Origin of the sequence: Acidocella sp. (genome assembly GCF_027352905.1) — a bacterium.
In the GTDB taxonomy this organism is placed as follows: Bacteria; Pseudomonadota; Alphaproteobacteria; order Acetobacterales; family Acetobacteraceae; genus Acidocella.
Genome location: NZ_DAIEIF010000051.1, coordinates 1 through 54,552 on the forward strand (window position 1 = coordinate 1; position 54,552 = coordinate 54,552).

Genomic DNA, 54,552 nt, shown 5'->3' on the forward strand with positions numbered 1-54,552 from the left:
GAGGCCGCCCCGGTGACGGCCCGCGTGGGGCAGGCCCCGCCCGGCACCCTGCAACTCAAGCCCGGCGGACGCCCGGCCAAGACGGATGAGGATGAGGACGCGCCGCGCGGCCCCCGCCGCCCCGCCATGCCCGCGCCCAAACGGGCCGCGCCGGTGCCCCCGCCCAAGAAGCTGGGCGATGGCCGCCGGAGCGGGCGCATCGACGTGCAGGCGGCGCTGGAGGGCGAGGATGAGAAAACCCGCTCGCTCGCCTCCGTCCGCCGCCAGCGCGAGCGTGAGCGCCGCCAGGCCGAGCTGGAAAAGCTGCGCAGCGACGGGGTGAAGGTGGTGCGCGAGGTCGTGCTGCCCGAGACCATCACCGTGCAGGAGCTCGCCAACCGCATGGCGGCGCCCGGCCGCGACGTGGTGCGCGCGCTGATGAAAATGGGAGTGATGGCCACCATCACCCAGACCATCGACGCCGATACGGCGGAGCTGATCGTCAATGAATTCGGCCATAAGGCGCGCCGCGTGTCGGATTCGGATGTCGAGCTCGGGCTCGAGGGCCAGGTGGATAACGAAGCCGATCTGCGGCCCCGCCCGCCCGTCGTTACCATCATGGGCCATGTGGATCACGGCAAGACCAGCCTGCTGGACGCCCTGCGCCACACGGATGTGGCGGCGGCCGAGGCGGGTGGCATCACCCAGCATATCGGCGCGTATCAGGTGACCCTGCCGTCTGGCGAGGCCATCACCTTCCTCGACACGCCGGGCCATGAGGCCTTCACCGCCATGCGCGCGCGCGGCGCCGCCGTCACGGATATCGTGGTGCTGGTCGTCGCCGCCGATGACGGGGTGATGCCCCAGACGATCGAGGCGATCAAACATGCCCGCGCCGCCAGGGTGCCCATCATCGTCGCGATCAATAAAATCGACCGGCCGGGCGCCGACCCCAACCGCGTCCGCAACGAGCTGCTCCAGCACGAGATCGTGGTGGAGAGCCTGGGCGGCGAGACGATGGAGGTGGAGGTTTCCGCCTTGAAGAAGATCGGCCTCGACAAGCTGGAGGAGGCGATTCTCCTCCAGGCCGAGGTGCTGGAGCTCAAGGCCAATCCCAACCGCCCGGCGGAAGGGGCGATCATCGAATCGCGGCTGGACCGTGGCCGTGGCCCGGTGGCGACGGTGCTGGTGCAAAGAGGCACGCTGCACCAGGGCGATATCGTGGTGGCGGGGGCCCAATGGGGCCGCGTGCGCGCCATGCTGAACGACAAGGGCCAGAACGTGAAGGAGGCGCCGCCCTCCCTGCCCGTGGAAATTCTCGGCCTCTCCGGCGCGCCGGTGGCGGGCGAGCCCTTCGTCGTCGTCGAGAACGAGCAGCGCGCCCGCGAGATCACCGAATACCGCCAGGCGAAGCTGCGCGAACGCCAGGTGGCGGCGCAGACCGCCCTGCGCGGCACGATGGAGGAAATGCTGGCGCGCATCCAGGCCGGGGCGCAGAAAGAGGTCGCCGTGGTGGTCAAGGCGGATGTGCAGGGCTCGGCCGAGGCCATTGGCGTGGTGCTGGGCAAGCTCGGCAATGAGGAGGTGCGCGTGCGCATCATCTATTCCGGCGTCGGCCAGATCACCGAGAGCGACGTGCAGCTCGCCAAGGCCTCCGAGGCGCTCATCATCGGCTTCAACGTCCGCGCCAATGCCCAGGCGCGCGAGCTCGCCCATCGCGAGGGGGTGGATATCCGCTATTTCTCGATCATCTACGAGGTGGCGGACGATATCGAGAAGCTGGTCAAGGGCAAGCTGGCGCCGGTGGAGCGCGAGAAATTCCTGGGCTACGCGGAGATCCGCCAGGTGTTCAACATCACCAAGGTCGGCAAGGTCGCGGGTTGCTACGTCACCGAGGGCGTGGTCAAGCGCGGCTGCGGGGTGCGCCTGCTGCGCGACAATGTGGTGATTCATCAGGGCGAGCTCTCGCAGCTCAAGCGCTTCAAGGACGATGTGAAGGAGGTGGCGCGCGGCTATGAGTGCGGCCTGTCCTTCGCGGGGTTCCAGGATCTGCGCGTGGGCGATGTGGTGGAATGCTATGAAACCGAAACCGTGCCGGCCTGAGCGCGGCCCCAGCCAGCGTCAGCTCCGGGTGGGCGAGGAGATCCGGCATTTGCTGGCGGAGGTGTTCGCGCGGGTCGAGTTTCACGACCCGGCGCTGGCGCGCGAGCATTTCACCGTCTCCGAGGTGCGGATGTCCCCTGATCTCAAACACGCCGTCATCTTCACCACCGCGCTAGGCCGCAAGGATATCCGCCCGCTGCTGCCCGCGCTGCGGCGGGCCGCGCCCTTCCTGCGGGGGCAGATCGCCCCGCGCCTCGGCTTGCGGGTGATGCCGGAGCTGAAATTCATGGCGGATGAGGCGCTGGACGAGGCGATGAGGATCAACGAGCTTCTCCACAGCCCGGCGGTGGCGCGGGATCTTGGACCAGAGCGGGAGTGACGCGCCGCGCGTGACCCGGCGGCTGGCAAGCGCGGATGAGGCGGCGGCGCTCCTGCGCGCGGGCGGTCTCGTCGCCTTCGGCACCGAGACGGTCTATGGGCTGGGCGCGGACGCCACCAATCCCCGCGCCGTCGCCGGCATTTACACGGCCAAGGGCCGGCCCCGCTTCAACCCGCTGATCTGCCATTACCCCACCGCCGCGGCTGCGTTCCGCCATGTGCGGGCGAGCCCGCTGGCGCTGCGTCTGGCGGAGGCGTTCTGGCCGGGGCCGCTCACCCTGGTGCTGCCGCGCCGGGCGGATTGCCCGGTGGCGCTCCTGGCGGGGGCGGGGTTGCCCAGCCTGGCGGTGCGGGTGCCCGCGCATGATCTGGCGCGGGAGATGCTGAGCCTGGCGGGCCGGCCTGTCGCCGCGCCCTCCGCCAACCGCTCGGGCCGCGTCTCGCCCACCCGCGCCGCGCATGTGCTGGCGGATCTGGGCGGGCGGATCGACGCGGTCCTGGAGTCCGGCCCCTGCGGGATGGGGCTGGAATCGACCGTGCTCGATCTCACCGGCGCCCTGCCCGTCCTGCTGCGGCCCGGCTTTATCACCCGCGCGGCCCTGGAGGCGATCGCCGGGCCGCTGGGCGAAGCGGCGGCGCCGGGCGCGGCTCCGGCGAGTCCGGGCATGCTGGCCTCCCATTACGCGCCGCGCCTGCCCCTGCGGCTGAACGCGGCCCGGCCGCGCCTGGACGAGGCGTTTCTCGCCTTCGGCCCCGCCAAGGGTGGCGGGCTTATCTTCCAGCTTTCCGCCGCGCGGGATCTGACCGAGGCCGCGGCGCGGCTCTTCGAGGGGCTGCATTGGCTGGACGCGGAAGGGGCGCGGCTGGGCCTGGCGGGCATCGCCGCCGCGCCGGTGCCCGCCGGGGGGCTGGGCGAGGCCATCAACGACCGGCTGGCGCGCGCCGCCGCGCCGCGCGAACCGCCCCCCTTGGCAAATCCCCCGTCCCGCCATATCGAGTAGGGGCTGGGCGGGAGGCGCCGGGCGGAGCGGACATGGCCGGAATATCATTCGCCGCCGGTTACATTGCTCTCATTTATGTCGTATTTTCGGCCTCATTCTTTCCCGCCCCGTCCGGGGCGGACATACCGCTAACAGGAGGAAAGTCTTGGTCAAACCCTTGCGCAAGGCCGTGCTGCCTGTCGCCGGCCTCGGTACGCGCTTTCTGCCCGCCACCAAGGCCATGCCGAAGGAGATGCTGCCCGTGGTCGACAAACCGCTGATCCAGTATGCCGTGGACGAGGCGCGAGCCGCGGGCATCGATCAGTTCTGCATGGTCACCGGCCGGGGCAAGACGGCGCTCATCGACCATTTCGACATCGCCTTCGAGCTGGAGGCGACGCTGGCCGAGCGCAACAAGCGTGAGGCGCTGGCGCTGCTGCGCGAGGAGGCGATGCCCCCCGGCGCCATCACCACCGTGCGCCAGCAGGTGCCGCTCGGCCTCGGCCACGCCATCTGGTGCGCGCGCACCTTCATCGGCGAGGACCCGTTCGCCATCCTGCTGCCCGACGATCTGGTGTTGAGCGAGACGCCCTGCACGGCCCAGCTTGCCCAGGTCTATAACGAGACGGGGGGCAATGTCGTCGCCATCTCCGAGGTGCCGCGCGAGCACACCAACCGCTACGGCATTCTCAGAACCGGGAAGATCGAGGGCGATCGCGTGGAGGTGACCGGGCTGGTCGAGAAGCCGAAGCCCGAGGAAGCGCCCTCCAACCTTTCCATCATCGGCCGTTACGTGCTGCTGCCGGATGTCATCACCTATCTCTCCCGCATGGAGCCAGGGGCCGGCAATGAGGTGCAGCTCACCGACGCCATGGCCAAGATGATCGGCAACACGCCCTTCCATGGCCTGAAATTCGAGGGGCGGCGCTTCGATTGCGGCGACAAGGTCGGCTTTCTGGAGGCGCAGATCGCCTTCTCCCTCGCCCGCCCCGATCTCGGTCCCGCCGTGCGCGGCTTCCTGCAGAAATACGTAAACGCATAATCCGGTTCGCCTGGAGACCCTGTATGAGTTTTATCCATGAATTTCCCGCCAGCTCCCTGCGGGAATACGATATTCGCGGCATTGTCGGGGAATCGCTGGGCGAGGCGGACGCCTTCGCCGTGGGGCGTATCTTCGGCTCCATCGTCGCCGATGCGGGCGGCAAGACCGTGGTGGCGGGGCGCGATGGCCGCCTCTCCTCCCCCGCCCTCGCGGCGGCGCTGATCAAGGGGCTGGCCGCCTCGGGCCTGGAGGTCGTCGATATCGGCCAAGGGCCGACCCCTATGCTCTATTTCGCTTCCTTTACCCTGCCCGCCGATGGCGCGGTGATGGTCACCGGCAGCCACAACCCGCCGAATTACAACGGCTTCAAGATTATGCTGAAGAACAAGCCCTTCTTCGGCAAGGATATTCAGACCCTGGGCGCGCGCGCCGCCCAGGGCAAGGTCGTGCCCGAGGCCAAGGGCGGCGTGACGCAGAAAGATGTGTCCGACGCCTATGTGGCACGGCTGCTCAAGGATTGGGACGGCACGCGCGAGCTGAAGATCGTCTGGGACAACGGCAATGGCGCGGCGGGGGATGTGCTGGCCAAGCTGCTGGCCAAGCTGCCCGGCCGCCACATCCTGCTCAACGGCAAGGTGGACGGCAATTTCCCCGCCCATCACCCCGACCCGACCGTGCCCAAGAATCTCGAACAGCTCGTCGCGGCGGTGAAGAAGGAGAGCGCGGATGTGGGGGTGGCCTTCGATGGCGACGCCGACCGCATCGGCCTCGTGGACAATGAGGGCCATATCCTGTTCGGGGATCAATTCCTGATCCTGATGGCGCGGGACGTGCTGAAAGCGCATCCCGGCGCGACGATCATCGCCGATGTGAAGGCGAGCCAAGTTCTCTTCGACGAGATCAAGAAAGCGGGGGGCGTGCCGCTGATGTGGAAAACCGGCCACTCGCTGATCAAATCCAAGATGGCGGAAACCGGCGCGCCGCTGGCCGGAGAGATGTCCGGCCATATTTTCTATAATGATAAATGGTACGGCTTCGATGACGCCCTCTACGCCGCCGTGCGGGTGCTGGGGGTGATCTCGCGCATGGAGGGCACGCTGGCCGATTTCCGGTCCGGGTTGCCGCGCGTCGTCAATACACCGGAACTCCGCTTCGAATGTCCGGAGGAGCGCAAATTCGCCGTGGTTCAGGAGGTCGCGGCCCGGCTGAAGGCGAGCGGCGCGCAAGTCTCCGACACGGACGGCGTGCGGGTGACCACCGAGGATGGCTGGTGGCTGCTGCGCGCCTCCAACACCCAGGCTGTGCTGGTGGCGCGGGCCGAGGCCGGCTCCGAGGACGGGCTGGTGCGGCTGAAATCCGCGCTGGCCGCCCAGCTTGCAGCCTCTGGCCTGGCGCCCAATTTCTCAGAACCGTCAGCCGGCCATTGAGCCGGTTGACGCAGGTCAACGCCAAGTTGGCCTCCGACTCATAAATTCAATTTATGAATAACGGAGCGTTGCATGAGACGGCATAAAGACATTCTGGTGGTTCTGCTCGATGGGGAGCATGCGCGTTTCGTCCGGCCTGATGAGGAGGGCAATGTGCTGCATACCGAGCGCCGCTTTGGCCCGGACCAGTTACGGCGCCATTCGGACGAGGTGCAGACCGACCGGCCGATCGACCCGCATCACGACCATCCGCATGAGCGGGCCAAGGCCCGCTTCGCCGCCTTTATCGGGGCGGAGATCAATGCCTTGGGCGCCGAGGGGTTCGAGGGGCTGGTGATCGCCGCGCCCGCCCATATCCTGAATTATGTGCAGGAAGAGTTGCGGGCGGATATAAGGGCCAAATTGCTCGGCACCGTCGCCAAGGATCTCACCAAGACCCCGGATGACGAGCTCTGGCCGCACCTGAAAGACTACGTGCCGCCGCCCACCCCGGACCGTTTCATCAAATAACCGCGGCCCAGCTCCCGCTCTTCAGGCCGGGCGGAGCGGGGAGCATCCGACCAGACGCGCCCGCAGCTTGCCGATGCGCCCCACCCCGGCCAGCCGCCGGTCAAGAAACGCCATGGTCTTTTCCGCCTCGGGCGAGGCGTCGCTCAGCCAATAAAACAAGGTGGCGGAAAGGATCGCGCCCAATATGGCGCGCTTGCTGTACCAGGACATATCGGCGCTCTGGTCGCCAGCGGCGTGCCACACCGCATCCGCCATCCGGGCGATGATGCGGGCCAGGCGCGGCGCGTTGCCGGGCAGCACCAGCCAGGCGAGGGCGCGGCGCGCCGCCTCCTTCTCCCCCGCCATCAGGGCAAAACGGGCCGCCGCCGCGGCCCGGACCCGCGCGGTCAGTCCCGCCCCTTCCATTCCGCCGCGCTGGCGGGCGATCATCCGCTCGTCGCCGAGATGGAAATAGGCCTCGATCATCTCGCCCCGCCCGCCAGGAAAGAGGAGCCGCGCCTCATCCGGGTTGCGCCCCAGGCCGGCCAGCGCCGCGCGCAGGGCTTTCTCCGTCCAGCCATCGAAGGCGGCGTTCTGGGCGAGCGCGTCGATCAGCGCCGCCTGCTTCTCGTCGATCATGCCGGAATCTCCCGCGGGTAACGCTCGATCTCCTCATTATAGCCGAACAGCCGCAAATCCTCCACCCGCATGGGGTAGAGAACGCCGTCGAGATGGTCGGTCTCGTGCTGGACGACGCGGGCGGCGAAACCGGAGAGGATCTCCTCGAAAGGCTCGCCCGCCTCGTCCAGCCCGGCGAGCCAGACCTGCCGCCAGCGCGGCACGGCGGCGCGCAGGCCCGGAATGGAGAGGCAGCCCTCCCAATCCGTCTCCCGCCCCGCCGCCTCGACCGGGGTGAGGATGGGGTTGATGACGGCGCGGGGCGGGATTTCCGCCCCGGCTCGCGCCCGGCTGGCGGGGACATGAAAGACGAATAGCCGCAGCGGCACATGCACCTGCGGCGCGGCGAGCCCGACGCCGCCCGCATCCGCCATCGTCTCGGCCAGGGCGCAGATCAGCCCCTGGATATCGGGCGCGGCGGCGTCTTCCACCGGCGCGGCGCGGGCAAGCAGCACCGGATGCCCGAGGCGGGCGATTTTGAGGATCGGCATATTTGCATGATAGCCCTGGAGGAAACGGCTTGGCGAGAGCGGAGCGCAATGCTATATGAGCGCCGAAGGTCGCGGGGCAGCCCTGAATATGGCTGCGGTCCGCTTTTAGTTTTGGCATTTTTTTCAAGGAGTTGACGGCCCGGTGCAAGTTCTCGTCCGTGACAATAACGTCGATCAGGCGCTGAAGGCGCTCAAGAAGAAACTTCAGCGTGAAGGCGTATTCCGCGAGATGAAGCTCCGCCGCCATTATGAAAAGCCCTCCGAGCGCCGCGCCCGCGAGGCCGCCGAGGCGGTGCGCCGCGCCCGCAAGATGGAGCGCAAGCGGATCGAGCGCGAGGGTTTCTAAGCCCTCCGCCCTTCAGGGCGCATCTCCGGCATGTTGACCAAACCGCGGAGCCCTCAGGGTTGCCGCGGTTTTTATTGGCTCATCCTTTTTTGAGCACCAGCACATGCGCGCCATCGGACTGGGGCAGCAGGTCGAGCGGCTCATGTCCCTGATCCGCCGCGGCGCGCGGCACGTTGCGCAAGGGCTCCTCCCCGCGCAGCCTCACCAGGAGGATCTGGCCCGGCCGCAGCGCATCCAGCGCCAGGCGCGTGCGGACATAGGTCATCGGGCAGGTCTCGGCGGTGATGTCGATGGCTTTGTCGTGAGCGGGGAGATTGGCCGGGTTCATGCGCCTTCTCGTTAATACTGGACCGGGGCCGCGAGTTGGGCCACAAGGCAGGGAAATGGATATAAGCATCGAGCGCCTGTGCATAGAGAACGGGCTGAAGATGACAGGTCCGCGCCGGGTGATCGCGCGGGTGTTGTCCGAGGCGACCGATCACCCGGATGTGGAGGAGCTGCACCGGCGGGCGAACCGTATCGACAGCCGCATCTCGCTCGCCACCGTTTACCGCACCGTGCGCCTGCTGGAAACCAAGGGCATCCTCTCCCGCCGCGATCTGGGCAGCCGCCGCGCCCGCTATGAGCCGAGCGGCGAGGCTAATCATTTCCATATGGTGGACCGGGATTCCGGCGCGGTCATCGAGTTCGAGGCGCCGGAGATCGAGGCGGCGCTGCGCGAAATCGGCCGCCGGCACGGGCTGGAGGTGGGCGTCATCAAGATCGAGTTATTCGGCCGGCGGGCGGGGCCATGAACCAGCAGAGCGTGCCGGAATTGCCGCGCTTCGCCCTCGGCAACGCCGCGCCCGGCTTCGCGGAAGTGAGGGCTGGCAATCTCGGCGTGCGGCTGGCGGCGGCGGATGATGAGCTGACCGCCGCCCAGGCGCTGCGCTACCGCGTCTTTTACGAGGAGATGGGCGCGAAGCCCGACGCCGCCACCCTGGCCAGCCGGCTGGACCGTGACGAGTTCGACGCCATCGCCGACCATCTCCTGGTGGTGGATCACGATCTCGGCGAGGGCGCGGCGGGGGTGGTTGGCACCTACCGGCTCATCCGCCAGGAGGCGGCGGAGGCTTTTGGCCGCTATTATTCCGAGAGCGAATACGACATCACGGCCTTGAAGCGCTTTGCCGGCCGCAAGCTGGAGTTGGGCCGCAGCTGCACCGCCGCCGCCTACCGCAACCGCATGGTGATGCAGCTGCTCTGGCGCGGCATAGCCGCCTATGTGTTCCATCACGGCATCGACCTCATGTTCGGCTGTGCCTCGCTCACCGGCACCGACCCGGACGCGCTCGCCGCCGAGTTGACCTATCTTGCCCTCAACCACACCGCGCCGGAGCAGATCCGCCCGCGGGCGCTGCCTGGGCGCTATGTGGAGATGCGCCGCCTGCCGGCGGAGGCGATGGACCCCAAAGGGGCATTGATACGGCTGCCGCCGCTGATAAAAGGCTATTTGCGGCTCGGCGGCTTTGTCGGCGATGGCGCGGTGATCGACAGCCAGTTCAACACGACCGATATCGCCATCGTCGTGCAGACCGATCTGGTAACCGAGAAATATTACCGCCACTATGAACGCGAGGCCCGGTGAGGCGCAGCCGAACCCCTGCCAGCCCGCGAGCGGAAGGAAGACTGGAACGATGGCCGAAGACGACCTGAACACGCCCGAATCGCTGCTGCCCTATGACGAATGGACCCAGGACGCGCTGCGCCAGGTGGTGGCGAGCGCGCTTCGCCATGTCGCCGCCCATGGGCTGCCGGGCGGGCACCATTTCTACATCACCTTCAAAACCGGCTATCCCGGCGTGGTCATCCCCGACCGGCTGCGGACGCAATATCCGGAGGAGATGACCATCGTCCTCCAGCACCAGTTCCACTCGCTGATGGTGGATGAGGCGGGCGAGGCGATGTCCGTGGGGCTGAGCTTCTCCGGCATTCCCGCGACGCTGACCATTCCCATCGCCGCCATCACCAGCTTCGCCGATCCGGAGGTGCGCTTCGGCCTGCAATTCGCCGTCGAGACGCCGGAGCCGATCAAAGCATCCGATATTCCCGAGCCGCAGGGCGACGACGTGCCGGCGCGCCCCACCGACGGCCCCGCCGATGTGGTGAGCCTCGAAGCTTTCCGCCGCCGCCAGAAAGACTGAGGTCCGACCGATGAACGCACCCTTGCAGCGCAGCCCCGGCTTCACCTACTCCCCCATGTTTCCGCTGGAGCGCGACGACACCCAGTACCGGCGGCTCGATATTGGCGGCGTCTCCACCATCGAGGTGGAGGGCAAATCCGTGCTCAAGATCAGCGCCGACGCGCTGGCGGAGCTGGCCTTCGCCGCGTTTCACGACGTCTCGCATCTGCTGCGGCCCTCGCATCTGCAACAGCTCGCCAATATTCTGAAGGACCCCGAGGCGAGTGAGAATGACCGCTACGTGGCCCTGGAGTTCTTGAAAAACGCGGCCATCGCCGCGCGGGGCGTGTTGCCGATGTGCCAGGATACCGGCACCGCCCTGGTCTTCGGCAAAAAAGGCCAGCGCGTCTGGGTGGAGGGCGATGAGGAGGAGGCGTTCTCCTGGGGGGTCTATCGCACCTATACCGAGACCAATCTGCGCTACTCCCAGATGACCCCGCTCTCCATGTTCGAGGAGAAGAACACCGGCAACAACCTGCCGGTGCAATTCGACATCATGGCCGCGCCGGGCGAGCACCACGCGGATGAGTTCCATCTGCAATTCATCGCCAAGGGCGGCGGCTCCGCCAACAAGACCTTCCTGTTCCAGGAAACCAGGGCGACGCTGACCCCGGAGAAGATCTATTCCTTTCTGGAAGCCAAGATCAAAACCCTCGGCACCTCGGCCTGCCCGCCTTACCATCTCGCCATCGTCATCGGCGGCACCTCGGCGGAGCTGAATCTCAAAACCGTCAAGCTCGCCTCCACCCGCTATCTCGACCATCTGCCGACGGCGGGGGATATGAGCGGCCATGCCTTCCGCGATTTGGAAATGGAGCGGAGGGTGCTGGAGATCACCCGCAGGATCGGCATCGGCGCGCAGTTCGGCGGCAAATATTTCTGTCACGATGTCCGCGTCATCCGCCTGCCCCGCCACGGCGCCTCCCTGCCGGTCGGGCTCGGCGTCTCGTGCTCGGCGGATCGTCAGATCAAGGCGAAGATCACCCGCGAGGGCGTGTTCCTCGAACAGCTGGAAACCAACCCGGCGAAATACCTGCCCGAGATCACCGGGGAGCATCTGGGCGGCGAGGTCGTGCCCATCGATCTCAACCGCCCGATGCCCGAGATCCTTGCCGATTTATCCCGATACCCCGTGAAGACCCGCGTGGCGCTGAGCGGCACCATGGTGGTGGCCCGCGATATCGCCCATGCCAAGCTGAAGGAGCGGCTGGACCGGGGCGAGGGACTGCCGGATTACATCAAGAACCACCCGGTCTATTATGCCGGCCCGGCGAAAACGCCGGAGGGCATGCCCACCGGCAGTTTCGGCCCGACCACGGCGGGGCGCATGGATTCCTATGTGGATGAGTTCCAGGCCGCCGGCGGCTCGCTGATCATGCTGGCCAAGGGCAACCGCTCCCAGGCGGTGCGGGAAGCCTGCCACAAGCATGGCGGCTTCTATCTCGGCTCCATTGGCGGCCCGGCGGCGGTGCTGGCCCAGGATAATATCAAGAAGGTCGAGGTGCTGGATTATCCCGAGCTCGGCATGGAGGCGGTCTGGAAGATCGAGGTGAAGGATTTTCCCGCCTTTATCGTGGTGGACGACAAGGGCAATGATTTCTTCGCCGGCCTCGCCTGAGGCGGCGGCGCGATGAAATTCACCGTCGACCGGATCGACCACGTGGTGATGGTCTGCCGCGATCTGCAGGTGACGGCGGGCTGGTACCAGCGCGTGCTCGGCATGGAGCGCGAGGAATATGGCGGCAAAAACCGCACGGCCCTGCGCTTCGGCGCGCAGAAGATCAATCTGCACGAGGCCGGGCATGAGGTTGTCCCCCACGCCCAGGCGGCCCAGCCCGGCACGCTCGATCTCTGCTTCGTGGTCGCGGTGCGGCCCGAGGATGTGGTGGCGCAGCTTCATGCCTGCGGCGTGAGCATCGAGCGGGGGCCGGTCTCGCGCATCGGCGCGCTGGGGGATATCATGTCGGTTTATTGCCGCGACCCGGATGGCAATCTCATCGAGCTGGCGTCGTATCTGGGACCCTGATGCGCCTTTCCGATTTCGGGTATGAATTGCCGCCGGAGCTGATCGCGACCGCGCCCGCCCGCCCGCGCGACGCCGCCCGGCTGTTGCATGTGGCGGGCGATGGCGGGTTGGGGGATCATATCGTGCGCGATCTGCCCGCCTTGCTGCGGCCCGATGACCTGCTGGTGGTGAACGACACCAAGGTGATTCCAGCGCGGTTGACGGCGCGGCGCGGCGCGGCGTCCATAGGCATCACCCTGGACCGCCGCCTGGATGATGGCAATTGGCGGGTGCTGCTGCGCAACGCGCGGCGGGTGCGGCAGGGCGATATCTTGACCATCGGGCCGGATTTCGCCGCCGAGGCGGTGGAGGTTTCCGAGGGCGGCGCGGCGGTTCTGCGCTTCATCGCCGAGGATTTCAGCGCGGCCCTGGCGCGGTCCGGCGCGCTCGCTTTGCCGCCCTATATCGCCCGCCCCGCGGGCGTGACCGAGCAGGACAAGCAGGATTACCAGACCCTCTTCGCCACCCATGAGGGAGCGGTGGCGGCGCCGACGGCGGGGCTGCATTTCACCCCGGCTTTGCTGGCGGCGTTACAGGAGCGGGGGGTAGAGCTGGCGCGGGTGACGCTGCATGTGGGCGCCGGGACGTTTCTTCCGGTGCGGGCGGAGCGGATCGCCGAGCATAAAATGCATGCTGAGCGGGGGGTGGTGACGGCGGAGACCGCCCGGCGGGTCAACGCGGCCAAGGCGGCGGGGCGGCGGGTCGTGCCTGTCGGCACCACCGCGCTGCGTTTGCTGGAGGCGGCCGCGCCCTCCCCCGGCGTGCTCGCCCCATTCGACGGTGAGACGGATATCTTCATCACGCCCGGCTATGAGTTTAGGATCGCCGACGCGCTGTTCACCAATTTCCATCTGCCCCGCTCCACCCTGCTGATGCTGGTCGCCGCCTTCGCGGGAATGGAGCGGATCAAGGCGGCCTATGCCCACGCCATCGCGCGCGGCTACCGTTTCTATTCCTATGGCGATGCCTGCCTGCTGGAACGCGCCGGGTGAGGCCAGGCTGGGGCCTGCTAGGGCTGCTGGCCGCCGGGCTGCTCGGCCTGCGCCTCGCCGCTTATGCGCTGATCGACGGCCGCGCCGCCGCCCTGGCGCATGATCTCTGCCGCTGGGATTGCCTCTGGTATGTCCATACCGCCATGGCGGGGTACGACCGCGCGCCGATCATCAGCACCTTCGATTACAGCATGGCCAATTGGGCGTTTTTGCCTCTGTACCCCCTGTTGATGCGGGGGCTGATCGCGGCGGGGCTGGGCGGGGCCGCCGCCGGGTTCCTGCTCGCCAATCTTTGCCTGCTCGGCTTCATGCTGCTGGGTTATGCCTATCTCGCCCGGTTGCGGGAACGCCCGGACCCGCTGCTGTTCTTCGGTTTTCTCCTGGCCTTTCCCTATGGGTTCTACCTCTCACTGCCCTATACGGAGAGCCTATACGCGCTTCTGGCCACCGGGGCGCTGCTGGCGCTGCGGCGGGGGCGGAACGGGATGGCGGCATGCCTGATCTCTCTGCTCGGCGTCACGCGGGTAACGGGGATCGTGCTGCTCCCGGCCCTGGCCTGGCGGCTCTGTACTCCCGCCTGGCGCCAGTTGCGGCGGGGCCAGGCGAGGCAAGCCGCGCTCACCGCCGCCGACGCGCTGCTGCCCTTGGGCATCGCCGCTCTCGGCCTCAGCCTGTTCATGGCGTATCTCTATTTGCACGTGGGCGACGCGCTCGGCTTTCTCCATATCCAGGCGGGCTGGCAACGCCATTTTCAGGACCCGTTTTATATCCTGGCCAAGGGGTTGATGGCGCTGGGCATGCCCGGCTTTTCCCTGGCGGAACGGCTGCACTCCGCCGGGCTGGCTCTCGCCGCTTGCCTGGGATTGGCGGTGGCGGTGTGGACCGCCCGGCGGGGCCAGGGCATGGAAGCATGGTTCCTGGCGGCGACGGTGCTGCTCGCCGCCTCGTCCAGCCTCGTTTCCCTGCAACGCTATACTTTGGCCAATCCGGTCTTTCTGCTGTCTCTGTTCCGGTTTCTCTCGGAAGGCGGGCGGCGGCGCTATCTGCCCTGGTTCACCCTCGCCTGCATTCCGGCGCAATACTGGTTTTTGCGCCATTGGCTCGCGAATGGCGCGGATCTCGTCTGAAACCTGGAGCTGGGCGCGGCGCGGGCTGGGGCTGGCTCTGCTCGCGGGGGAGGCCGTGATCGTGCTGGGCGGCGCCATGGCGCCGCGGGTGAGCCCCGATTATCGCGCCTTTTTCATCACGCATGAGCGGACATGCTGGCTGCCGCCCGGGGCGGCGGCAACGCGCCAAAGCCTGGCGCGGCGGCCGGGGCTGGATTTCGCCCGGCTCACGCCGGCGGAGGCGTGCTATATGCTGCCGCCCGGCTGGCGCGCCACCGCGCGCGGAGCGGCGATGCTAAAGCCCAACGCCAGCATCCTGCTGCCGGTGCCGCCCGGCGCAACCGGGCTGGCGCTCACCCTGGCGGGGCCGCTCCGGGGCGGCTCCCAGAGGCTCATTCTCACAACGGATCAAGGCGGGCGGGCAACCATCACCCTGCCGGCGGGAGGCGGGGAGGTGAGCGTGAGCCTGCCCGTGGAGAATGGCGGGGCGTTGCGGGTGATCCTCGCCCAGCCCGGGCTGTTTGCTCATGGCCATGCCGTTCTGCGCCGGGCCGTCTGGCAGTTTTCCTCCGGCGCGGCTAAGCGCGTGCCATGACCCCACCGGATTTTTCCTTCTCCCTCACGGGCCAGGATGGCCATGCCCGCGCCGGACTGCTGCGCACCGCCCATGGCGAGGTGCCCACCCCCTGTTTCATGGCCGTGGGCACGGCGGGGACGGTGAAGGCGATGACCGCCGACGCCGTGCGCGCCACCGGCACCCGGGTGGTGCTCGGCAATACCTATCATCTGATGCTGCGGCCGACGGCGGAGCGTGTGGCGCGCCTCGGCGGCCTGCATAAGATGATGGACTGGCCCGGCCCGATCCTCACCGATTCCGGCGGCTTCCAGATCATGTCCCTGGCCAAGCTGCGCAAGCTCGAGGAAAAGGGCGTCACCTTCCGCTCCCATATCGACGGCACGGCCCATGAGCTGACGCCCGAGCGCGCCACCGAGATCCAGCATCTGCTCGACGCCACCATCACCATGCAGCTGGATGAATGCACCAAATTTCCTGCGACCCATCACGAGGCGCTGGAGTCGATGGAGCTTTCCCTGCGCTGGGCGCGGCGCTCGCGCGACGCCTTCGTCAAGCGCCCGGGTTACGGCCAGTTCGGCATCATGCAGGGCAATGTCTTCGAGGATCTGCGCCGCCGCTCCGCCGCCGCGCTGGTGGAGCTGGATTTCGAGGGCTACGCGATCGGCGGCCTCGCGGTGGGAGAAGGCCAGGAGACGATGTTCGAGGTGCTGGATTACTGCACGGATTTCCTGCCCGCGCGGAAGCCGCGCTACCTGATGGGCGTGGGCACGCCGGACGATCTTCTGGGCGCCGTGGCGCGCGGGGTGGATATGTTCGACTGCGTGATGCCCACCCGCGCCGGGCGCACCGCCCGCGCCTTCACCAGCAACGGCATTTTCAACATGCGCAACGCCCGCTTCCAGGACGATGCGCGGCCGCTGGATGAAAGCTGCGCCTGCACCGCTTGCACCCGCCACACGCGGGCTTATCTGCATCATCTCTTCCGGTGCGAGGAAATGCTGGGCCCAATTCTCCTCACCACCCATAATCTCACCTATTATCAGACCGTGATGCAGGGCGCCCGCAAGGCCATCCTGGACCAGAACTATGAGTCCTACTGCGCCGATGTGCGCGGCAATTGGCAAAGAGGGCCAGACGCATGAGCACTGACGACCGTTACGCCGGGCTGCGACAGCTTGGCACCAAAACCGAACAGCCCCGCAGCCCCGAAGAGGCCGTGCTGGAACGCGTGCCCGCCAGAACCGGCGGCAAGCACGCCATGGTGCGCTTCGTCTGCCCGGAATTCACCTCCCTCTGCCCAATGACCGGCCAGCCGGATTTCGGCCATATCGTCATCGACTACATCCCCGACCAATGGCTGGTGGAAAGCAAGAGCCTCAAGCTCTTCCTGCAATCCTTCCGCAACCATGGCGGCTTTCACGAAGCCTGCTTCTTGATGATCGCTGACCGGCTGGTGGACTTGCTCGCCCCGAAATGGCTGCGCCTCGGCGCTTATTGGTACCCGCGCGGCGGCATTCCCATCGATGTGTTCTGGCAGACCGGCAAACCGCCCGAGGATGCCTGGATCCCGGACCAGGGCGTGCCCCCCTACCGTGGCCGGGGCTGATTTAAAACCGCAAATCGCCGACAAGGCGGCGGGCCTCGGCTTCGCCGCCATTGGCTTCACCCGCGCCACGCTGCCGCCCGAACACCTGGCCCGGCTGCGGGATTTCCTGGCCCAGGGCCAGCACGGCAGCATGGGCTGGATGGCCGAGCGCGTGGACCAGCGCGCCCACCCCCAGGCCCTCTGGCCAGAGGCGCTGAGCGTGATCTCGCTCGGCTTCTCCTACGCCCCGGCGCAAGACGCGCTTGCCAATCTTTCAAGGCCCGATGTGGGAAATATCTCGGTCTATGCGCGCAACCGGGATTATCACGACATCATCAAGGGCAAGCTGAAGCACCTCGCCCAGTTCATCGCCGCGCGCGGCGAGGGGGTGAAGGTCTTCGTGGACACGGCCCCGGTGATGGAAAAACCCCTGGCCGAACAAGCCGGGATCGGCTGGCAGGGCAAGCACACCAACCTCGTCTCCCGCCGGCACGGCTCATGGCTGTTTCTCGGCGAGATCTACACCACCCTGGCGCTGGCGGCGGACGCGCCGGGGCGCGACCATTGCGGCAGCTGCACCGCCTGCCAGAGCGCCTGCCCCACCCAGGCCTTCCCCCGCCCCTACACGCTCGATGCCCGGCGCTGCATCTCCTACCTCACCATCGAGCATCAGGGGCCGATCCCGGAGGAATTCCGCCCCGGCATCGGCAACCGCATCTATGGCTGCGATGATTGCCTGGCCGTGTGCCCCTGGAACAAATTCGCCGAGGCGGGGCGGGAGCAGAAACTCGCGGCGCGGGCCGATCTCATCGCCCCGCCTCTGGCCGAACTCGCGCGGCTGGACGAGCCCGCCTTCCGCCAGAGATTTTCCGGCTCGCCGGTCAAGCGCATCGGCCGCAACCGCTTCGTCCGCAATGTCGCCATCGCTCTCGGCAATAGCGGCGACCCGGCCCTGCTCCCCGCCGCCCGCGCTTTGGCCGCGGAGCCCGACCCGGTGGTGGCGGAGGCGGGGGGCTGGGCGGCGGCGCGGCTCGGCGCGCTCAAACCCGAGAGCGCCGCCTGACCTGGCGCACGCCCTCGATGGCGCTGAGCGCGACAACGAGGCGGGAGACGGGCTGCGGCCGGACAGCACCAAGGCAGAATTCCATGAACTGCAACAGCCCCTGACCCGGAAAACCGAGGAATTGCATCATGTTCCCGTCATGCTCCAAATCGGGTTATATCGCGAGCGGAGGGTGGCGGCATGGCCAATGACAAGCAGAAAACCTACTGGACCGAGGTGGCGGGACCGAAATGGCTGCGGCTGAGCGGAGCCATGGAGGCGCGGCTGGAACCGGTGAGCGAACTCGTCATCGAACGCGCCCGCCTCCAACCCGGCGAGCGGGTGCTGGATGTGGGATGCGGCACGGGGTTGACGAGTCTGGCCGCCGCGCGCGCCGTTGGCCTCAACGGCGATGTGCTGGGCGTGGATATCGCCGCGCCGATGATCGAGGCGGCCCGCGCCATGGCCGAGCGGGAGCGGGCGGTGAATTTGCGATTTACCCTGGGCGACGCCCAGACCGAGACCTTTCCGCCGCCGGCGCAGGCGCTGATCTCGCGCTTCGGCGTGATGTTCTTCGAGGACCCGGTGGCCGCCTTCACCAATCTTCGCCGCAACGCCGCGCCGGGCGGGCGCCTGATTTTCGCCGCCTGGGGACCGGTCTCGGCCAACCCGCATTGGCAAAAGCCGCTGGAACTGGCCGAGGCGCTGCTCGGCCCCGGCCAGCCGCGCCGGCCCCATGCGCCCGGTCCGCAGGCTTTCGATGATCCCGATTATGTGCGCGCCATTCTCCGCGATTCCGGCTGGCACGATTATGAGGTGGAGGTGGTGCCGGTTTTCCTGCGCGGCGCCTCGCTGGATGACGAGGCGCGGGTCGCCTGCTTCATGGGGCCGTCCGGGGCCTTGCTGGACGAGAAAAACGCCACGCCCGCGCAGCGGGAGGCGCTCTGCGCCGCCATCCGCGCCGCTTTGCCCGATTATACCCGGATGACGCCGGAAGGGCGGGTGCTGCTGCCGGGGACCATCCACCTGCTCACCGCCCGCAACACCTGAACGCGGCCGCGCGCCGGGGACTTGCCAGCGCCGCCTGGCGCGCCAATTCTCGACTAATCACAACCAACCGACAGGAGCGCTCGACCATGCTGACCGACCCCCTTATCCCCGGCGCCTTCCATGAGCGGCTGCGCAGCATCTCCCCCCGCCTGTTCTGGCTGGGATTGCTGCTGACCCTGCTCGGCATCGCCGCCATCATCTTCCCTGAATTCAGCACTTTGGCCGCCACCCTGCTGACCGGCTGGACCCTGCTGATCGCGGGGGTGCTGATTTTCATCAGCTCCTTCTGGATTCACGGCACCGGGCCGTTCTTCGCCGCCAATCTCTTCGGCCTGCTCTCAGGCGTGGCGGGGGTGTTTCTCCTGTTCAACCCGCTGGCGGGGGCGGTCGCGCTCACCCTCATCGTCGGCATCATGTTCATGTTCCAGGGGGCGTCCGAGCTGGTCTTCGCCTTCGAGACGCGCCCGGCCAATGGCTGGGTCAGCATGCTCGTCTCCGGCATCGCCTCCATCATCCTCGCCATCATCATCGTCTCGGGCTGGCCGGGCATTTCCGCGATCGCGCTCGGCATTCTGCTCGGCGTTAATTTCCTCACCACCGGGATCGCCTATATGATGGTCTCCCGCGCCTTCAAGGCGAGCTAGCGGGGCATCCCGCCGGTTTCTCGAAAAAGAGCGGGTCGATGCCCAGTGCCGCGAAACACTCCATGAGACCGTCCACGCCGACCTGGTATTTGGCCGCCTCCGTCATCACGGCGTGATAAGCGGCCTCCCCCTCGTTGATGTGGAGAAGAAGATGCCAGCCCGGACCGCGAAATGCGGCGAGGGCCCGCGCATCCGTTATATCCACAAAGGGCCGCAGCTTTTCCTGGCTGGCTTTGATCTGCTCGGCCCAGGGCTTGTGGTGGAAATGCATATAGACGAATGGGGTGGCGAGGCTGGCCGCGCCGCGCCCGGAAATGTCGGTATGCGAGCCGTGATCGACCGCGCCGAGATGGCCGGCGGTGAAAAACACTTTCTGATACGGCAACGGCAGAAACCGCCCCGGCAGGCCGAGAATGTTCAGCAGGTTTTCCTTGACCTCCAAAATCTCCGGCCTGCCCTGGAAGATGGCGAGGGCGGCCAGGATCTCCTCGCGCCGGCAGGTATAATCGCCCGCCGCGCGCCGCAGGGCTAGAAACTCGTCGCAATCGAGCGGCAGGAGAAAATCATACCCGCCCCGGCGTTCCATCTCCCGCAGCCGTTCCGTCACGAACTCGCCTTTTCTGGTATAGTCGGCTCCGGCGGGCAGGCGCAGAACGCTGAGCCCCTCCCCCTCGTACCAATCGAGCGTGTTGACCACTCTGGAATCAGCGGAGCCATGGTCGATGACGCAGAGATTTTCCAGCCCGAAGAGGTGGGCGTGGTACAGCAGCCAGGGTTCCAGGGCGTTGACCTCGTTTCTCTGCATCACCACGCACCCGACTCGCATGATCCGCTTCCTCTCGTGGATCTGTCTATCAGCCGCGCGCCGGGGCGGCCAGCCGCCAGGTTGCCCCGCCGGGAGGGCGCCTTTATACCCGGCGCAATTCGCAGAGTTTCTAGGATCGCCAATGGCCGCTTACCAATATATCTATGTCATGAAGGACCTCACCAAAGCCTATCCGGGCGGACGTGAGGTCTTCAAAGGCATCACCCTCTCCTTCCTGCCCGGCGCCAAGATCGGCGTGCTGGGCGTGAACGGCGCGGGCAAATCCACGCTGCTCAAGATCATGGCCGGGATCGAGAAGGAACATGGCGGGGAGGCCTGGGCGGCGGAAGGCGCCAGCGTCGGCTATCTCTCCCAGGAGCCGCAGCTCGAAGCGGATAAGACGGTGGGCGAGAATGTCGCCGAGGCGTTCAAGGACGTGCGCGCCGCCATCCAGCGCTTCAATGAGATTTCCGAAGCGTTCATGGAACCCATGGATGACGACAAGATGAACGAGATGCTGGCCGAGCAGGCCCGGTTGCAGGAGGTGATCGACGCCGCCGACGGGTGGGATCTCGACCGCCAGATCGAGATCGCGCTCGACGCGCTGCGCTGCCCGCCCGCCGACGCGCCGGTGACCAACCTCTCGGGCGGCGAGCGCCGGCGCGTGGCCCTTTGCCGGCTGCTGCTGGAAAAGCCCGACCTGCTGCTGCTCGACGAGCCGACCAACCATCTCGACGCCGAATCCGTATCCTGGCTGGAGCGGACGCTGCGCGATTATGCGGGGACGGTGGTGCTCGTCACCCATGACCGTTACTTCCTCGATAACGTCACCAACTGGATTCTCGAAATCGAGCGCGGGCGGGCCTACCCGTATGAGGGCAATTACTCCGCCTGGCTGGAACAGAAGCAAAAGCGCCTCGCCCAGGAGGAGAAGGAGGAACCCGCCCGCCAGCGCGCCCTGGCCGAGGAGCGGGAATGGATCGCCTCCAGCCCCAAGGCGCGCCAGACCAAGAACCGCGCCCGCATCCAGCGCTATGAGGAAATGCTCGCCAAATCCCAGGAGCAGGCGGGGGGAGTGGCGGAGATCGTCATCCCGCCCGGCCCGCGCCTGGGCGGCACGGTCATCGAGGCCGAGCATCTCTACAAGGGATTCGGCGACCGCGAGTTGATCGCCGATTTGAATTTCAAGCTCCCGCCCGGCGGCATCGTTGGTGTCATCGGGCCGAACGGCGCGGGCAAATCCACCTTGTTCAAGATGATCATCGGCACCGAGAAACCGGATTCGGGCGCGCTGAAAATCGGCGATACCGTCAAGCTCGGCTATGTCGACCAGTCCCGCGACAGCCTGGATGACAACAAGACCGTGTGGGAGGAAATCTCCGGCGGCACGGATGTCATCTATCTCGGCAAGCGGGCCGTGCCCTCGCGCGCCTATGTCGGCGCCTTCAATTTCAAGGGGCCGGACCAGCAAAAGAAGGTAGGCGTGCTTTCCGGCGGCGAGCGCAACCGCGTGCATCTCGCGAAAATGCTGAAAACCGAGGCCAATGTCATCCTGCTCGACGAGCCGACCAACGATCTCGACGTGGACACGCTGCGGGCGCTGGAGGAGGCGCTGATGGAATTCCCGGGCTGCGCGGTGATCATCTCCCATGACCGCTGGTTTCTCGACCGGCTCGCCACCCATATCCTCGCCTTCGAGGGGGAGAGCCATGTGGAATGGTTCGAGGGTAATTTCCAGGCCTATGAGGAGGATAAGCGCCGCCGCCTCGGCCAGGAGGCGAGCGAGCCCCACCGCCTCAAATACCGGCCGCTGACACGTTAGCCCCGTTGCGGGGTTCGCTGGCGCGTGACCGTGTCATCGGCCTGGATTATCGCCACGGCGCGGACGCGGATGACGCCGGTGGGATATTGGGATCTGCCGGATCTGGTGCGGCTGAAGGGCGACCCGCGCGCCTTCGCGCTGATGCTGGGCGGGGTGCGCACACCCGTCCAGACCGCCGAGGATCTCGCCCATGACATCCGGGACTGGGGGCGGCATGGCCATGGCATGTGGGCGGTGCGCGCCCGGCGGGGACAATTTCTTGGCATCACCGCGCTGATGCACCGCCCGGATGGACGGGGCGTGGCCTTGCGCTTCGCCTTTCTCCCCCAAGCCTGGGGGCTTGGCCTGGCCAGCGAAACCGCCTCCGCCGCGCTGACCTACGGGCATGACGCGGCGGGGCTGGAGCGGATCGTCGCCGTCGCGCGGGAGGATAATCTCGGCTCCTTGCAGGTGCTGGGCTCCATCGGCATGTTCCGTGCCGGCGAATTCAACCGGAACGGGAATTTAATGATTGTTTATCAATCCGTTAAAACCGGCAAGGCGGGATGAATTCGGCGTAAGCCAGCCAATTCTCTCTTGCCCGCGGGCCGGGTTTTGGGGCTTAGAATGGCAAGTGACCCGGCAAGAGCATAGTTCGATTTTAAGCTTTCTCGATGGTGTGCTGAACGCGCCCGCCGAGCCGCTGGACGTGGAGGCGGACGCGATCATCCGGGCTTATTTCAAGCGTCATCCCGACATCGCCTATCGCCTCACCCGCTTCGCCATGGGAGCGGCACCAGCGCCGGCGCCGGCGGAGCCGGGACACCGGCGCAGGCTCTGGCTGGCCCCCCTTTTCGAGCGGCGGGTCAAGGGCGCGCTCACCTGACACCCCGCTTGCGGGGAGACGCGCTTGCGGGGTGAGCCGTGAGTGCATACACCCCGCCCATGCAGCATTTCGCCCCCCGTATCGGCCGCACGGCGCTGGCCGCCACCTTCGCCATGGCCGCCCGCGCCCGTGCCTTGCGGGACGAGGGCAAGGATGTGATCTCCCTCTCCCTGGGCGAGCCCGATTTTCCCACTCCCGCCCATGCCGTCGAGGCGGCGCACGCGGCGGCCCTGCGGGGTGAAACCAAATACCCGCCCTTGGCCGGGACCGAGGCCTTGCGGGCCAGGGTGGCGGCGCGGTTCGCCGCCGAGCATGGCGTTGCCACCCGGCCGCAGGACGTGCTCATCACCAATGGCGGCAAGCAAGGCATTTTCAACGTGGTCATGAGCCTGGTGGCGGCGGGCGAGGAGGTGCTGATCCCGGCCCCGGCCTGGGCGGGCTATGAGCAGACGGTGAAATTCGCGGGGGGGGCGCCGGTTTTCCTCCCCTGCCCGGCGGAGGCCGGATTCCTGTTGCAGCCCGAGACGCTGGCCCACGCCATCACGCCGCGCGCCAAGCTGCTGATCCTCAATTATCCCAGCAACCCCTCGGGCGCGGTGATGCCCGCCGCCGGGCTGGAATCGCTGGCGGCGGTGATCCGGCGGCATCCCCAGCTCTGGGTGCTTTCCGATGATATCTATGAGCGGCTGATTTTCGGCGGCGCGGCGCATCATACGCTGCTGGGGGTGGCGCCCGATTTGCGCGAGCGGGTGGTCACGCTCTCCGGCGTCTCCAAAACCTATGCGATGACCGGCTGGCGTCTCGGCTGGTGCGTGGGGCCGGCCCCGCTCATCGCCGCCGCCACCATCGTCCAGGCCACCGCCACCTCCGGCGTGTGCTCCCTCAGCCAGGCGGCGGCGCTGGCGGCGCTCACCGGCCCGCAGGAGTTTCTGGCCGAACGGGTGGCCGCCTATGAGCAGCGGCGCGACGCGGCAATGGCGATCTTGAGCCAATGCCGGGGCCTTGCCTGCCCCCGGCCCGAGGGCGCGTTTTATCTCTTCCCCGCCATCGCGGGTTGCCTCGGCAAGACCACGCCCGGCGGGCGGGAATTGGCCTCGGACGATGATTTCGCCATGGCCTTGCTGGAGGAGGCGCTGGTGGCCGTGGTGCCCGGCTCCGCCTTCGCCATGAGTCCTCATATCCGCATTTCCACCGCCAGCGCCCTGCCCCAGCTGGAGGAAGCCTGCCGCCGCATCGCCCGTTTCTGCGCCAGTTTGTTTTAGCGCCTTGCATCCGCGCCGCGCCGGGCCACATCCCCGATTACCCATGAGGAGGAAGTGAAATGAGCGTCAAACAGGTTCTCTACACCGCCCACGGCCATGCCACCGGGGGGCGCGCCGGCAAGGGGGGAACGGATAACAACCGGCTGAACGTGACGTTGAGCGTGCCCAAGGCCATGGGCGGCGATGACGGGCCGGGGACCAATCCGGAGCAATTATTCGCCGTCGGCTACTCCGCCTGCTTTCTCGGCGCGTTGAAAGTGGTGGCGGGCAAGGCGAAGGTGACGCTGCCGGAGGAGACCAAGGTCGCCGCCGATATCGGCATCGGCCCACGCGAGGATGGCGGCGGGTTCGGCATCACCGCCGCGCTGGCCATCTCCGCCCCCGGGGTGGACAAGGCGGTGCTGGAGGATCTGGTGCAGAAGGCGCATATCGTCTGCCCCTATTCCAACGCCATCCATAAAAGCGTGGATGTGAAGCTGAGCGTGGCCTGAGACTGCGTCCAACCTTCGCGCGCGGCCGCCCGCCGGCCCTGCGGGCCGATACCGGTCAGCCCCCAGGGTCTGCCGGTATCATTCGAGCGCCAGGAAGGTGGCGAGCGGGTCTTTGAGTTCGTTGATGTTGGCGAAGAGGTAATTCGCGAGGCTGGGCGGCTCGCCCGGGCGGGCCGGCAATTCCGAATAGACGTTCAACGTGCCGTCCCAGCCGATGCGCAGATTGAAGGGCCGCGGCGCCGGACCCTTCGCCACGGTCTGGCCCGCCTGTTCTGGCGGCTGCGAGGCGGGAAGGGCGCGCCGCCCTTCCTCACGGTCATACCCTTTCCCCTCGGGGGGCAGCAGCAGCACGATGCGCTCCGCGGGAAAGCGCTTCATCTCGGCCGCGAGCCATGCCCATTCTGAAGTAGAGAGAAACTCATCCTCGCGGAACTGCGCTGGAATTTGCGGCATGTCCATGGTGGAGCGCAACTCCGCCTGCCAGCCGAGTTTTTCCTCGAGCAGCAGGGCGACCAGCTCCGGCAATTCCCGCAGATTGGAGCGATACGCCATGAGGTTGTAGCGGATGCGGGGGGCTTGCGGCGCGGCACGGAAAACATCGAGCAGCAGCGCCCAGTTTTCCAAAAAGATGTGATACCGCGCGCCCTTGCGCATTTTCTCGTAGATATCCTTATCCAGGCTCTCCAAAGAGATATTGATGTGGTCCATGCCGGATTCGGCCAGCGCCTCGAAAAAGGCGCGCGGCTGGCGCTTGGCGAGGTTGGTGGTGAAGAACAGCTTGCGGCGGTATTCGCGCGGCACACGCTCGATGAACTGGATGAGGCGGGGATGCAGCGTCGCCTCATGCAGGCAGGAGAGCCAAAAATTACCGTCGGTCACGTAGGGGATCAGCCGCAGCGCCGAGGCGAAGGTCTCGTCGCTCATCACATAGGTTTTGTTGGTCTGGGAATAATCATAGACGCAGAAGGGGCAGCGGAGATTGCAGTTATTGACGATATCCATCGCGACGTGATGGATGGGCTGGAACTCGCGCTTGAGGGCCGGAGCGGGCGGCAGACGATCATCGGCCCCATGAACCCGCACGAAAACCCGGTCGCGCTCGGCCTCCGTGAGTTCACGATCGAAGAGCAGGAAAAAGGCATAGGTGCCGTCTCCCACCCCTACCTGACGCAGCACCTCATTGAACTGATTGGCGGGATGGCGGTGAAGGAGGATATCCCCCTCGGGGCCGGGCAGGAGAATATCGACGGTGACGCGGCGGGCGGGATCCGAGAGATCCCGCGCCCAGCCAGCGATATGACGGACGGAACATTCATCGACGAAACCCTGATAGGGGCCTTGCCCGGGCGGCGCTATGCGCAAGCCAGGGGCGAGTTCCAGCCGATGCTTGGCGCCTTTGGGACGGACCAGGAGCTGGTCCCGCTGCGCCTCGCTCAAGGGCGGGTCGAACCGCGCCTCGAAGCCGTAGCACCCGTCTCCCACCCCGACCTCGACCAGCGCCGGGCTGAGCTGGTCCGCCCGCCCGCGCGCCAGGACGCGGTCCCGCAGAAAGCCCGGCAGAACCACCTCATATTCCAGCCGGGCGGCGGGATCGTTGAGATCGCGCAGCCAGCCCTTCACATGCGCCACGCTGCGCTCGTCGATATAGCCTTGATAATGGGGCGCCAGCCCGGTCATGCCGTCCATGCGTTTAAACTAAGCCAGGGGCGCGGGGCCGCGCAACCGCCCTGTTTCAGGCGAGTCGGGGGTGGAGTCCCAGCCGGGTTGACGGCTGAGGCGATAAGAACAAAACTAGAACTCAATGAGCCGGGCTCCGAACGCGGCCAGAGATTCCGCAGGCAGACTCGAAAAACCGATGCCACCGCGCGGAAGCCCTCAAATCGCATAAATAGTATTCATTGGACGAATTGCTTACTATATGTTGTTATCGAAGACGCTCACACCAAACAGGGAACCGGCGAAAGATGAATATGATGACGAAGCCTGAGGCCGCATTGCTCGACGATGCCGTACAATTGCCAGGCCGTTATCAGGTGCGGGTGGACCGCTCCCGCGATGCGCTGCTGACCGATTTCGGCCGGGCGACGCTGGATGACCGCTATCTCCTGCCTGGCGAGAGCTATCAGGATCTCTTCGCCCGCGTCGCCTCCTATTACGGTGACGACCAGGCCCATGCCCAGCGGCTTTATGACTACATCTCGAAAATGTGGTTCATGCCGGCGACGCCGGTGCTTTCCAATGGCGGCACGGATCGCGGTTTGCCGATCTCCTGTTTCCTGAACGAGGCAACGGACAGCCTGGAGGGGATCGTCGGGCTGTGGAACGAGAATGTCTGGCTCGCCTCGAAGGGCGGCGGCATCGGCTCCTATTGGGGAAATCTGCGTTCGATCGGCGAAAAGGTGGGGCAGAACGGCAAGACCTCCGGCATCATTCCCTTCATCCGGGTGATGGATTCGCTCACCCTCGCCATTTCCCAGGGTTCGCTGCGCCGGGGTTCGGCGGCGGTCTATCTGCCCGTCTGGCATCCGGAGATCGAGGAGTTCGTGGATATGCGCCGGCCGACCGGGGGCGACCCCAACCGCAAGGCGCTCAACCTCCATCACGGCGTGCTGATCCCCGACGATTTCATGCGGGCGGTGGAAAAGGACGAGATCTGGGGCTTGCGCTCGCCCAAGGATGGCAGCGTGGTGCGCTCGATCTCGGCGCGGGCGCTCTGGATCCGCATCCTCACCACGCGGATCGAGCAGGGCGAGCCCTATCTCATCTTCTCCGACCATGTGAACAATGCCCGCCCCGAGCAGCACAAGCTGGCGGGGCTGGAGGTGAAAACCTCCAATCTCTGCGCCGAGATCACTTTGCCCACCGGGGTGGACCAGCATGGAAAACAGCGCACCGCCGTGTGCTGCCTGTCCTCGCTCAATCTGGAAAAATGGTTCGAATGGCAGGAGGATGAGCGTTTTATCGAGGATGTGATGCGCTTTCTCGACAATGTGCTGGAAGATTTTATCCAGAAAGCCCCGGATTCGATGGCGCGGGCCAAATATGCCGCCGCGCGGGAGCGCTCCGTTGGGCTGGGCGTGATGGGCTTCCACTCTTTTCTGCAGGATAACGGCATCCCCTGGGAGGGGGTAATGGCGAAGGTGTGGAACATCCGCATGTTCAAACATATCCGCGCCCAGGCGGACGCGGCCTCCCGCAAGCTGGCGGTTGAACGCGGCCCCTGCCCGGATGCCGCGGAATACGGCATCGGCGAGCGCTTCTCCCATAAGCTGGCGATCGCGCCGACGGCCTCGATCTCAGTCATCGCCGGTAACGCCTCGCCCGGTATCGAGCCAATCAGCGCCAATGTGTTCTTGCAGAAAACGCTCTCAGGCAGTTTTTCCGTGCGCAACCGGGCGCTGAAAAAGCTGCTGGCCCAGCACGGCCGGGATGATGAGGAGACCTGGTCTTCCATCACCCTCAATAAAGGGTCGGTGCAGCATCTGGAATTTCTCACCGCGCAGGAGAAGGACGTGTTCAAGACCGCCTTTGAGCTCGATCAGCGCTGGGTGGTGGAGCACGCGGCGGACCGCGCCCCCTTCATCTGCCAGAGCCAGTCGGTCAACCTGTTCCTGCCCGCCAATGTGCATAAGCGCGATCTGAACCAGATTCATTATCAAGCCTGGAAAAAAGGGGTGAAGTCGCTTTATTACTGCCGCTCCCTCTCCATCCAGCGCGCTGACAATGTATCCGAGCGCCGGGAGAAGGCGGAGGTGAGCCCCGCCCCGGCAGAGGTGGCGCCGCCGCCGGCCACCGGCAATTATGAGGAATGCCTGGCCTGCCAGTAAGGCGCAGATGATTGAGGGGGACGCTTGGCCCCATTCTTGAAAGCGATGACAATGATCATGATTCCCGCCTCCGAGGTGGAGCCGAAAATGGACCTGTTGACCGAGAACCCTGTCTATAAGCCCTTCCGTTATCCCTGGGCCTATGAAGCCTGGCTCACCCAGCAGCGCGTGCATTGGCTGCCGGAGGAAGTGCCGCTCGCCGAGGATGTGCGGGACTGGCACAAAAATCTCACCGAGGCCGAGCGCCACCTGCTCACCCAGATTTTCCGCTTCTTCACCCAGGCGGATGTCGAGGTGAATAATTGCTACATGAAGCAATACGCCCAGGTGTTCAAACCCACCGAGGTGCTGATGATGCTCTCAGCCTTCTCCAATATCGAGACCGTGCATATCGCCGCCTATTCCCATCTGCTGGACACGGTGGGAATGCCGGAGGTGGAGTACCAAGCCTTCCTCAAATACAAGGAGATGAAGGACAAATACGATTACATGCACGGTTTCACGATGGACAGCCGGCATGAGATCGCCAAGACCCTGGCGGCCTTCGGCGCCTTCACCGAAGGGCTGCAATTATTTGCCACCTTCGCCATCCTGCTCAATTTCCCGCGCTTCAACAAAATGAAGGGAATGGGGCAGATCATAACCTGGTCGGTGCGCGATGAATCGCTGCATTGCGAGAGCATCACCAAGCTGTTCCGGACCTTCATCGCCGAAAATCCCCAGATCTGGAGGGAGGAGTTGCGCCGGGACATTTATTTGACATGCGCGACCATCGTCGATCATGAGGATGCCTTTATAGACCTCGCTTTTGAGTTGGGCGCTGTGGAGGGGTTGGCGGCGGAGGAGGTGAAGCGCTACATCAGATATATCGCCGACCGGCGTTTGGGTGGGCTTGGCCTCAACCCGCTTTTTCACGTCGAGAAAAATCCTTTATCTTGGTTAGATGAAATGCTGAATGCGGTGGAGCATACTAATTTTTTCGAAAACCGTTCCACGGAATATAGTAAGGCGGCGACAGCGGGATCGTGGGACGAGGCGTTTGCCGAATTTGAAGGTTAAAAATTAAATTTTTTTAATTTTATGCGGGCGGTTTCGTCGCAGTTCATTGAATTTATTTAATTCTATCGTAGTCTTTGCACCAGAAAGATTAAAAAACCATTCACACCCCTACTGGGAATATGTCATGCTAATTTCTAAGAAAAGTTGAGGAGCGAGCCGGCCACCCGATAGCTCACCCTGAGCGGTTTCCGACACAGGCGGACCATCCTTTGGATATGGATTGTTAGATGACAGGTTTGACAGAACGAGACGACGAAACCGACCTCCACCCCCCGCGCTCAACGTCTGGAGCCCCGCGCTATAGCCGCCGATTATCGGATAAAATTCTTATTGCTTTCCATCATGCTTGCGATCAGGGCGATTACGAGGTCGCGGAGCAGCTCTTGCATACGCTGGAATCCATGCTCACGCGCCGCACGGTGCCGCCCGACACCAACCGGCGCAAGAGCATAGAAAGCTTGGTGGCGGCGCATGAGCGTCTTTGGCACCTGCGCCACCCCGAAAGCCAGCCCGCCTGAATCTGCGCGCCAGCAGCCTTAACTCGTATATTTCAAATAACGCTCTTCCCCATTGATATGGAAAGCCATGCCCGCCCATTGATCCTGCTGGTCATACCATAAGGATAAATGGAGCCGGCCGGTCAGGTCGAAACGTTGCGCGAGTATCGTTCCTCCGTCTGCGGTCGGCACGTGATTCCAGCCGGGGGATTGGGAAATGGCCGGATAATGCTGGCCGGTTTCGACATTGAGGAGCATGGCGGTGAGCAATTGCTTGTTCCAATAAGTCAGCGGCAATAGAGACGGAACCCCGGTATATTGGTAATTCCCGGTCTTGGTGCTTTGCACCGCGTAGCCGCCGGCTATCCGGCTGGCCCGCACCGAAAATAACTTGCCGTTATGGTTGACCTTGCTTTCCAGCTCCGTAAAGGCGCCGCCGCTCCAGCTCTCCGTCGCGGCGGCCTGATAACGAAAGACGGGAATGCCCGCCACCCTCACCAGGAAATCGGCATTGATGGCGACGTTCAGATCATCTCCGCGCCGGGTGAAGACCATGTGATGCTCGCCGATCGGCGCATTGTTGCGCAGCACCTTGAAGCGCATTTCCCCGCTTGGCGGCACCGAGGCCGGGAGGGCGGCCGCCGCCGGCCCCGCCGCCGCCAAACCGGCCAGGCCCGCCATAAAACCCCGCCGCTCAATTTTTGACCCCCACAATCCCATAAGATTCATCCAGCTAGATTCGTTCCCACGAGATGGGGGCGACACGCCGCTTCCGCCATGGCACATTCTGGCCATGCACCAGTTGATTCTCCTGCGCCATGCCAAAGCCGAGCCGGAGCGCGCAGGCCTCACCGACCATGAGCGCGCCCTGACCGGCGAGGGACGCCAAGCCGCGAGCCGGATCGGCCAGGCGATGCGCAAGGCCGGGCTGGCCCCGGAGGTGGTGCTCGTCTCCCCGGCCCAGCGGACCCAGGCCACCCTGGCGGCGCTGGAAGAAACGCCCGTCTGGGATGAATGGCCGAATATCGAGACGATGCCGCAACTCTATATGGCGACGCCGTCGCAAATCCTGCAAAGCCTGCGCGACCTGCCCGAGACCGTGCGCAGCGCCCTCGTTATCGGCCATAATCCCGGGCTGCATGAACTCGCCTTGCTCCTGGCGGACCCGGCCCGTGCCAACGCCCCCATCGCCCGGATCGATGAGGGCTTTCCCACGGCGGCTCTCGCCGAATTGCTGGTTCCTGGTCCCTGGCGGCAGCTCAGACCCGGCCAAGCCAGCCTTACCCGGTTTTTATTGCCCGCTGATGTCAGTGATGCCCGCTGAGCGCCGCGCCGGCGTTGCGCGCCAGCTTGGCGCAAAAAGGTACCGAGCCTAGCGCCATGATGCTGACGATGAGAAAGGCGCCTGAGTAATCCCGCTGGGTTGGGGAAACGTGCCCGCTGGCCCAGGCCAGGAGTTCCAGCGCGGCGGCGCCCACCACCACCCCCAATGTGAGGGTGAGTTGCTGAATGGTGGAATATAGCGTCGTCGCGGCCGACATGCGCGCACGGGGAATGTCGCCATAGGCGATGGTGTTGAAGGCCGTGAATTGCAGAGAGCGGAAAAACCCTGACACGAACAACACGGCTTCCATCAGCCAGGTTGGCCAGGAAGGGGTGAAGGCTGCCGTGAGCGCCATGGTCAGCACCGCCGCCAGCCCGTTCCATATCAAGACCGAGCGGAAGCCGAACTGGGCCAAGGCCGGTTTCGCCGCCAGCTTCATCAACAAGGCTCCCAGCCCCGCCGTGAAGGTGATGAAGCCGCTCTGCAAGGGCGTTTTGCCGAAGCCGAGCTGGAGCATCAACGGCAGCAGAAACGGAATCGCCCCCACCGGGATGCGGAACAGGCTGCCCGCCAGCAGGGAGATGGCGAAAGTCGGCACGCGCATGAGCGAGAAATCGAGCACGGGGTTGGACGCCCGCCGCGCGTAAAGACCATAACACAGCCAGGCGGCACTTCCGCCCAAGAAAGCGCCGATCGTCCAGGAAACCGGAACCAGCCCCCGGCCCGCCGTTTCCAGGCCGATCATGATAAGGGCCATGCCGAGCCCGGAGAGCAATATGCCAGGCACGTCCAGCCGGCCGCCGCGCCCTTCCACCCGGATTTCCGGAATGTACCTGGTCACGGCGATCACGCCGATAACGCCGATGGGAATGTTGATGTTGAACACCCAGCGCCAGGAGGTCACCGAGAGGATGAAGCCCCCCAACGGTGGGCCCATGATAGGTCCCAGCAAGGCGGGCATGGTCAGCCAGGACATGGCGGTGACCATTTGTGCGCGGCTCACCGAATTCAGCAATAAAAGCCGGCCCACCGGCAGCATCATCGCCCCGCCCAGGCCTTGCAGCACGCGCGCCCCCACCAGCGCCGGCAGGCTGGGCGCCAGGCCGCAAAACAGCGAACCCAGGGTGAAAATGACGATGGCGGCGCGAAAGACCCGGCGCGCGCCGAAATGATCCGCTACCCAGCCCGAGGCGGGGATGAACACCGAAAGCGAGATCAGATAGGAAGTGATCGCCACGCTCATATAGACCGGCTCGGCCTTGAAGCTGCGGGCCATGGCGGGCAGCGCCGTGCTCACCACGGTGGAATCAAGGTTCTGCATGAACAACGCGACCGCGATGATGACCGCGGTCAGACGCATGCGCGATTCCGATATTTCCGGCTCCGCCTCGGCGGCGGAATTGGCGGGCGATTCCCTATCGGCCATGTCGGTTTAAGGGTCGAGCGGCCGGGCTTCCTCGGCCAGCATGATGGGAATGCCATCGCGGATCGGGTAGGCGAGCCGCGCCTTCTCGCTGATCAGCTCGTTATGGGCACGGTCATAGATCAACCTGCCCCGGGTCACCGGACAGATCAGCATCTCCAGAAGCCGCGGGTCGAGGCACGGTTGGGGGTTGGGGTCGGTCATGCGGTTCAACTCGCTTTTGGGGGCGCGCCGTCATTGGCCCCGCCGTGAAAAGATTCGATTTCCAGCAGGGCCCGCAGCACCTCGGCGCGCCGGTCAGGGTCCTTGGCCTCCAATAAGGCCTGTTTTTCTTCCGGTGAGAACGGGCAGGCCATGCACAGGGCGATGACGAGAGCGGAATCGTTCATCTGCCGGATCGTCTCCCAATTGGCCTCCACCCCAGCGGCGGCAAAGTAGCGCTCCAGGGCGAGAAGCAGCGCCTCCCGCGGAAATGGCAGATTGGAGGGGAGCGGCTGCAAATCCGCCGCGAACCCAGCCAAGCCAGCCTGGACCCGCCGGTAACCACGCCGCATGCCGATTTCCTCGGCGATGGTAAAGCGGATCAGTCCCGTCAAAGTGATGAGATACCGCCCATCTCCGGTTTCGTCGAAGCTGGAAATTCGTCCAAGGCAGCCGATGCGGAACAATCCCGGCCCGGTCTCGCCCTCTGGCAAACGCTTATCCGGTTGCACCATGCCGAGATACCGCCCCTCCCCCAGCGCATCCTCCACCATGGCGAGATAACGCGGCTCGAAAATATTCAACGGCAGCTTGCCATGCGGCAGCAAGAGGGTACCCGCCAGGGGAAAAATGGCGAAAACCTCAGGAAGAGAGCCAGGCAAGGTCTCCATTCAGCTAAACAGCAGGGTGGAAAGCCTGCGGCGCGCCGCCATCGTCGCCGGGTCATCCATGCCCCAGGCCTCGAAGAATTTCAGTAATTGCAATCGCGCCGCGTCGTCGTTCCAGGCCCGGTCGCGGCGGATGATCTCCAGCAATGCCTCCGCCGCCTCCGCCCGCGCCCCGGCGGCGTTGAGGGCGGTGGCAAGCTCGTAACGCGCGGCATGGTCGTCTGGATTGGCGGCGAGACGCGCTTGCAACCCCGCCATCGCGGCCTGGGCCTTGCGCCCTTCTTCCGCCAGGGCGAGCGCTGCCCGCGCGCCGGTGATCTCGGCATGCTGTGCGAGGCCGGCCGGGGCCTGGTCGAGCACTTGCAGGGCTTGCTGCTCATCCCCCAAGGCGAGCAAGGCGCGCGCCAGCCCGCCCCAGGCCTCGGGCTTATCCTGTGTTTCCTGCAAGGCCGCGGAAAAATATTGCGCCGCCTGTTCGGGCTGCCCCGCCTCCAACAGCGCCTTGCCTTCGGCAATCAGATCCTCGCCCGGTGCAGAAGAGCCAGCGAGCTTCAAAAGCGCCTCCACAAAGCGCTTCAACTCGCTCTCCGGCAGCGCGCCTGAGAACGTGTCGGCAATCTGCCCCTGCCAGAAGGCGACGACGGTGGGAACGGATTGCATCGGCAATCCCATCCGGGCCAGCTGACTCACCAATTCCCGGTTCTTGTCCACATCGATCTTGACCAGCCGCACCCGCCCGTTCTGGGCGCGGACGACCCGCTCCAGCGCGGGGGTCAGCGTTTTGCATGGGCCGCACCAAGTGGCCCAAAAATCCACCATCACCGGGATCTCACGGGAGGCGTCGATGACATCCGTCATGAAATTCGCCTGGTCGCCATCCATGATGACAGTCGGGGTCCCAGAGGGGGAGGCGTCCGGCGCGGTATTGAACATCGTGGCCATGTGTTCCGTTCCCATCAGAAAGAAAGGTCTTTGAGCTATATATAGGAAGCTCCGGAACTCTTATAGCCTGAAGCCCGCCGGAGACCGGCACCCTGGAGGACCAGCCACACGGAGCTCAACGCAGCACGGCGCGAAAGAGATCGAGCCAGAGCGTGGTGACGGCAGCCTCGCAAAATTCGTTCAAAAAGCGCTGGCGCCCGGCTGCCGCCAGCTGGGCGCGCCCAGCACCGTCGCCGAGCAGTCTCCGCGCCGCCGCCGCCAGGCGAACATGGTCGTCCACTGGCACCAGAACCCCATCCTCTCCGTCGCGGATCACTTCCCGCGGCCCTTCGGCGGCGGCGGCCAGAACCGGCGTGGCAGCGGAAAACGCCTCCAGCACCATATTGCCCAAAGGCTCGTGACGCGAGGAGGAGACGAAGAGATCAGCCGCTTTCAGCAGCGCCCCGGTGTCACGCCGCCAGCCGGGCAGCCTGACCCGCGCCGCCAATCCCAACTCCGCCACCAGCGCCTCCAGCTGGGGACGTTGCGGCCCTTCCCCGGCAATCACGCAATAGACCTCCGGTAACCCGGCCAGGGCGCGGATCAACGTATCAAACCCTTTGACCTCATGGAGACGGCCGAGGCCGAGCAGCAGGGGCGCTCCCTCCGGGATGGCGAATTCAGCCCGCGAGGCGGGACGCGCCGCCGCAAAATCCTCGACGAAATTGGGGAGATAAAAGGCCCGGCCAGAGGGAAACCCCGCATCGGCTATGTATGAGACGATGCCATGCGTGTTGCCGACCAGATAGGTGCAGGAACGGAAATATTTGAGATCATAATAGCCGCCGAGCCGGCCGATATTGACCCAGGGCCCACGCGGCAGATGAGCGGCGGCGCGGCTCATCCAGGCCATGGCGATATCGGGCTGGAAGGCCTTGAGGGCGCGGTTGATGCCAGGCGAGGTACGGAAATCGAGCCTGCTGCCGAAGCGGAACCCGGCCGGCTCCAGCCCCAGGGCGGCCAGCCGCGCGGCCCGGCCCTCCTCCCTGCGGATGATGGGCAGCACCTCCTGCCCGGCGCGGGCAAGCGCCCCGGTCATCCGCTCGTAAAAAAGCTCGGCCCCGCCATTAACGGCCCCGGCCATGACCTGGGCGATGCGCATGTCAAACGGCCCGGCGCTGTTCCGTATTAGGCAGGAGGGCGGCGGCGAGGCCGATCAAGGGCAGCAGCGCGCAAATCTTGTAAACCTCGACGATGCCAACCCGGTCCGCCAGCGCCCCCAGCACCGCCGCGCCGATGCCGCCCATGCCGAAGGCCAGGCCAAAGAACAGGCCGGAGACCGCGCCCGTCTGACCCGGCAGCAGTTCCTGCGCATAAACGACGATTGAGGAGAAGGCCGAGGACAGGACAAAGCCGATAATGATGGTGAGCACGACCGTCAGCCCCAGCCCGGCATATGGCAGGGCCAAGGCGAAGGGGGCGACGCCGAGAATGGAGCCCCAGATCACGGCTTTGCGGCCGATGCGGTCCCCCAGCGGCCCGCCGATCACCGTGCCGGTGGCGGAGGCGGCCATGAAGGCGAACAGATGGAGTTGCGCCGCCTGGGTGCTCAGGCCAAAACGCTGCATCAGATAGAAAATATAATAGCTGGTGAAGCTGGCGATATAGAAGAATTTGGAAAACATCAGCGCCATCAGCACGGCAAGGGCACGCAGCACCACCGCCCGCGGCAAGGCCGGCCCTGCTTTGGCATGGCGGGCGACGCGGCGGGTATGGCCCTGGGCGCGATACCATTGGCCGAGCGCGGAGAGAATGGCGATGCCGCCCAGGGCCAGCAACGCGAACCAGGCGATGCTGGCCCGGCCCCGGGGCAGCACGAAAAAGGCCGCGAGCAGCGGCCCCATGGCCTGGCCAAAATTGCCCCCGACCTGGAAAATCGACTGAGCCAGCCCGTGCCGCCCGCCGGAGGCCAACCGGGCGATTCGCGAGGCCTCGGGATGAAAGATGGAGGAGCCGACCCCGAGCAGCCCGGCCCCGAGCAGGAGCGTCGCGTAGCTGGGGGCGAAAGCGAGCACGATGAGTCCCGCCAGGGTGAAGCCCATGCCAACAGGCAACGCGAAGGGCTGCGGACGCCGGTCCGTGAACAGCCCGATCAGCGGTTGCAGCAAAGAAGCGGTGATCTGATAGACCAGGGTCAGCGCGCCGATCTGGCCGAAGCTGAGATCGAAGCCGCCCTTGAGGATGGGATAAACCGCGGGCAGGAGCGATTGCAACAGATCGTTCAGCCCGTGGCACAGGCTGGCGGCGCCCAGGGCGATGCTGGCGGTCGCGGCGCGTTGCGGCGCCAAAACTGTCTGGCTCATCGAGACCCCCCGCGCCCGGCGCGAGGCGGGCAATTGCCAAAGGCGGGCAGTTTAGGCTGGCGCGGGGCCGGGGCAACCCCTTGGTGCCGCATACCCGCCCTTCCTGGCCTTTATTTGCCGGTGAGCAACCGCTCGATCAACTGCTTCACCGTGGGGATGAAACCGTTGGAATAAAACGGGTCCGTGGCGAAGCGGTGGGCGTTATGGCCGGCGAACATCAGATTATTATCCATCGCCGCCTCGTCGTCATCCGCCGCGTGGGCAATGGCCTGCAAGGTCTTCTGGATGCAGAAGCTGCGCGGATCGGCCTTCTTGCCGTTATCGTAGCTGGGCGGGGTCTGAGACCAATTGGAAAAACGGCACTGGCTGAGGCAGCCCATGCAATTCACTTGATCCGCATGGATTTCCCGCGCCTTGTCCGGCGTGACGAAAATCAGCGTCGAATCCGGAGTGCGCAGCGCCTCGGTGAATCCCTGGCCCTCCCATTCCTTGGCGCGGGCAAGATCCGGCGCGGTGAGAAAGACGGGACGCTTGCGGGCGCCCACGCCATACTCCACCACATGCTCGCCCACGGCCTCGGGGCTATAGGCCACCTGGCGCTCACTGCGGGCGCGCAATTCCCTTAAAAAATCATTGTTGACCGCGGAGGAATAAAACCCGGTTGGGGAGAAGCGGTTGAGCGTCACATCGCCGGGCTTGAGCTTGAGCAGCCGCTCCTTCCAGCTTTGCGGGATCGGACTCTCCTTGGTCAGGAGCGGGCGGGTGCCGAACTGGAAGGCGATCGGCCCGATTTCCGGGTTTTCGATGTAATCCTTCCACTCATCCAAGGCCCAGACGCCGCCCGCCATGATGATCGGTGTGTCATGCAGGCCAAATTCCCGCATGGTTTTGCGCAGCGCCACCAAACGGGGATAGGGGCTTTCCGGTTTCTCCGGGTCCTCAGAATTGGAGAGGCCGTTATGCCCGCCCGCCAGCCAGGGGTCCTCATAAACCACGCCGCCGAGCAGATGGGCCACCTTGAAATAAGCGCGCTTCCATAAGGCGGAGAAGGCGCGGCCGGACGAGACGATGGGGTAATAATAAACATTGAAACGCGCCGCGATTTCCGAGAGCCGGTAGGGCATGCCCGCGCCGCAGGTGATGCCGTTGACGATTCCCTTGGTGCGCTCGAGAATCCCTGTAATGACGCGTTCCGCCCCGCCCATCTCCCAAAGAATATTGGCATGGATGCGGCCTTTGCCGCCGGAAATCTCCCAGGCCTGGCGGGCCTGCGCCACCCCGCCCTCAATGGCGTAGCGGATGAGTTCCTCATGCCGTTCCCGCCGCGTGCGGCCATGATAAATTTGCGGAATCACCCGCCCCTGCGCGTCGTAGCTATCCGCGTTCACCGCCGAAAACGTGCCCACCCCGCCGGAGCGCGCCCAATGCCCGGCGCTGCGGCCATTGGAGGCGGAAACGCCTTTGCCGCCCTCGACCAGGGGAAGAATATCCATGCCACCCATACGGATGGCGTTAATCGCTGCCATTCACCAAAAACCTTACAACCGGGCCGCGCCCCTGCCGGAACACAGCTTGATCGCCCCTTTTAACAGATTGACACACGGCGTGAAGGGCTTTCGCGATTTGTCCGGCCCTGCGGAAGCGGAATATAACCGGGGCATGGATTTGAATTTCTCGGAAGCGGAGATCCAACGTTATTCCCGCAACATTCTGTTGAAGGAGCTGGGGGGGACCGGACAGGCCCGGCTGAAGGCGGCGCGGGTGCTCATTATCGGCGCGGGCGGGTTAGGCTCGCCGGTGGCGCTTTATCTGGCGGCGGCTGGGGTAGGCTGCATTGGGCTCGCGGATGGGGATGTCGTGGAGCTTTCGAATCTACAGCGCCAGATTCTCCATGCCACGGATAAGGTGGGTCAGCTTAAGGTTGATTCCGCCGCCGCCGCCCTCCAGCGCCTCAACCCGCTGGTGAGTTTCCGCCGCCATGCCGGGCGGGTAACGGCGGAGAACGCGGCGAGTCTTATAGCGGAATACGATCTGGTCTGCGACGGCACGGATCATTTTCCATCACGGTTTCTGATCGCCGATGCCTGCGCCGCCGCCCGCAGAACCCTGGTTTCCGCCGCCGTGCTGCGCTTCGAAGGACAAATCTCCACCTTCAAGCCGCATGAGGGCGGCCCCTGTTACCGCTGCCTTTACCCGGAACCGCCGCCGGAAGGGCTGGTGCCGCCTTGTTCCGAGGCGGGGGTGCTGGGCGCGGTGACCGGGGTGATGGGGGCGCTGCAAGCCACCGAGGCGGTTAAGGAACTCACCGGGATCGGCGCGTCCCTCTCGGGCTATTTGCTGGTATGGGACGCTCTGGCGGCGGAGTTTCGCAAGATCCGGCTGAGAAAGGATCCGGCATGCCCCGTTTGCGGCTGATTGCTATTCCGCTGCTGGCGCTCTGGCTCGCCGCCGCCGCACCGGACCCCGGCAACGGCCCCGGCCCCGCCCTTGGCAGCGTCACCAAGCTGCCGGTGCCGCGCTTCGTCTCGCTGCGCTCCGACGAGGTGAATTTCCGCGCTGGGCCCGGGTTCCAATATCCAGTCAACTGGATTTACCAGCGGGAGGGGCTGCCGGTGGAGATTATTGGCGAGTTCGATGTCTGGCGGCAGGTGCTGGCACCCGATGGCGGCACCGGTTGGGTGCATGAGGCAACCATCCGCGCCCTGCGGGGTTTTTACGTGACGGTGGAAAAGGCGGCGTTGCGCAGCGCTCCCGGGCCGGGCGCGCCAATCGTGGCGTATCTTCAAGAGGGTGTCACGGGCCGGTTGCTGCGCTGCCCCGCGGATGGCGATTATTGCAAGGTCTCCACCAAATACGAAACCGGCTATCTGGCGCGGAGCGATTTCTGGGGCACCTTTCCGGGCGAGGCGGTCAAACCCTGAGGAGAAAGGGGGCGCCTCCGCGCGCCCCTCTCTCATTCATCACGGCTTCAACGCATAGACGGCGTAATTGCCATCATGCCAGCGGTAGATGGCATAAGCGGCGTTGATCACGTCGCCTTTGGAATCGAAGCTGACCGGTCCGAGCACCGAGGGCCAGGGGCCGCCGGACTTCATCTCGGCTGCCACTTTGGTCGGGTCGGTGGTGCCTGCCTTGTTGGCCGCCTCGGCCCATATCTGCACGGTCGCGTAGGAGTACAGCACATAGCCGGTCGGGTCCTCGTTCAGGGCCTTCAACTCGGCCACCGCCTTGGCCGCGGCTGGGTCCTGCTCCGCCGGAGGCGAGAAGGTCATCAGCGTGCCCTCGGCGGCTGAGCCGGCGATCTGCCACAGGGCGGAGGTGACGGCCGCATCCTCCGAAAAATATTGCGGGTGAAAGCCCTGCTGCGCGCCCTCGCGCATGATCAGCCCCATATCCGAATAATAGCCGCCGAGATAGACCAGGGTGATGCCCTGCGATTTGAGCCGGGAAATCAGCGCGGAATAATCCTTATCACCGGCGGTATAGGAGCCGTTATAGGCGACCTTGATCCCCAGCTTGCCCAGATTCGCGCGAACCTGATCGGCGATGCCTTTGCCATAGGTGGAGTTGTCATCCAGCACCGCGACTTTGGCCTGGGGAAAATGCTTGGCGATATATTCCGCCGCCACCTTGCCCTGCTGATCGTCGCGGCCACAGGAGCGGAACGTAAAAGGGCCGCCATTATCCGTATAGGCGGGGTTGGTCGAAGCGGGCGAAATCTGGATGATTCCGGCATCGGTATAGACTTTGCTGGCCGGAATGGAGGAGGCGGAGCAGAAATGCCCATCCACCATCACCACCCCATCGGAGACCAGCGTATTGGCGGCGGATACCGCCTGCTTGGGGTCACAGGCATCGTCCACCACGTAAGGAACGAGTTTTTTTCCTACCACACCGCCCGCCTTGTTGATATCGCTGACGGCGAGATCGAATCCGGTTTTCATCTGCACGCCAAAGGCGGCGTTGGAGCCGGTGAGCGGCCCCGCCATGCCGATTTTGACCTGGGCCTGGGCCAAGCCGGTGCCGAGCGCGAGCAGGGCGGCTGTACTGAATAAAATATGACGCACGTGATGCTCCTGTTGCTGCTTCTGGTGGATGACAAAAAAATTATGCACCCGAAATTTGCGGGGTTTCAATGGGCACCTTCTAGATAGGCCGCTCTGATTTCGGGCTTGGCGAGCAATTCGGCGCCAGTTCCCTGCATGGTCAGCTGACCATTGACCAAAACATAGGCGCGTTGGGCCAGGCGCAGCGCCTGGTTGGCGTTCTGTTCGACCAGCAACACCGTTAAGCCGGTTTCCCGGTTCAATTCCCGGATCGCCCCGAAAATCTGCTTGATGACCAGCGGCGCCAAGCCAAGGGAAGGCTCGTCGAGGAGCAGGAGCTTGGGCATGCTCATCAACGCCCGGGCGATGGCGAGCATTTGCTGCTCCCCGCCCGACAGCGTGCCCGCGCGCTGGCCGAAACGCTCCTCCAGACGGGGGAACAGGGTGAAGATTTTTCTGAGGTTGGCGGCATAATCCCGGTAATCCACCACCTGGGCGCCCATCAACAGATTTTCCTCCACGCTCATGCGGGGAAAAACGCGCCGCCCCTCCGGCGATTGGGCGATGCCCTTGCGGGCGATCTGATAAGCGGGCAGGCCAGTTATATCCTCGCCATAATACATCACCCGTCCGCTGCGGGCGCGGGGATCGCCGAAGATCGTCATCATCAGAGTACTCTTGCCCGCGCCATTGGCACCGATGAGCGTGACGATCTGATTTTCTGGAACCTCGATGCTCACTTCGCGCAGCGCCTGGATCGGGCCGTAGAAACTACTGACCCTGTCGAGCTCCAGCACATTGCTCATGCCGCGTGTTCCGCCACCGGCGCATCGGGGTCGTCTTCCTCGCCCTCGCCAAGATAAGCGCCGATGACCACCGGATCGGCGCGGATCTCGGCGGGGGTGCCATCCGCGATCTTCTTGCCATGATCGAGCACGATGATGTGATCGGAAAGGTTCATGACGACACCCATATCGTGCTCGATCAGCAGGAGTGAGCAGCCGCCCTCGCGGATTTTCCGCAACAATGCATTGAGGCCGGCTGACTCGCGCGGGTTGAGTCCGGCGGCGGGTTCGTCCAGGCAGAGCAGCGCCGGTTCGGTGCACATGGCGCGGGCGATTTCCAGGCGCCGTTGCGCGCCGTAAGGCAGCGCCCCGGCGGGGTCGTCGGCGCGCTCGACCAGCCCTGTTTGTTCCAGCCAATGCCGGGCAAGCTCGATGCCCCGGCGCTCCGCCGCGCGATAGCCGCCAATGCCAAGAACCCCCAGCACGCCAAAGCCGGTGGCCGCCTGCAACCGGTTGTGCTGCGCCACCATCAGGTTTTCCAGCGCCGTCATGCCGCCGAACAGCCGGATGTTTTGGAAGGTGCGCGCCACGCGGCCCTTGCGGGCGATGGCATGGCCCGGCAGTTTCTCCAGTTGCACGGCCTTGCCCGGCTCCGGCGAGACCGCGATGCTGCCCGCGCTTGGCTTGTAAAACCCGGTGATGCAATTGAACAGCGTGGTTTTTCCAGCGCCGTTGGGGCCGATGATGGCGGTGATATGGCCACGCGCGGCGGTGAAGGAGACGTTATTGACGGCGGTGAGACCGCCGAAGCGCATGGTGAGATTGGTAACCGTGAGAACATTCATGCGCCTTAACCCCGCCCCTGGGAAACGAGATCCGCACCGATGACCCCGCCCCTCTTGCCAAGCGTGACGGTGGGGCGGCGGGTGGAGATGAAACCGCGGGGCCGCACGATCATGATGATCACGAGCGCCAGCCCGAAGATGAGCATGCGATAGATCTGCAAGGATTGTAGCATTTGCGGCACGCCGATCATCACGCATGCGGCGAGGACCACGCCGAGCTGGCTGCCCGCGCCCCCCAGCACGACGATGGCAAGCACGGTCGCCGATTCCATGAAGGTGAAGGAATCCGGACTGATGAAGCTCTGCCGCGCCGCGAAGAAGCAGCCGGCGAATCCGCCGAAGAACGCGCCGATGGCAAAGGCGGTGAGCTTGGTGTTGCGGACATTGATGCCCAGCGAGCGGCAGGCGATCTCATCCTCGCGCAGCGCCTCCCAGGCGCGGCCGAGAGGCTGCTTGCGCAACCTTAGGGTCACCCAATTGGTCAGCAGCGCCAGAGCCAGGATGATGTAATAAAGATAGGCGGTGCGCTGCCAGGGCGCGGGCGTGATGTGAAAAAACCCGGCAAACGTGCCTGGTCCGCCCGCCATGGAGAAGCGCAGCCCGAACAGGCTGGGTTGCGGCATGCCGAGCAGCCCGTTGGGGCCGCCGGTGAGCGACACCCAGTTGGTGATGACCAGCCGGATGATCTCTCCAAATGCCAGGGTGACGATGGCGAGATAATCCCCACGCAGCCGCAACACCGGAAACCCCAGGCACACACCCCAGAAGGCCGCCAATATCCCGGCGATGGGCAGGCACTCCCAGAAACCCAGCCCGAAATTCAAGGAAATAAGCGCGAAACTATAGGCGCCCACCGCGTAGAACGCGACATAGCCAAGATCCAGCAGCCCGGCGAGTCCCACCACGATGTTGAGCCCCCAGCCCAGCATCACATAGGTCATGATGAGCACGCCCAGGTCGATATAGGCATTTGGCAGGCCGGGGAGCAGCGGCATGAGAACAGCGAAAACCAGCAGCACCGGCGCGATGAACCGCCCGGCTCCCTGGAGCTTGATGGTAAATCGGGGGGCGAGCGGCGCCGGATGCCAGCGCGCCCAGGCGAGGAGGCCGAGCCGGGCGAGAAAGACCGCGCCCACCGCCAGCGCCAGAGCTTGCGGCCGTGTGCCCAGGGTGAGATTGCCCGCTTGGTTATTGCTGAGGGGCAAGCCTATGAACGGGCCGAAAATGAGGAAGGCGAAAAACGCGACGGCGGCCGCGTCCTTCAAATCGCGGGCGAGCGGCCTCATACTTTTTCCACCTCGTGCCGGCCGAGCAGCCCGCTGGGCATAAACATCAACACGATGGCGAGGATGGAATAAACCGCCGCGTCCTTATACGCGACGGTCGCATAGCCGGACCAGAACGCCTCGATGAGGCCGATCAGCAGCCCGCCCAGCACCGCGCCCGGCAACGAGCCGATTCCGCCCAGAACCGCGGCGGTGAACGCCTTTATGCCGGCGTTGAAGCCGATATAAAAATCGATCACCCCGTAATATAGCAGGAACATCACCCCGGCGAAGGCCGCGAGCGCGGAGCCGATGATGAAGGTGAGGCTAATCGTGCGGTCGGTGTCGATGCCAAGCAACGCCGCCATTTTAGCGTCCTGCTCCACCGCGCGCATGGCCCGGCCCAACGGGGTTTTCGTGACAAGATAGGTGAAGCCAGCCAGCACGGCGATGGTGACAATGACGATGGCGAGCTGCATCCAAGAGAGCTGAACGACGAATCCTCCCTGATTCATCAAAGTGACGCCTCCTGGAATCAGGCTGGGAATGGCGCGCTCGAGCGCTCCCTGACTGACCTGGACATAATTTTCCAGAACGATCGACATCCCGATGGCTGAGATCAGCGGCGCCAGGCGGAACGAGCCGCGCAGGGGGCGGTAGGCCACCCGCTCGATGGAAAAGCCGTAAACCCCACAGATGATGGCCGAGGCGATGAAGGCCACCAGCAGACCAAGCGGAACGGAAGTGAGCCCCGTGAGGGCGGTGAGGACAATGATGCCGACAAACGCGCCGATCATGAACACATCGCCATGGGCGAAATTGATCATGCCGATAATTCCATAGACCATGGTGTAACCGATGGCGATCAACCCATAGATCATGCCCAGGGTGAGGCCATTGATAAGCTGCTGCAGCGCGTAGGCCATGCGATCCTTTGCGGAGGGACTATGCGCTTATTGGATATGACCAATGCGTTTCAGTCAATGCCCCATTTACCCTGTCAGCCGCTTAGCCTGGCAGGCCCAGGAAAAGCCCGAACTTCTGGCGTTGACCGGCCTCTGATCTCCCGAGATCAATGCCTGGGCAGCGCGGACAGTCTGACGATTGGCATTAAATTGATTTTTGATTGACCCGCAGCGACAATTCCTCAGCGGATTCCTTGCGTTCGCTGTAACGGTCCACCAGATATGCTGCGCTATCGCGGGTCAGCAAAGTGAATTTCACCAACTCCTCCATGACATCGACGATACGGTCGTAAAACGCGGAGGGTTTCATCCGGTCGTTTCCGTCGAATTCGGTGAAGGCCTTCGCGACCGATGACTGGTTGGGGATGGTGATGAGGCGCATCCAGCGCCCGAGAATGCGGAGCTGATTGACCGCGTTGAAGCTTTGCGAGCCGCCACAGACCTGCATGACAGCCAGGGTTTTACCTTGAGTCGGGCGGACGGCGCCGAGGGACAAGGGAATCCAGTCGATTTGCGCCTTCATCACGGCGCTCATAGCGCCGTGCCGCTCCGGCGAGCACCACACCATACCCTCGCTCCAGGTCACCAGATCGCGTAATTCGCGCACTTTCGGGTGGTCCGCCTCGGCATCGTCCGGCAAGGGCAAGCCCGACGGTTGGAAGGTGCGGGTCTCGGCGCCGAAACGCGTGAGAATACGCGCCGATTCCTCCGTGACCAGCCGGCTGAAAGACCGCTCGCGCACCGAGCCGTAAAGCAGGAGAATCCGGGGAGGATGCCGGCTGGCCCGCGGAGGAAACAAGCGCTCTGCGTCAATGGGGGCGAATGAGGCTTCATTCAAATTAAGAACCGTAGAGTCAGCCACGGATGCCAGCCCGGCTGGCATCCACCACGGCCTCGCCATCCTCCTTGGCGAGGGCGCCGCGTTGAGGATGGGGTAAAATTTCCAGCACCATCTCCGATGGGCGGCAAAGCTTCACCCCAAGCGGCGTGACCACGATAGGGCGGTTGATGAGAATGGGATGCGCCAGCATGGCGTCGATCAGCTGATCGTCGGTCAGGCTCGGGTCGTCCAGCCCCAGCTCATCATATGGCGTGCCCTTTCGGCGCAGAATGTCCCGGACCGGGACCCCCATCCTCCGGATGAGATCCGTGAGTTCCGCCCGGCTTGGCGGTGTTTTCAAATATTCGATGACCACCGGCTCCTCGCCGCTGTTGCGGATGAGGCCGAGCACGTTCCGCGAGGTGCCGCAGGCCGGATTGTGATAAATGGTAATCGTCATAGCTTGGCCTCCAGCCTCTCAGGCACGAGCGGGTTCATTGCAATAAGGCGGCGCGCACGTCGTATCCTCGCCTTGGCAACAATGTTCGGTTAAATAAGCGAGGAGGTCATTCATGGTGGCGAACGCAGCGGAATAAATCAGGGAGCGGCCTTCCCGGGCGAAGGTGACGAGGCCGGCATGGCGTAATTCCTTAAGGTGAAAGGATAGCGTCGCGCCAGCCAGCCCGAGGCGAAGCCCCAGCTGGCCCGCGGCCACGCCTTGCGGCCCCGCTTGCACCAATGCGCGGAAAATTTCGAGCCGGGTTTCCTGCGCGAGCGCAGCCAGAGCAGCCACCGCAATCGTCTTTTCCATTTTTCCACAGTTATGGAAACATAAATTTATGTCAAGCCAGGCCCCGACCCGCCCGGCATTGGCTCGGCTATAGTCGGGTTTCCCTCATCATCCCGGCTAGTCGCCTCAGGAAAGGAAGTCTTAGGACGGTAGCGGATAAATCCCGTGCAGTACCGTGTCGAAATGCTCCTCGATCGCGGTGGTGCAGGCGCAGGAGCGGGCGCGCAGCCTCGCCTCGTCGAGCACGGTGAACAGGCCGCGCCCCGTGGCGATCAGCCCCTCCGCCCGTAGCTGACCGATGGTTCGGGTGACAAAGGTGCGGCCGACGCCCAGCATCTCAGCCAATTGCTCATGGGTCATGCGGAAGGTGCTGCCCTTGGTGCGGGCCCCCGCCGCCAGCAGCCATTTCGCCGTGCGCTGGGCGATGGTATGGGTGGCGTTGCAAGCTGCGGTTTGCAGAAGCTGAGCGATCAGACAATCCGAATAGCGGGACAGCCAATGGCGGAGCGCGATCGATTCCAGCTTCGCTTCCTCCAACGCGCGAGTTTTGATCCGGAAAAACCGTCCCGCCGCCGCAACGCGGGAGGAGGCGAAGGCAGGAACGAACCCGTTGGAAACGATGCCGCCGATCGCGCCTTCCCGGCCTATCAGAGCTACCTCGACGGAGCGGGTCTCATCACTACCCACCAGAAAGGCGGCCATAGCCGAGCCGCTGGGAAACCAGGTGTTGCAAACTTCCTCTCCCGCGCGCTGGAGGGTATGTCCCTCGGCAAAATCGAAAACCAGCATATGCGGCACCAGCCGCATGAGATCGTCCCGGTGCAGTTTCGCGAGCAGGGCGTTTTCCAGTAATTCCTCCACAGAGGGGATCGGCATGGGCTGGCTCCGTCAAAGAAGGCGCGTGCGTCCACTTGTGAACCGACAAGCGGAGCGGGATATGTTACTCAACGACATATAAATGAAAACGGGCCAGCCATGACGATACGAGGGACATTTCACCATCGAGGTTTCTTGCGCGCGCCGAGGTGGTGTTGCGGGTTGTGCCGCAATCTTCGATGGTTTCACGCCCCTGAGCAAGCGGTTTCTTCGTGCCTTGGCGGTCATGCTGCGTCTCCAATAGCCGCGTTGATGCCGGTCCTGAACGGACCATGAATTCTGGCGGGCGGACTGGATTTGTGGATTGGCCTGGGGACGATCAAGCCTCCCGCGCCGCCGCTGCCATACAGCCGCACGGAGCTCTGCTGGTTTGCGACGCCGAGATGCGGCGGGTGTTGCATGCCTCGGCCAATCTCGGCCAATTTTTTGATACGCCTGATTTTGTGCCAGGACTGAGCCTGGATGAGCTGGCGGGCGGCGGGCTCGCGCATGATTTACGCAACTCGGCGGCGCGGGCGGTGGGTGGGCAGACCCCGGGATTTGCCTTGCGGCTGGAGCGGGAGGGCGGGGCGGCGCCGCTTGCCGCCACCATCCGTCCTGGCCAGGGCCATCTTTTTATCGAAATCGAGCCCGGGGCGCGGCCGGAGGACGAACGGGGCGTGTTCGAAGCCCTTCATCACGCGCTGGCGCGCCTCGGCCAGGCCCCGCCCATGCCGGAGGCGCTGGCCACAGCCGGGGCGCGGGCGCTGCGCGCTTTGCTAGGGTATGACCAGGTGCTGGCCTGCCGCTTGAACGGGACAGAAGATGCTCAAGTGATTGGGGAATCCAAGGCGGGTCCGCTCGGGAGTTGGCTGGGGCAGCGGCTGTCCGCCGCCACGTTTTCCTCCGGAGACGGACGAGACCTGGCGTTGCAATTCCTGGTGGATACGCGGGCTTTGCCCGTGCCGCTCATGCCCGCGCCGGGCGTGACGCTGGCGGATCTCGCCACCTGCCAGCTGCGCGCCCTGCCGCCCTGTCAATGCGTGCAGCTCGAAGAGAGGGGCATGCGTGCCTCGCTCTCTCTTCCTCTCATCGTTCAAGGCGCACCCTGGGGTTTTCTTCTCTGCCTTGCCACCGCGCCCAAACTGGCGCCGCTGCCTTTGCGCATTGCGGCGGAGATATTCGTGGAACAACTCTCGCTGCGCGTCGCGTTGGCGGGAAATAACGGCGCGGTGCGGCAGAGCGAACTTGCGGCTGAGGAGCGGCTGCGGACGGAATATCGCCGCCGTATCCTTTATGACGAGCTGAACCACCGGGTGAAGAACATCATCGCATTGGTGAAATCCATCGCGACCCAGACAGGCATCTATGCCACCGATATCCGTGAATATAGCGAAGCGCTGGAAGGCCGGCTAAACGCCCTGGCCTTTGCCCATGACCAGTCTCTCTCCAGCATAGACTCGGGACTGTTGATGACGCTGATCGAGGCGGAGGCGGGACTTCACCGCCTGGGCGCGGATGCGACACGCATCGTGATCAGCGGGCCGCCGCTCAGCCTCAAGGGCGAGGCGTTCAACGCGACCGCCTTGGTGGTGCATGAATTGATGACCAATGCCGCCAAATACGGGGCGCTTTCCCAACCGCAAGGACGGCTGGAAATTCTTTGGGAGCTAACCCCAGCCGGGGATTGCCGCCTGATCTGGCGGGAATCGGATGGGCCGCGGGTCGCCCCGCCCCGGCGGGAGGGGTTTGGCAGCAAATTGATCCGCAGCATCGTCGAATATGATCTCAGCGGGCGGGCACGGCTCGATTATGCCCCGGCGGGTCTTACGGCTGAATTGCTGATTCCCGCGCGCAACGTGGCGGGAAGTGCGACGGAGGCCGTAATCCCTCCCGCGCCAAAACCGGATCTGGGCCGTCTGCTTACCGGCCAACGTATACTGGTGGTAGAGGATCAATTTCTCATCGCCCTCGATACAGAAAAGAACCTGCGCCAATTGGGTGCGGATGAGGTCTATCTTTGCCGAGGAGTGGAGGAGGCGGAAGCCCTGTTGGCGGCGCGGCCGGTTGATCTGGCCATTCTCGACCTCAAGCTGGGCGCCGTGATGTCCCTGCCGCTGGCGGCTCGGCTACGCGCCCGTTCTATTCCCTTCGTATTCGCCACCGGCTATGGGGATAACGTTATGATCCCCCGCGCCTATGCGGCGATTCCGGTGATTCGTAAACCTGTGACGTTGAGCGCGCTGGCTGAGGGCATGGCCCGGGCAACGCTGCGAAAAGGTTGACCGAACATCCATCTCCGCTTATTGGCAAGCACGCGGCACCCGTAGCTCAGCTGGATAGAGCGCCACCCTCCGAAGGTGGAGGCCACACGTTCGAATCGTGTCGGGTGCGCCACTTCAAAACAAAACTATGATCCCTCGGACTTCAATCCCGTGATGCAAGCCTCGGCATAGGCAACGTCGCCGCGGCGCGTGATCGCGCGCGGATGGGTGCGGCGATAATCGCCATTCTCCAGCTTATAAAGCGGGATCGCGGCTGGCGACAGCCGGGTCCGCCCGCCAGCGCCAAACGAGCGGCGCTGGCGGAGCTAGTCCGGCTAAAGCGGACAATCCTTACGGAATTTCGGCGCCCGTTTTTCACGGTGAGAGCGAACGCCTTCTTTCACGTCCTCGCTTAGGAAACCCAGCATCTCGAATGCAGTCGAAGCATCAAAAATGGGGCCAGCCTGACGCATCCAATTATTGAGCGAATATTTCGTCCAACGGATGGCGCTTTGCGAGCCATTGGCAAGCTCCACGGCAACATCCAGGGCGGTCTGCTGCAGCACGTCGTCCTCGACGCACATCGATACCAGGCCAATACGCTCAGCCTCCTCGCCCGTAACCTGGCGGCAAGTGAGGAGATAATATTTGGCTTTGGCCATCGAGGTTAGTAACGGCCAGATGATGGCCGCCACGTCGCCTGCGGCCACGCCAAGCCGGGGGTGGCCGTCCACGATCCTTGCCTTCTTCCCCGCGATAGAGATATCGGCGAGAATACCCACCACGAGCCCGGCGCCCGCCGCCGGCCCGTTGATCGCCGAAATGATCGGTTTATTGCAATTGATGATGTTGTAGACGAGATCCTTGGCTTCCTTCCATGTTTTCATGATCTCGGTGGAGTTGCCGATCATGTTCTCGATCAGGCTGAAATCCCCCCCCGCGGAAAACGCCTTACCCGCGCCGGTGACAATGACGGCGTTGATGTCCGGGTCACGGTCGATGTCCAACCAAAGATCGGTCATCTGGGTGTGGGTCTCGGCATCCACCGAATTGAAGGTTTCTGGACGATCGAAGGTGATCCGCAATACCCGTTCAGCCGGATAATCGAACTTCAGCTTGTGATATTTTTTATAACGGTCTGACATTTAGTTTTCCCTTTCCTGAATTAATCCGGCAGTTCCAGCACTGCCTTGGCGAGAATATTGCGTTGGATCTCGTTGGCGCCGCCATAGATCGTTGTCGGTCGCGCCTTATAGAAGCTGGAGAGAACATCCATGCCCACATTGCCGACCTGCAGCGGGCCCAGCGTACCGCCATCGGGACCGGCGGCCTCGACCATCAGCTCGGTGATGCGCTGGAACGTCTCTGTTACCCAGATTTTGAGCATCGAAACATCGGAGCCCAGCGTCTCGCCGCGCTTCAACTGGTCGGCGAAACGGGTATAAAGCGCCGCATGATCCTCCACGTCCAGCGCCGCTTGGGCGAAGCGGTCCCGGAACACCGGATCCTCAAAGGCGCCACGCCCGCGCGCGAAGCCTTCCAATTGAATAAGAGCATTCTGCGCGAGGTTGGGTGAGCCGATGAAAATGCGCTCGAAACTGAGCAGCGCCTTCGCCATCGTCCAGCCCTTGTTCATCTCGCCGACCAGATTCTCACGCGGCGTGCGGGCATTATCTAAAAATACCTCGCAAAACTCCTCTTCTCCCGCGAGGGTCTTGATCGTGCGCACCGTGATGCCGGGCTGATCCATCCGCGCCAGCAGAAAGCTGATGCCCTGCTGCTTCTTCGGCGCGTTGGGGTCCGTGCGCACCAGCATGAAAATATGGGTCGAATCATGCGCCATCGTCGTCCAGATTTTTTGGCCGTTGATGACAAACTCATCACCTTCCAGCGCCGCGCGCGTCCGTAAATTAGCGAGATCGGAACCCGCTCCAGGCTCGGAATAGCCCTGGCACCAGATGGTCTCGCAAGACAGGATCCGAGGAAGCCAATAGTCCTTCTGCGCCTGGGTGCCGTATTTGATGATCAGCGGCCCGACCATCTGCACTCCCATGTCGCGGCCTCGGACAATTCCCCAGCGCTGCTGCTCCTCATAGAAGATCAGAAGCTTCGCGGCATTCAGCCCCATGCCTCCGTATTCCGCCGGCCAGGCCGGGGCAACCCAGCCCTTGGCGTGCAGTTTTTTATGCCAATGCTCGATTTCGGCAAATTTTGGGCGGTGCGAGAGATTCCGTAACTCCGCCGGATATTCCGTTTCGAAAAATCGCCGAACTTCCTTGCGAAACTCGGCGTCACTCATCTGGTTCCAATCGGTCATTATGCCGCCTCCTCCCGCTCACGCGCTTCCAGCCAAAGGCGGCGATGATAAACATCGTCCCCCAGCCATGCGGTCAATACAAGCGCGCGGTTCAGATAAAGCCCGATATCAAATTCATCGGTGTAGCCGACAGCGCCATGAAGCTGGATCGCCTCACGGGTGATCTTGCGCGCGGCGACACAGGCCCGCGCCTTGGCCCGGCTGGCCTGCCTGGCCCGCTGACGCGGATCATTGGTTTGATCCATACGCGCCAACGCCTCCCGTATACCCGCCGCCGCCACTTCCTGCATGATGCGTTGATCGACAGCGCGGTGTTGGAGCACCTGGAACGCGCCAATGGGTTTGTCGAATTGTTCGCGAGTCTTGATGTAATCGAGAGTGATTTCAAAAGCGCGCTCGCTGAGGCCCACCAGCTCGGCGGCGGCGAGGGCGGTGGCATCGCTCACCGCCTCGCTCAGAGCGGTTTCCACGGCGGCGCCCTCGGCGAGACGCTCAGCGGGCGTACCATTAAAAGCGAGCTCCGCCATGACGCTGCCGTCTGCTTGTGGCCTTTCCTCTATGGAAAGATTTGCAGCCCCTTTTTGCACCAGCGCCAGAACCGGACCGGCGCCGCCTTGCGCCACCACGAGATAGCCCGACGCCCCACGGCTACCAACGACCCAAGCCTTGCGGCCATCGAGCTTACCATCCGTGTAACGGCAGGCCCGGGTCTGCGCCACGCCACGCGGTCCGCGCTCTTGCCAGGCCGGCGCCAGCACGGAATTGCCTTCCAGCGCCGCACTCAGCGCGGCATGAGCTGGGCAAAGCCGGTACAGGAGACCAATCGTAAGCCCGGCCATGGCCACGATGGGTTCCGGCGCGAGCACGCGCCCCGCCTCCTCCGCGACGACCCCCGCCGCAACCAGACCCATGCCAAGTCCGCCTTGTTTTTCCGGTATCGCCGCGCCAAACGCGCCAGCCTCCGCCAGTTCGCGCATAAGACCGGCATCCCAGCCCTGCGGCGCGCCCCGGAGTTTGCGGGCACGGCCAACCCCGCCCGCCCGGTCGAAAAGAGTGCGAACGCTTTCGCGGAACAGCCGCAGCTCGTCCTGATTTTGGGATGTCATATCAGTGCTGGTCATTTGGCCCATACTTCTTCGTTGTGAATGGCTTCAAAATGCGTTGGCGGAAGGAATCAGCCGCCTTCGGGTTATCCCATAATCTAACAATCATTAGGCTATCGCCCCCTCCGGCCAGCGTCAATCGTGGATGGCATTCCCGCCTATGGCAAACCAAGTTCCCGATTGTGCTGCCCCAGCGGACTTGCCTGCCCCACCCGGTCAGCGGGTGCGCGAAAATCAGGCGCGAGTGGCAAAGGCAAGGCCGGCGCCTCGCGATCCGCTATGCGCAACTTACGCGCAAAGACGCCACGCGCGGTAAAATGCGGGTCCCGCGCGGCCTCGGCTGGGGTTTTCAAGATGGTGCAGCAACAATCAGCGGCCTCTAGCAATGGCGCCCAATGGGTGGAAGGCCGGGCGGCGAGCCGGCGAGCCACCTCCGCCGCGCAGGCGGCGGGATTACGCTTGTCGTCGCGCAACTCCGCTGGCTGGCCGATGACATCGCAAAACGCCTGCCAAAATTTTTCCTCCACCGCGCCGACAGCAATAATACGGCCATCCGCCGCCGGGTAGAGGCGATAACGCGCCAACCCGCCCGTCAGCCGGCTGGCAGCATTGGGGATGTCTTGCCCAGCCACAACCGCCGCCGCATGCGCCCAATAGGCGAACATGAACGCGCCCTCTGCCATCGCGATATCGAGATGCGTGCCCTCGCCGCCCTGGTCGCGCGCCCGCAGCGCCAGGAGAATATTGACCACGGCGGGATAGGTGCCGCCGCCAATATCGGCCACCAGCGCGAAGGGCATGGTGGGGTTTTCATCCGGACCGCGACTGAGCGATAGAATTCCCGCATCACCGACATAATTCATGTCGTGGCCCGCAGCGTTCGCCTTGGGGCCGGTTTGGCCGTAACCGGTAATCGAACAGTAAATGAGGCGGGGATTAATGTTGCGTACCGCCTCATAACCGAGACCGAGACGGTCCATCACACCCGGACGGAATTGCTCGACCAGCACATCCGCCCGCTCCAGCAGCGGCCGCAACGCCTCCACCGCGCCCGGCGCCTTGAGGTCGAGCGTCACCGATTTCTTGCCTTGATTGAGAATGGCGAAGCCTATGCTTTCACCTTCGATCTTCGGTTCCGTTGCCCGGGCATCCTCGCCCGTTCCAGGCCGCTCGAATTTGATTACTTCCGCCCCGGCCTCGGCCAGCATCAATGTTGCCATCGGCCCCGGCAGCAAGGTGCTGAAATCGAGAACGAGAATTCCCGTGAGCGGTTGCCGGCTCATTTGAATCTCGCGGCTCCGTTATTCAGCACCATAACACCTCGCGCGGGTATCGAGGCACGGAAACGGGCTTCCCCGCCCTCTTCCCAGATATCGAAACGCACCGTCTCGCCGGGATATACCGGAGAGGAGAAACGGACATCGAGCCCGATTAGCCGGCTCGCGTCGTAATCGAGCAACGTCTTTAAAATCGCCCGGGCGGCGAGACCATAAGTGGCGAGACCATGCAGGATCGGCCGCTCGAAACCGGCGGCGCGCGCCACGTCTGGGTCGGCGTGGAGCGGGTTGTAATCACCGCTGAGCCGGTAAATCAGCGCCTGGCGCGGCAGGGTGGTCAACTCGCACACATGGTCCGGCGCCCGCTCGGGCAATACGGCAGGGGCAGGACCGGCCCGGTTCTCGCCGCCAAATCCACCATCGCCGCGGCAGAAGGCCGACATGGTGACCCGGGCCAGCGTCTCGCCGCTATCCGCGTTGATGATATCGCGGCTTT

General features: G+C 64.5%; 59 protein-coding genes and 1 tRNA gene (1 of these 60 only partly in view). 33 read left to right on the top strand and 27 right to left on the bottom strand.

Translation table 11 applies throughout. The annotated features are described in order from the left end of the window. From infB to M7H45_RS09560, 6 genes are all read left to right on the top strand, one after another. A partial coding sequence (gene infB / locus M7H45_RS09535) for a translation initiation factor IF-2 (protein WP_298216408.1) occupies window positions 1–2,082 on the top strand: 2,082 nt, incomplete at its 5' end. Then, window positions 2,057–2,461 (top strand): 30S ribosome-binding factor RbfA, encoded by a 405-nt coding sequence (gene rbfA / locus M7H45_RS09540; RefSeq protein WP_408832782.1) that lies wholly within the window; start codon window positions 2,057–2,059, stop codon window positions 2,459–2,461. The genes infB and rbfA, both read left to right, overlap by 26 nt. Beyond that, window positions 2,442–3,461, top strand: a complete 1,020-nt coding sequence (locus tag M7H45_RS09545) for an L-threonylcarbamoyladenylate synthase (protein ID WP_298216412.1) — start codon at window positions 2,442–2,444, stop codon at window positions 3,459–3,461. The genes rbfA and M7H45_RS09545 overlap by 20 nt, the downstream gene beginning before the upstream one ends. 145 nt (window positions 3,462–3,606) lie before the next feature. Continuing rightward, window positions 3,607–4,482, top strand: coding sequence for a UTP--glucose-1-phosphate uridylyltransferase GalU (gene galU / locus M7H45_RS09550; protein WP_298216414.1), 876 nt, complete (start codon window positions 3,607–3,609; stop codon window positions 4,480–4,482). A 23-nt stretch (window positions 4,483–4,505) separates the two neighbouring features. Continuing rightward, window positions 4,506–5,909: a phosphoglucomutase/phosphomannomutase PgmG gene (gene pgmG / locus M7H45_RS09555; RefSeq protein WP_298216416.1), complete on the top strand. Its 1,404-nt coding sequence runs from the start codon at window positions 4,506–4,508 to the stop codon at window positions 5,907–5,909. Window positions 5,910–5,981: 72 nt separating this feature from the next. Continuing rightward, the gene (locus M7H45_RS09560; RefSeq protein WP_298216418.1) at window positions 5,982–6,419 is read left to right on the top strand and encodes a host attachment protein; all 438 of its coding nucleotides are present in this window, start codon (window positions 5,982–5,984) and stop codon (window positions 6,417–6,419) included. A gap of 21 nt (window positions 6,420–6,440) precedes the next feature. Here the strand turns inward: M7H45_RS09560 and M7H45_RS09565 are convergent, their stop codons facing one another. Further along, window positions 6,441–7,037 (bottom strand): COQ9 family protein, encoded by a 597-nt coding sequence (locus tag M7H45_RS09565; protein WP_298216420.1) that lies wholly within the window; start codon window positions 7,035–7,037, stop codon window positions 6,441–6,443. Continuing rightward, window positions 7,034–7,567 carry a peptide deformylase gene (locus M7H45_RS09570; protein WP_298216422.1) on the bottom strand — a complete coding sequence of 178 codons (534 nt, stop codon included), beginning with the start codon at window positions 7,565–7,567 and terminating at the stop codon, window positions 7,034–7,036. Before M7H45_RS09570 ends, M7H45_RS09565 begins: the two co-directional genes overlap by 4 nt. A 142-nt stretch (window positions 7,568–7,709) precedes the next feature. Here M7H45_RS09570 and rpsU point away from each other — a divergent pair, with 142 nt between their 5' ends. Beyond that, window positions 7,710–7,913 (top strand): 30S ribosomal protein S21, encoded by a 204-nt coding sequence (gene rpsU, locus M7H45_RS09575; RefSeq protein ID WP_007421557.1) that lies wholly within the window; start codon window positions 7,710–7,712, stop codon window positions 7,911–7,913. 79 nt (window positions 7,914–7,992) lie between these two features. Here rpsU and M7H45_RS09580 read toward each other — a convergent pair whose 3' ends face one another. Then, window positions 7,993–8,241: a sulfurtransferase TusA family protein gene (locus M7H45_RS09580; protein WP_298216424.1), complete on the bottom strand. Its 249-nt coding sequence runs from the start codon at window positions 8,239–8,241 to the stop codon at window positions 7,993–7,995. A 55-nt stretch (window positions 8,242–8,296) separates the two neighbouring features. Between M7H45_RS09580 and M7H45_RS09585 the strand changes: the two genes are divergently transcribed. From M7H45_RS09585 to M7H45_RS09645, 13 genes are all read left to right on the top strand, one after another. After that, window positions 8,297–8,707, top strand: a complete 411-nt coding sequence (locus tag M7H45_RS09585; protein WP_298216425.1) for a Fur family transcriptional regulator — start codon at window positions 8,297–8,299, stop codon at window positions 8,705–8,707. Then, entirely contained in the window at window positions 8,704–9,540 is an 837-nt protein-coding gene (locus M7H45_RS09590) for a GNAT family N-acetyltransferase (protein WP_298216426.1), read from the top strand. Before M7H45_RS09585 ends, M7H45_RS09590 begins: the two co-directional genes overlap by 4 nt. 49 nt (window positions 9,541–9,589) lie before the next feature. Continuing rightward, the gene (locus tag M7H45_RS09595; RefSeq protein WP_298216428.1) at window positions 9,590–10,096 is read left to right on the top strand and encodes an SspB family protein; all 507 of its coding nucleotides are present in this window, start codon (window positions 9,590–9,592) and stop codon (window positions 10,094–10,096) included. Window positions 10,097–10,106: 10 nt separating this feature from the next. After that, entirely contained in the window at window positions 10,107–11,753 is a 1,647-nt protein-coding gene (locus M7H45_RS09600; protein ID WP_298216430.1) for a fumarate hydratase, read from the top strand. A 12-nt stretch (window positions 11,754–11,765) separates the two neighbouring features. Further along, on the top strand, window positions 11,766–12,161 hold the full coding sequence (locus M7H45_RS09605; RefSeq protein WP_298216431.1) for a VOC family protein: 396 nt from the start codon (window positions 11,766–11,768) through the stop codon (window positions 12,159–12,161). Further along, window positions 12,161–13,192: a tRNA preQ1(34) S-adenosylmethionine ribosyltransferase-isomerase QueA gene (gene queA, locus M7H45_RS09610; RefSeq protein ID WP_298216433.1), complete on the top strand. Its 1,032-nt coding sequence runs from the start codon at window positions 12,161–12,163 to the stop codon at window positions 13,190–13,192. Before M7H45_RS09605 ends, queA begins: the two co-directional genes overlap by 1 nt. Then, on the top strand, window positions 13,189–14,319 hold the full coding sequence (locus M7H45_RS09615; RefSeq protein WP_298216435.1) for a mannosyltransferase family protein: 1,131 nt from the start codon (window positions 13,189–13,191) through the stop codon (window positions 14,317–14,319). Before queA ends, M7H45_RS09615 begins: the two co-directional genes overlap by 4 nt. Continuing rightward, window positions 14,300–14,893, top strand: coding sequence for a hypothetical protein (locus M7H45_RS09620; protein WP_298216437.1), 594 nt, complete (start codon window positions 14,300–14,302; stop codon window positions 14,891–14,893). Before M7H45_RS09615 ends, M7H45_RS09620 begins: the two co-directional genes overlap by 20 nt. After that, the gene (gene tgt, locus M7H45_RS09625; RefSeq protein ID WP_298216439.1) at window positions 14,890–16,017 is read left to right on the top strand and encodes a tRNA guanosine(34) transglycosylase Tgt; all 1,128 of its coding nucleotides are present in this window, start codon (window positions 14,890–14,892) and stop codon (window positions 16,015–16,017) included. The genes M7H45_RS09620 and tgt overlap by 4 nt, the downstream gene beginning before the upstream one ends. Beyond that, complete coding sequence (gene queF, locus M7H45_RS09630; protein WP_298216441.1) at window positions 16,014–16,481, top strand: preQ(1) synthase; 468 nt, start codon at window positions 16,014–16,016, stop codon at window positions 16,479–16,481. Before tgt ends, queF begins: the two co-directional genes overlap by 4 nt. After that, window positions 16,432–17,523 carry a tRNA epoxyqueuosine(34) reductase QueG gene (gene queG / locus M7H45_RS09635; protein WP_408832783.1) on the top strand — a complete coding sequence of 364 codons (1,092 nt, stop codon included), beginning with the start codon at window positions 16,432–16,434 and terminating at the stop codon, window positions 17,521–17,523. The genes queF and queG overlap by 50 nt, the downstream gene beginning before the upstream one ends. A gap of 180 nt (window positions 17,524–17,703) precedes the next feature. Then, entirely contained in the window at window positions 17,704–18,552 is an 849-nt protein-coding gene (locus M7H45_RS09640) for a class I SAM-dependent methyltransferase (protein WP_298216446.1), read from the top strand. Between the two features lie 86 nt (window positions 18,553–18,638). Next, window positions 18,639–19,196, top strand: coding sequence for an HdeD family acid-resistance protein (locus tag M7H45_RS09645; RefSeq protein WP_298216448.1), 558 nt, complete (start codon window positions 18,639–18,641; stop codon window positions 19,194–19,196). Here M7H45_RS09645 and M7H45_RS09650 read toward each other — a convergent pair. Beyond that, window positions 19,183–20,022, bottom strand: a complete 840-nt coding sequence (locus M7H45_RS09650) for a glycosyltransferase family 2 protein (protein WP_298216450.1) — start codon at window positions 20,020–20,022, stop codon at window positions 19,183–19,185. The two genes, M7H45_RS09645 and M7H45_RS09650, sit on opposite strands and share 14 nt — an antisense overlap. Before the next feature lie 121 nt (window positions 20,023–20,143). On the opposite strand from M7H45_RS09650, the gene ettA reads away from it, so the two are divergent. The 5 genes from ettA to M7H45_RS09675 all read left to right on the top strand — a co-directional run bounded on the left by ettA (window position 20,144) and on the right by M7H45_RS09675 (window position 24,441). Further along, window positions 20,144–21,823 carry an energy-dependent translational throttle protein EttA gene (gene ettA, locus M7H45_RS09655; protein ID WP_298216451.1) on the top strand — a complete coding sequence of 560 codons (1,680 nt, stop codon included), beginning with the start codon at window positions 20,144–20,146 and terminating at the stop codon, window positions 21,821–21,823. A 24-nt stretch (window positions 21,824–21,847) separates the two neighbouring features. Continuing rightward, the gene (locus M7H45_RS09660; RefSeq protein WP_298216452.1) at window positions 21,848–22,372 is read left to right on the top strand and encodes a GNAT family N-acetyltransferase; all 525 of its coding nucleotides are present in this window, start codon (window positions 21,848–21,850) and stop codon (window positions 22,370–22,372) included. Window positions 22,373–22,436: 64 nt separating this feature from the next. Continuing rightward, window positions 22,437–22,688: a hypothetical protein gene (locus M7H45_RS09665; protein ID WP_298216453.1), complete on the top strand. Its 252-nt coding sequence runs from the start codon at window positions 22,437–22,439 to the stop codon at window positions 22,686–22,688. A gap of 59 nt (window positions 22,689–22,747) precedes the next feature. Further along, a complete protein-coding gene (locus M7H45_RS09670) occupies window positions 22,748–23,950 on the top strand; it encodes a pyridoxal phosphate-dependent aminotransferase (protein WP_298216631.1) in 1,203 nt (400 codons plus the stop codon). Between the two features lie 59 nt (window positions 23,951–24,009). Continuing rightward, window positions 24,010–24,441, top strand: coding sequence for an organic hydroperoxide resistance protein (locus M7H45_RS09675; RefSeq protein ID WP_298216457.1), 432 nt, complete (start codon window positions 24,010–24,012; stop codon window positions 24,439–24,441). Window positions 24,442–24,519: 78 nt separating this feature from the next. Here the strand turns inward: M7H45_RS09675 and M7H45_RS09680 are convergent, their stop codons facing one another. Beyond that, complete coding sequence (locus tag M7H45_RS09680; protein ID WP_298216459.1) at window positions 24,520–26,127, bottom strand: radical SAM protein; 1,608 nt, start codon at window positions 26,125–26,127, stop codon at window positions 24,520–24,522. A gap of 278 nt (window positions 26,128–26,405) precedes the next feature. Between M7H45_RS09680 and M7H45_RS09685 the strand changes: the two genes are divergently transcribed. The 3 genes from M7H45_RS09685 to M7H45_RS09695 all read left to right on the top strand — a co-directional run bounded on the left by M7H45_RS09685 (window position 26,406) and on the right by M7H45_RS09695 (window position 29,845). Continuing rightward, entirely contained in the window at window positions 26,406–28,268 is a 1,863-nt protein-coding gene (locus M7H45_RS09685; protein ID WP_298216461.1) for a ribonucleoside-diphosphate reductase subunit alpha, read from the top strand. A gap of 51 nt (window positions 28,269–28,319) precedes the next feature. Beyond that, complete coding sequence (locus M7H45_RS09690; protein WP_298216462.1) at window positions 28,320–29,327, top strand: ribonucleotide-diphosphate reductase subunit beta; 1,008 nt, start codon at window positions 28,320–28,322, stop codon at window positions 29,325–29,327. 383 nt (window positions 29,328–29,710) lie between these two features. Then, window positions 29,711–29,845 carry a hypothetical protein gene (locus M7H45_RS09695; protein ID WP_298216464.1) on the top strand — a complete coding sequence of 45 codons (135 nt, stop codon included), beginning with the start codon at window positions 29,711–29,713 and terminating at the stop codon, window positions 29,843–29,845. An 18-nt stretch (window positions 29,846–29,863) separates the two neighbouring features. On the opposite strand, the gene M7H45_RS09700 is transcribed toward M7H45_RS09695, so the two are convergent. Continuing rightward, window positions 29,864–30,505 (bottom strand): DUF6134 family protein, encoded by a 642-nt coding sequence (locus M7H45_RS09700; protein ID WP_298216466.1) that lies wholly within the window; start codon window positions 30,503–30,505, stop codon window positions 29,864–29,866. Between the two features lie 112 nt (window positions 30,506–30,617). Between M7H45_RS09700 and M7H45_RS09705 the strand changes: the two genes are divergently transcribed. Then, window positions 30,618–31,148 (top strand): histidine phosphatase family protein, encoded by a 531-nt coding sequence (locus M7H45_RS09705; protein WP_298216467.1) that lies wholly within the window; start codon window positions 30,618–30,620, stop codon window positions 31,146–31,148. Here M7H45_RS09705 and M7H45_RS09710 read toward each other — a convergent pair. The 7 genes from M7H45_RS09710 to M7H45_RS09740 form a co-directional block, all read right to left on the bottom strand. Beyond that, a complete protein-coding gene (locus M7H45_RS09710) occupies window positions 31,132–32,508 on the bottom strand; it encodes an MFS transporter (RefSeq protein WP_298216469.1) in 1,377 nt (458 codons plus the stop codon). The genes M7H45_RS09705 and M7H45_RS09710 overlap by 17 nt on opposite strands. Window positions 32,509–32,580: 72 nt before the next feature. Beyond that, on the bottom strand, window positions 32,581–32,775 hold the full coding sequence (locus M7H45_RS09715; RefSeq protein ID WP_298216470.1) for a Trm112 family protein: 195 nt from the start codon (window positions 32,773–32,775) through the stop codon (window positions 32,581–32,583). 5 nt (window positions 32,776–32,780) lie between these two features. Then, window positions 32,781–33,443, bottom strand: a complete 663-nt coding sequence (locus M7H45_RS09720) for an LON peptidase substrate-binding domain-containing protein (RefSeq protein WP_298216472.1) — start codon at window positions 33,441–33,443, stop codon at window positions 32,781–32,783. Further along, the gene (locus tag M7H45_RS09725) at window positions 33,444–34,382 is read right to left on the bottom strand and encodes a tetratricopeptide repeat protein (protein WP_298216473.1); all 939 of its coding nucleotides are present in this window, start codon (window positions 34,380–34,382) and stop codon (window positions 33,444–33,446) included. Between the two features lie 115 nt (window positions 34,383–34,497). Next, the gene (locus tag M7H45_RS09730) at window positions 34,498–35,523 is read right to left on the bottom strand and encodes a glycosyltransferase (protein WP_298216476.1); all 1,026 of its coding nucleotides are present in this window, start codon (window positions 35,521–35,523) and stop codon (window positions 34,498–34,500) included. Window position 35,524: 1 nt separating this feature from the next. Then, window positions 35,525–36,724, bottom strand: coding sequence for an MFS transporter (locus M7H45_RS09735; protein ID WP_298216478.1), 1,200 nt, complete (start codon window positions 36,722–36,724; stop codon window positions 35,525–35,527). A 110-nt stretch (window positions 36,725–36,834) separates the two neighbouring features. After that, window positions 36,835–38,250, bottom strand: a complete 1,416-nt coding sequence (locus M7H45_RS09740; RefSeq protein ID WP_298216480.1) for a nitronate monooxygenase family protein — start codon at window positions 38,248–38,250, stop codon at window positions 36,835–36,837. 133 nt (window positions 38,251–38,383) lie between these two features. Between M7H45_RS09740 and M7H45_RS09745 the strand changes: the two genes are divergently transcribed. After that, a complete protein-coding gene (locus tag M7H45_RS09745) occupies window positions 38,384–39,139 on the top strand; it encodes a molybdopterin-synthase adenylyltransferase MoeB (RefSeq protein WP_298216482.1) in 756 nt (251 codons plus the stop codon). Then, a complete protein-coding gene (locus tag M7H45_RS09750) occupies window positions 39,121–39,645 on the top strand; it encodes an SH3 domain-containing protein (protein WP_298216484.1) in 525 nt (174 codons plus the stop codon). The genes M7H45_RS09745 and M7H45_RS09750 overlap by 19 nt, the downstream gene beginning before the upstream one ends. Before the next feature lie 39 nt (window positions 39,646–39,684). On the opposite strand, the gene M7H45_RS09755 is transcribed toward M7H45_RS09750, so the two are convergent. From M7H45_RS09755 to M7H45_RS09795, 9 genes are all read right to left on the bottom strand, one after another. Beyond that, window positions 39,685–40,860, bottom strand: coding sequence for a branched-chain amino acid ABC transporter substrate-binding protein (locus tag M7H45_RS09755; protein WP_366145534.1), 1,176 nt, complete (start codon window positions 40,858–40,860; stop codon window positions 39,685–39,687). Continuing rightward, a complete protein-coding gene (locus M7H45_RS09760) occupies window positions 40,857–41,576 on the bottom strand; it encodes an ABC transporter ATP-binding protein (RefSeq protein WP_298216486.1) in 720 nt (239 codons plus the stop codon). The genes M7H45_RS09755 and M7H45_RS09760 overlap by 4 nt, the downstream gene beginning before the upstream one ends. Continuing rightward, on the bottom strand, window positions 41,573–42,400 hold the full coding sequence (locus tag M7H45_RS09765) for an ABC transporter ATP-binding protein (RefSeq protein ID WP_298216487.1): 828 nt from the start codon (window positions 42,398–42,400) through the stop codon (window positions 41,573–41,575). The genes M7H45_RS09760 and M7H45_RS09765 overlap by 4 nt, the downstream gene beginning before the upstream one ends. A 5-nt stretch (window positions 42,401–42,405) precedes the next feature. Further along, the gene (livM, locus tag M7H45_RS09770) at window positions 42,406–43,686 is read right to left on the bottom strand and encodes a high-affinity branched-chain amino acid ABC transporter permease LivM (protein ID WP_298216488.1); all 1,281 of its coding nucleotides are present in this window, start codon (window positions 43,684–43,686) and stop codon (window positions 42,406–42,408) included. Next, complete coding sequence (locus M7H45_RS09775) at window positions 43,683–44,591, bottom strand: ABC transporter permease subunit (protein ID WP_298216489.1); 909 nt, start codon at window positions 44,589–44,591, stop codon at window positions 43,683–43,685. Before M7H45_RS09775 ends, livM begins: the two co-directional genes overlap by 4 nt. Window positions 44,592–44,775: 184 nt before the next feature. Next, window positions 44,776–45,513, bottom strand: a complete 738-nt coding sequence (gene arsH, locus M7H45_RS09780; RefSeq protein WP_298216490.1) for an arsenical resistance protein ArsH — start codon at window positions 45,511–45,513, stop codon at window positions 44,776–44,778. Next, a complete protein-coding gene (arsC, locus tag M7H45_RS09785) occupies window positions 45,485–45,910 on the bottom strand; it encodes an arsenate reductase (glutaredoxin) (RefSeq protein WP_298216492.1) in 426 nt (141 codons plus the stop codon). Before arsC ends, arsH begins: the two co-directional genes overlap by 29 nt. Before the next feature lie 18 nt (window positions 45,911–45,928). After that, entirely contained in the window at window positions 45,929–46,261 is a 333-nt protein-coding gene (locus tag M7H45_RS09790; RefSeq protein ID WP_298216494.1) for a helix-turn-helix transcriptional regulator, read from the bottom strand. 120 nt (window positions 46,262–46,381) lie between these two features. Next, window positions 46,382–47,116, bottom strand: a complete 735-nt coding sequence (locus M7H45_RS09795; RefSeq protein ID WP_298216496.1) for a Crp/Fnr family transcriptional regulator — start codon at window positions 47,114–47,116, stop codon at window positions 46,382–46,384. Window positions 47,117–47,388: 272 nt separating this feature from the next. Between M7H45_RS09795 and M7H45_RS09800 the strand changes: the two genes are divergently transcribed. Further along, entirely contained in the window at window positions 47,389–49,380 is a 1,992-nt protein-coding gene (locus M7H45_RS09800; RefSeq protein WP_298216498.1) for an HWE histidine kinase domain-containing protein, read from the top strand. A 35-nt stretch (window positions 49,381–49,415) separates the two neighbouring features. Next, a tRNA-Arg gene (locus tag M7H45_RS09805) sits at window positions 49,416–49,492 on the top strand. A gap of 202 nt (window positions 49,493–49,694) precedes the next feature. On the opposite strand, the gene M7H45_RS09810 is transcribed toward M7H45_RS09805, so the two are convergent. The 5 genes from M7H45_RS09810 to M7H45_RS09830 form a co-directional block, all read right to left on the bottom strand. Then, complete coding sequence (locus tag M7H45_RS09810; RefSeq protein ID WP_298216500.1) at window positions 49,695–50,504, bottom strand: enoyl-CoA hydratase/isomerase family protein; 810 nt, start codon at window positions 50,502–50,504, stop codon at window positions 49,695–49,697. A gap of 20 nt (window positions 50,505–50,524) precedes the next feature. Next, entirely contained in the window at window positions 50,525–51,676 is a 1,152-nt protein-coding gene (locus M7H45_RS09815) for an acyl-CoA dehydrogenase family protein (RefSeq protein ID WP_298216501.1), read from the bottom strand. After that, window positions 51,676–52,797 (bottom strand): acyl-CoA dehydrogenase family protein, encoded by a 1,122-nt coding sequence (locus tag M7H45_RS09820; RefSeq protein ID WP_298216502.1) that lies wholly within the window; start codon window positions 52,795–52,797, stop codon window positions 51,676–51,678. Before M7H45_RS09820 ends, M7H45_RS09815 begins: the two co-directional genes overlap by 1 nt. Before the next feature lie 140 nt (window positions 52,798–52,937). Next, entirely contained in the window at window positions 52,938–54,062 is a 1,125-nt protein-coding gene (locus tag M7H45_RS09825) for a CaiB/BaiF CoA-transferase family protein (RefSeq protein WP_298216503.1), read from the bottom strand. Further along, window positions 54,059–54,552, bottom strand: partial view of a MaoC/PaaZ C-terminal domain-containing protein gene (locus M7H45_RS09830; protein WP_298216504.1) — the 3' portion only. 364 nt of this gene lie beyond the right edge of the window; 494 of the gene's 858 nt are visible here — the last part of the coding sequence; its start codon lies beyond the right edge, outside the window; the stop codon is at window positions 54,059–54,061. The genes M7H45_RS09825 and M7H45_RS09830 overlap by 4 nt, the downstream gene beginning before the upstream one ends.

What these genes read in the sequence shown, in the direction of transcription:
- rbfA (WP_408832782.1), top strand. Translation starts at nt 2,057, where the DNA reads ATGAAACCGAAACCGTGCCGGCCTGAGCGCGGCCCCAGCCAGCGTCAG.
- pgmG (WP_298216416.1), top strand. Translation starts at nt 4,506, where the DNA reads ATGAGTTTTATCCATGAATTTCCCGCCAGCTCCCTGCGGGAATACGAT.
- M7H45_RS09560 (WP_298216418.1), top strand. Translation starts at nt 5,982, where the DNA reads ATGAGACGGCATAAAGACATTCTGGTGGTTCTGCTCGATGGGGAGCAT.
- M7H45_RS09565 (WP_298216420.1), bottom strand. Translation starts at nt 7,037, where the DNA reads ATGATCGACGAGAAGCAGGCGGCGCTGATCGACGCGCTCGCCCAGAAC.
- M7H45_RS09570 (WP_298216422.1), bottom strand. Translation starts at nt 7,567, where the DNA reads ATGCCGATCCTCAAAATCGCCCGCCTCGGGCATCCGGTGCTGCTTGCC.
- M7H45_RS09580 (WP_298216424.1), bottom strand. Translation starts at nt 8,241, where the DNA reads ATGAACCCGGCCAATCTCCCCGCTCACGACAAAGCCATCGACATCACC.
- M7H45_RS09585 (WP_298216425.1), top strand. Translation starts at nt 8,297, where the DNA reads ATGGATATAAGCATCGAGCGCCTGTGCATAGAGAACGGGCTGAAGATG.
- M7H45_RS09590 (WP_298216426.1), top strand. Translation starts at nt 8,704, where the DNA reads ATGAACCAGCAGAGCGTGCCGGAATTGCCGCGCTTCGCCCTCGGCAAC.
- M7H45_RS09595 (WP_298216428.1), top strand. Translation starts at nt 9,590, where the DNA reads ATGGCCGAAGACGACCTGAACACGCCCGAATCGCTGCTGCCCTATGAC.
- M7H45_RS09600 (WP_298216430.1), top strand. Translation starts at nt 10,107, where the DNA reads ATGAACGCACCCTTGCAGCGCAGCCCCGGCTTCACCTACTCCCCCATG.
- M7H45_RS09605 (WP_298216431.1), top strand. Translation starts at nt 11,766, where the DNA reads ATGAAATTCACCGTCGACCGGATCGACCACGTGGTGATGGTCTGCCGC.
- queA (WP_298216433.1), top strand. Translation starts at nt 12,161, where the DNA reads ATGCGCCTTTCCGATTTCGGGTATGAATTGCCGCCGGAGCTGATCGCG.
- M7H45_RS09620 (WP_298216437.1), top strand. Translation starts at nt 14,300, where the DNA reads ATGGCGCGGATCTCGTCTGAAACCTGGAGCTGGGCGCGGCGCGGGCTG.
- tgt (WP_298216439.1), top strand. Translation starts at nt 14,890, where the DNA reads ATGACCCCACCGGATTTTTCCTTCTCCCTCACGGGCCAGGATGGCCAT.
- queF (WP_298216441.1), top strand. Translation starts at nt 16,014, where the DNA reads ATGAGCACTGACGACCGTTACGCCGGGCTGCGACAGCTTGGCACCAAA.
- queG (WP_408832783.1), top strand. Translation starts at nt 16,432, where the DNA reads ATGCCTGGATCCCGGACCAGGGCGTGCCCCCCTACCGTGGCCGGGGCT.
- M7H45_RS09640 (WP_298216446.1), top strand. Translation starts at nt 17,704, where the DNA reads ATGGCCAATGACAAGCAGAAAACCTACTGGACCGAGGTGGCGGGACCG.
- M7H45_RS09645 (WP_298216448.1), top strand. Translation starts at nt 18,639, where the DNA reads ATGCTGACCGACCCCCTTATCCCCGGCGCCTTCCATGAGCGGCTGCGC.
- M7H45_RS09650 (WP_298216450.1), bottom strand. Translation starts at nt 20,022, where the DNA reads ATGCGAGTCGGGTGCGTGGTGATGCAGAGAAACGAGGTCAACGCCCTG.
- ettA (WP_298216451.1), top strand. Translation starts at nt 20,144, where the DNA reads ATGGCCGCTTACCAATATATCTATGTCATGAAGGACCTCACCAAAGCC.
- M7H45_RS09670 (WP_298216631.1), top strand. Translation starts at nt 22,748, where the DNA reads ATGCAGCATTTCGCCCCCCGTATCGGCCGCACGGCGCTGGCCGCCACC.
- M7H45_RS09675 (WP_298216457.1), top strand. Translation starts at nt 24,010, where the DNA reads ATGAGCGTCAAACAGGTTCTCTACACCGCCCACGGCCATGCCACCGGG.
- M7H45_RS09680 (WP_298216459.1), bottom strand. Translation starts at nt 26,127, where the DNA reads ATGGACGGCATGACCGGGCTGGCGCCCCATTATCAAGGCTATATCGAC.
- M7H45_RS09685 (WP_298216461.1), top strand. Translation starts at nt 26,406, where the DNA reads ATGAATATGATGACGAAGCCTGAGGCCGCATTGCTCGACGATGCCGTA.
- M7H45_RS09690 (WP_298216462.1), top strand. Translation starts at nt 28,320, where the DNA reads ATGATCATGATTCCCGCCTCCGAGGTGGAGCCGAAAATGGACCTGTTG.
- M7H45_RS09700 (WP_298216466.1), bottom strand. Translation starts at nt 30,505, where the DNA reads ATGGCGGGCCTGGCCGGTTTGGCGGCGGCGGGGCCGGCGGCGGCCGCC.
- M7H45_RS09705 (WP_298216467.1), top strand. Translation starts at nt 30,618, where the DNA reads ATGCACCAGTTGATTCTCCTGCGCCATGCCAAAGCCGAGCCGGAGCGC.
- M7H45_RS09710 (WP_298216469.1), bottom strand. Translation starts at nt 32,508, where the DNA reads ATGCGTCTGACCGCGGTCATCATCGCGGTCGCGTTGTTCATGCAGAAC.
- M7H45_RS09715 (WP_298216470.1), bottom strand. Translation starts at nt 32,775, where the DNA reads ATGACCGACCCCAACCCCCAACCGTGCCTCGACCCGCGGCTTCTGGAG.
- M7H45_RS09720 (WP_298216472.1), bottom strand. Translation starts at nt 33,443, where the DNA reads ATGGAGACCTTGCCTGGCTCTCTTCCTGAGGTTTTCGCCATTTTTCCC.
- M7H45_RS09725 (WP_298216473.1), bottom strand. Translation starts at nt 34,382, where the DNA reads ATGGCCACGATGTTCAATACCGCGCCGGACGCCTCCCCCTCTGGGACC.
- M7H45_RS09730 (WP_298216476.1), bottom strand. Translation starts at nt 35,523, where the DNA reads ATGCGCATCGCCCAGGTCATGGCCGGGGCCGTTAATGGCGGGGCCGAG.
- M7H45_RS09735 (WP_298216478.1), bottom strand. Translation starts at nt 36,724, where the DNA reads ATGAGCCAGACAGTTTTGGCGCCGCAACGCGCCGCGACCGCCAGCATC.
- M7H45_RS09740 (WP_298216480.1), bottom strand. Translation starts at nt 38,250, where the DNA reads ATGGCAGCGATTAACGCCATCCGTATGGGTGGCATGGATATTCTTCCC.
- M7H45_RS09745 (WP_298216482.1), top strand. Translation starts at nt 38,384, where the DNA reads ATGGATTTGAATTTCTCGGAAGCGGAGATCCAACGTTATTCCCGCAAC.
- M7H45_RS09750 (WP_298216484.1), top strand. Translation starts at nt 39,121, where the DNA reads ATGCCCCGTTTGCGGCTGATTGCTATTCCGCTGCTGGCGCTCTGGCTC.
- M7H45_RS09760 (WP_298216486.1), bottom strand. Translation starts at nt 41,576, where the DNA reads ATGAGCAATGTGCTGGAGCTCGACAGGGTCAGTAGTTTCTACGGCCCG.
- M7H45_RS09765 (WP_298216487.1), bottom strand. Translation starts at nt 42,400, where the DNA reads ATGAATGTTCTCACGGTTACCAATCTCACCATGCGCTTCGGCGGTCTC.
- livM (WP_298216488.1), bottom strand. Translation starts at nt 43,686, where the DNA reads ATGAGGCCGCTCGCCCGCGATTTGAAGGACGCGGCCGCCGTCGCGTTT.
- M7H45_RS09775 (WP_298216489.1), bottom strand. Translation starts at nt 44,591, where the DNA reads ATGGCCTACGCGCTGCAGCAGCTTATCAATGGCCTCACCCTGGGCATG.
- arsH (WP_298216490.1), bottom strand. Translation starts at nt 45,513, where the DNA reads ATGCCAGCCGGGCTGGCATCCGTGGCTGACTCTACGGTTCTTAATTTG.
- arsC (WP_298216492.1), bottom strand. Translation starts at nt 45,910, where the DNA reads ATGACGATTACCATTTATCACAATCCGGCCTGCGGCACCTCGCGGAAC.
- M7H45_RS09790 (WP_298216494.1), bottom strand. Translation starts at nt 46,261, where the DNA reads ATGGAAAAGACGATTGCGGTGGCTGCTCTGGCTGCGCTCGCGCAGGAA.
- M7H45_RS09795 (WP_298216496.1), bottom strand. Translation starts at nt 47,116, where the DNA reads ATGCCGATCCCCTCTGTGGAGGAATTACTGGAAAACGCCCTGCTCGCG.
- M7H45_RS09800 (WP_298216498.1), top strand. Translation starts at nt 47,389, where the DNA reads ATGAATTCTGGCGGGCGGACTGGATTTGTGGATTGGCCTGGGGACGAT.
- M7H45_RS09810 (WP_298216500.1), bottom strand. Translation starts at nt 50,504, where the DNA reads ATGTCAGACCGTTATAAAAAATATCACAAGCTGAAGTTCGATTATCCG.
- M7H45_RS09815 (WP_298216501.1), bottom strand. Translation starts at nt 51,676, where the DNA reads ATGACCGATTGGAACCAGATGAGTGACGCCGAGTTTCGCAAGGAAGTT.
- M7H45_RS09820 (WP_298216502.1), bottom strand. Translation starts at nt 52,797, where the DNA reads ATGACCAGCACTGATATGACATCCCAAAATCAGGACGAGCTGCGGCTG.
- M7H45_RS09825 (WP_298216503.1), bottom strand. Translation starts at nt 54,062, where the DNA reads ATGAGCCGGCAACCGCTCACGGGAATTCTCGTTCTCGATTTCAGCACC.